General features: G+C 51.5%; 43 protein-coding genes. 16 read left to right on the top strand and 27 right to left on the bottom strand.

All coding sequences use genetic code 11. The annotated features are described in order from the left end of the window. Window positions 1-201 precede the first annotated feature (201 nt). The 6 genes from BS639_RS17755 to BS639_RS17730 all read right to left on the bottom strand — a co-directional run bounded on the left by BS639_RS17755 (window position 202) and on the right by BS639_RS17730 (window position 6,379). Entirely contained in the window at window positions 202-789 is a 588-nt protein-coding gene (locus tag BS639_RS17755; RefSeq protein ID WP_084983827.1) for a flavin reductase family protein, read from the bottom strand. 34 nt (window positions 790-823) lie between these two features. Next, window positions 824-2,089, bottom strand: coding sequence for a chloride channel protein (locus tag BS639_RS17750; protein WP_084983826.1), 1,266 nt, complete (start codon window positions 2,087-2,089; stop codon window positions 824-826). A 190-nt stretch (window positions 2,090-2,279) separates the two neighbouring features. Next, on the bottom strand, window positions 2,280-2,513 hold the full coding sequence (gene pptA, locus BS639_RS17745; RefSeq protein ID WP_055771942.1) for a tautomerase PptA: 234 nt from the start codon (window positions 2,511-2,513) through the stop codon (window positions 2,280-2,282). 143 nt (window positions 2,514-2,656) lie between these two features. Beyond that, the gene (locus tag BS639_RS17740; protein WP_407690317.1) at window positions 2,657-3,877 is read right to left on the bottom strand and encodes an aminotransferase class I/II-fold pyridoxal phosphate-dependent enzyme; all 1,221 of its coding nucleotides are present in this window, start codon (window positions 3,875-3,877) and stop codon (window positions 2,657-2,659) included. Between the two features lie 34 nt (window positions 3,878-3,911). After that, window positions 3,912-5,216 (bottom strand): LLM class flavin-dependent oxidoreductase, encoded by a 1,305-nt coding sequence (locus BS639_RS17735; protein WP_084983825.1) that lies wholly within the window; start codon window positions 5,214-5,216, stop codon window positions 3,912-3,914. 89 nt (window positions 5,217-5,305) lie between these two features. Continuing rightward, on the bottom strand, window positions 5,306-6,379 hold the full coding sequence (locus tag BS639_RS17730; RefSeq protein ID WP_084983824.1) for an iron-containing alcohol dehydrogenase family protein: 1,074 nt from the start codon (window positions 6,377-6,379) through the stop codon (window positions 5,306-5,308). 238 nt (window positions 6,380-6,617) lie between these two features. Between BS639_RS17730 and BS639_RS17725 the strand changes: the two genes are divergently transcribed. The 3 genes from BS639_RS17725 to BS639_RS17715 are packed head-to-tail and all read left to right on the top strand — an operon-like array spanning window position 6,618 to window position 9,682. Beyond that, window positions 6,618-7,148, top strand: coding sequence for a GNAT family N-acetyltransferase (locus BS639_RS17725; RefSeq protein WP_055771934.1), 531 nt, complete (start codon window positions 6,618-6,620; stop codon window positions 7,146-7,148). A gap of 36 nt (window positions 7,149-7,184) precedes the next feature. Then, entirely contained in the window at window positions 7,185-8,336 is a 1,152-nt protein-coding gene (locus BS639_RS17720; RefSeq protein ID WP_084983823.1) for an amidohydrolase, read from the top strand. Then, window positions 8,333-9,682, top strand: a complete 1,350-nt coding sequence (locus BS639_RS17715) for an MmgE/PrpD family protein (RefSeq protein ID WP_084983822.1) — start codon at window positions 8,333-8,335, stop codon at window positions 9,680-9,682. Before BS639_RS17720 ends, BS639_RS17715 begins: the two co-directional genes overlap by 4 nt. Here BS639_RS17715 and BS639_RS17710 read toward each other — a convergent pair. The 10 genes from BS639_RS17710 to BS639_RS17665 all read right to left on the bottom strand — a co-directional run bounded on the left by BS639_RS17710 (window position 9,679) and on the right by BS639_RS17665 (window position 21,294). Further along, a complete protein-coding gene (locus BS639_RS17710; protein ID WP_084983821.1) occupies window positions 9,679-11,976 on the bottom strand; it encodes a molybdopterin-dependent oxidoreductase in 2,298 nt (765 codons plus the stop codon). The two genes, BS639_RS17715 and BS639_RS17710, sit on opposite strands and share 4 nt — an antisense overlap. A 62-nt stretch (window positions 11,977-12,038) precedes the next feature. Next, a complete protein-coding gene (locus BS639_RS17705; RefSeq protein ID WP_055771920.1) occupies window positions 12,039-12,800 on the bottom strand; it encodes an amino acid ABC transporter ATP-binding protein in 762 nt (253 codons plus the stop codon). After that, a complete protein-coding gene (locus BS639_RS17700; protein ID WP_055771917.1) occupies window positions 12,793-13,719 on the bottom strand; it encodes an amino acid ABC transporter permease in 927 nt (308 codons plus the stop codon). The genes BS639_RS17705 and BS639_RS17700 overlap by 8 nt, the downstream gene beginning before the upstream one ends. Next, entirely contained in the window at window positions 13,719-14,615 is an 897-nt protein-coding gene (locus tag BS639_RS17695) for an ABC transporter substrate-binding protein (RefSeq protein WP_084983820.1), read from the bottom strand. Before BS639_RS17695 ends, BS639_RS17700 begins: the two co-directional genes overlap by 1 nt. A gap of 259 nt (window positions 14,616-14,874) precedes the next feature. After that, window positions 14,875-16,335, bottom strand: coding sequence for an AMP nucleosidase (locus tag BS639_RS17690; RefSeq protein WP_084983819.1), 1,461 nt, complete (start codon window positions 16,333-16,335; stop codon window positions 14,875-14,877). 93 nt (window positions 16,336-16,428) lie between these two features. Next, window positions 16,429-17,865: a 6-phospho-beta-glucosidase gene (locus BS639_RS17685; RefSeq protein WP_084983818.1), complete on the bottom strand. Its 1,437-nt coding sequence runs from the start codon at window positions 17,863-17,865 to the stop codon at window positions 16,429-16,431. A gap of 21 nt (window positions 17,866-17,886) precedes the next feature. After that, window positions 17,887-19,326, bottom strand: a complete 1,440-nt coding sequence (locus BS639_RS17680; RefSeq protein WP_084983817.1) for a glycoside hydrolase family 1 protein — start codon at window positions 19,324-19,326, stop codon at window positions 17,887-17,889. Between the two features lie 14 nt (window positions 19,327-19,340). Continuing rightward, on the bottom strand, window positions 19,341-19,640 hold the full coding sequence (locus BS639_RS17675) for a PTS lactose/cellobiose transporter subunit IIA (RefSeq protein WP_055772526.1): 300 nt from the start codon (window positions 19,638-19,640) through the stop codon (window positions 19,341-19,343). Window positions 19,641-19,663: 23 nt separating this feature from the next. Beyond that, the gene (locus BS639_RS17670) at window positions 19,664-20,974 is read right to left on the bottom strand and encodes a PTS sugar transporter subunit IIC (protein WP_055771904.1); all 1,311 of its coding nucleotides are present in this window, start codon (window positions 20,972-20,974) and stop codon (window positions 19,664-19,666) included. After that, complete coding sequence (locus BS639_RS17665; protein ID WP_084983816.1) at window positions 20,974-21,294, bottom strand: PTS sugar transporter subunit IIB; 321 nt, start codon at window positions 21,292-21,294, stop codon at window positions 20,974-20,976. The genes BS639_RS17670 and BS639_RS17665 overlap by 1 nt, the downstream gene beginning before the upstream one ends. Window positions 21,295-21,643: 349 nt before the next feature. On the opposite strand from BS639_RS17665, the gene BS639_RS17660 reads away from it, so the two are divergent. Next, window positions 21,644-22,657, top strand: coding sequence for a LacI family DNA-binding transcriptional regulator (locus tag BS639_RS17660; RefSeq protein ID WP_084983815.1), 1,014 nt, complete (start codon window positions 21,644-21,646; stop codon window positions 22,655-22,657). A gap of 21 nt (window positions 22,658-22,678) precedes the next feature. Here BS639_RS17660 and BS639_RS17655 read toward each other — a convergent pair whose 3' ends face one another. Beyond that, window positions 22,679-23,110, bottom strand: a complete 432-nt coding sequence (locus BS639_RS17655; RefSeq protein ID WP_084983814.1) for a hypothetical protein — start codon at window positions 23,108-23,110, stop codon at window positions 22,679-22,681. 191 nt (window positions 23,111-23,301) lie between these two features. Between BS639_RS17655 and BS639_RS17650 the strand changes: the two genes are divergently transcribed. From BS639_RS17650 to BS639_RS17640, 3 genes are read left to right on the top strand one after another with little or no spacing between them, the layout of a single operon-like run. Further along, window positions 23,302-24,300, top strand: coding sequence for an LLM class flavin-dependent oxidoreductase (locus tag BS639_RS17650; protein WP_084983813.1), 999 nt, complete (start codon window positions 23,302-23,304; stop codon window positions 24,298-24,300). A gap of 10 nt (window positions 24,301-24,310) precedes the next feature. Next, window positions 24,311-24,874 carry a GNAT family N-acetyltransferase gene (locus tag BS639_RS17645; RefSeq protein WP_055771889.1) on the top strand — a complete coding sequence of 188 codons (564 nt, stop codon included), beginning with the start codon at window positions 24,311-24,313 and terminating at the stop codon, window positions 24,872-24,874. A 54-nt stretch (window positions 24,875-24,928) separates the two neighbouring features. After that, complete coding sequence (locus BS639_RS17640; protein WP_084983812.1) at window positions 24,929-26,275, top strand: LLM class flavin-dependent oxidoreductase; 1,347 nt, start codon at window positions 24,929-24,931, stop codon at window positions 26,273-26,275. Window positions 26,276-26,415: 140 nt separating this feature from the next. Here BS639_RS17640 and BS639_RS17635 read toward each other — a convergent pair whose 3' ends face one another. Continuing rightward, on the bottom strand, window positions 26,416-27,072 hold the full coding sequence (locus tag BS639_RS17635; protein WP_084983811.1) for a GntR family transcriptional regulator: 657 nt from the start codon (window positions 27,070-27,072) through the stop codon (window positions 26,416-26,418). Window positions 27,073-27,273: 201 nt separating this feature from the next. Here BS639_RS17635 and BS639_RS17630 point away from each other — a divergent pair, with 201 nt between their 5' ends. From BS639_RS17630 to BS639_RS17600, 7 genes are read left to right on the top strand one after another with little or no spacing between them, the layout of a single operon-like run. Further along, window positions 27,274-28,767: an ABC transporter substrate-binding protein gene (locus BS639_RS17630; protein ID WP_055771880.1), complete on the top strand. Its 1,494-nt coding sequence runs from the start codon at window positions 27,274-27,276 to the stop codon at window positions 28,765-28,767. After that, entirely contained in the window at window positions 28,764-29,624 is an 861-nt protein-coding gene (locus tag BS639_RS17625) for an ABC transporter permease (RefSeq protein WP_055771877.1), read from the top strand. Before BS639_RS17630 ends, BS639_RS17625 begins: the two co-directional genes overlap by 4 nt. A 1-nt stretch (window position 29,625) precedes the next feature. Continuing rightward, window positions 29,626-30,540 carry an ABC transporter permease gene (locus BS639_RS17620; protein WP_055771874.1) on the top strand — a complete coding sequence of 305 codons (915 nt, stop codon included), beginning with the start codon at window positions 29,626-29,628 and terminating at the stop codon, window positions 30,538-30,540. Continuing rightward, window positions 30,537-31,895 carry a M20/M25/M40 family metallo-hydrolase gene (locus BS639_RS17615; RefSeq protein ID WP_084983810.1) on the top strand — a complete coding sequence of 453 codons (1,359 nt, stop codon included), beginning with the start codon at window positions 30,537-30,539 and terminating at the stop codon, window positions 31,893-31,895. Before BS639_RS17620 ends, BS639_RS17615 begins: the two co-directional genes overlap by 4 nt. 13 nt (window positions 31,896-31,908) lie before the next feature. After that, window positions 31,909-32,907, top strand: a complete 999-nt coding sequence (locus tag BS639_RS17610) for a 1-aminocyclopropane-1-carboxylate deaminase/D-cysteine desulfhydrase (RefSeq protein WP_084983809.1) — start codon at window positions 31,909-31,911, stop codon at window positions 32,905-32,907. A gap of 1 nt (window position 32,908) precedes the next feature. Next, window positions 32,909-33,904, top strand: a complete 996-nt coding sequence (locus tag BS639_RS17605; RefSeq protein WP_084983808.1) for an ornithine cyclodeaminase family protein — start codon at window positions 32,909-32,911, stop codon at window positions 33,902-33,904. Window positions 33,905-33,916: 12 nt separating this feature from the next. Further along, a complete protein-coding gene (locus BS639_RS17600; protein WP_084983807.1) occupies window positions 33,917-34,738 on the top strand; it encodes a sulfurtransferase in 822 nt (273 codons plus the stop codon). Here BS639_RS17600 and BS639_RS17595 read toward each other — a convergent pair. The 3 genes from BS639_RS17595 to BS639_RS17585 all read right to left on the bottom strand — a co-directional run bounded on the left by BS639_RS17595 (window position 34,735) and on the right by BS639_RS17585 (window position 37,993). Beyond that, a complete protein-coding gene (locus BS639_RS17595) occupies window positions 34,735-36,363 on the bottom strand; it encodes a dipeptide ABC transporter ATP-binding protein (RefSeq protein ID WP_084983806.1) in 1,629 nt (542 codons plus the stop codon). The two genes, BS639_RS17600 and BS639_RS17595, sit on opposite strands and share 4 nt — an antisense overlap. Window positions 36,364-36,476: 113 nt before the next feature. Continuing rightward, a complete protein-coding gene (locus tag BS639_RS17590; RefSeq protein ID WP_055771855.1) occupies window positions 36,477-37,232 on the bottom strand; it encodes a glycosyltransferase family 25 protein in 756 nt (251 codons plus the stop codon). A gap of 476 nt (window positions 37,233-37,708) precedes the next feature. Continuing rightward, on the bottom strand, window positions 37,709-37,993 hold the full coding sequence (locus BS639_RS17585; RefSeq protein ID WP_055771852.1) for a hypothetical protein: 285 nt from the start codon (window positions 37,991-37,993) through the stop codon (window positions 37,709-37,711). 244 nt (window positions 37,994-38,237) lie between these two features. Here BS639_RS17585 and BS639_RS17580 point away from each other — a divergent pair, with 244 nt between their 5' ends. Next, the gene (locus BS639_RS17580; RefSeq protein WP_072156382.1) at window positions 38,238-38,819 is read left to right on the top strand and encodes a 2-phosphosulfolactate phosphatase; all 582 of its coding nucleotides are present in this window, start codon (window positions 38,238-38,240) and stop codon (window positions 38,817-38,819) included. On the opposite strand, the gene BS639_RS17575 is transcribed toward BS639_RS17580, so the two are convergent. From BS639_RS17575 to BS639_RS17555, 5 genes are all read right to left on the bottom strand, one after another. Next, complete coding sequence (locus BS639_RS17575) at window positions 38,732-39,703, bottom strand: metallophosphoesterase (RefSeq protein WP_055771846.1); 972 nt, start codon at window positions 39,701-39,703, stop codon at window positions 38,732-38,734. The genes BS639_RS17580 and BS639_RS17575 overlap by 88 nt on opposite strands. 14 nt (window positions 39,704-39,717) lie before the next feature. Continuing rightward, the gene (locus BS639_RS17570; RefSeq protein ID WP_228779591.1) at window positions 39,718-40,560 is read right to left on the bottom strand and encodes a carbohydrate ABC transporter permease; all 843 of its coding nucleotides are present in this window, start codon (window positions 40,558-40,560) and stop codon (window positions 39,718-39,720) included. Next, window positions 40,557-41,468 (bottom strand): carbohydrate ABC transporter permease, encoded by a 912-nt coding sequence (locus BS639_RS17565; RefSeq protein ID WP_084983805.1) that lies wholly within the window; start codon window positions 41,466-41,468, stop codon window positions 40,557-40,559. Before BS639_RS17565 ends, BS639_RS17570 begins: the two co-directional genes overlap by 4 nt. Window positions 41,469-41,480: 12 nt before the next feature. Further along, window positions 41,481-42,761: an ABC transporter substrate-binding protein gene (locus tag BS639_RS17560; protein ID WP_084983804.1), complete on the bottom strand. Its 1,281-nt coding sequence runs from the start codon at window positions 42,759-42,761 to the stop codon at window positions 41,481-41,483. Between the two features lie 83 nt (window positions 42,762-42,844). Further along, window positions 42,845-43,966 (bottom strand): ABC transporter ATP-binding protein, encoded by a 1,122-nt coding sequence (locus BS639_RS17555; RefSeq protein ID WP_084983803.1) that lies wholly within the window; start codon window positions 43,964-43,966, stop codon window positions 42,845-42,847. A gap of 211 nt (window positions 43,967-44,177) precedes the next feature. Between BS639_RS17555 and BS639_RS17550 the strand changes: the two genes are divergently transcribed. Next, window positions 44,178-46,379: a pentapeptide repeat-containing protein gene (locus tag BS639_RS17550; protein WP_139804133.1), complete on the top strand. Its 2,202-nt coding sequence runs from the start codon at window positions 44,178-44,180 to the stop codon at window positions 46,377-46,379. Window positions 46,380-46,390: 11 nt separating this feature from the next. Here BS639_RS17550 and BS639_RS17545 read toward each other — a convergent pair whose 3' ends face one another. Then, window positions 46,391-46,963, bottom strand: a complete 573-nt coding sequence (locus BS639_RS17545) for an NADPH-dependent FMN reductase (RefSeq protein WP_084983801.1) — start codon at window positions 46,961-46,963, stop codon at window positions 46,391-46,393. Window positions 46,964-47,227: the final 264 nt, after the last annotated feature.

The following is a 47,227-nucleotide window of genomic DNA, read 5'->3' as shown; positions in this document are numbered from 1 at the left end:
GCCATAAGCTGCGCCATTTGCAAGCCAATATCAACTCAATAATTAATCGCCCCATGTATTTATAAATAAATTTACATTGAATGCGGGTAAGGTTGTTAGTTATATGCAGCGGGGGTTATAGATCTCATAATAAAACGTTTTGTTTTATATATTAGAGGAAAGTAAAATACGCCCTTCCTCTTCTATATCTACTGAAATTATTTAACTCTTTTGGCTTGCACCGACAATAATTTCTTCACCAATGGCATAAAAATGTCCACCAGCGACGTAGTGCAGGCTGCGCAGCGACGGGTCTGCTTGTTCGAACTGCCAGTGTCCGTCTTTAAACACCCGCGCATCGGCCCACGCACCGACTATTTCAGCGATGAACAGGTCATAGGTTTGTTGATTATGCGGCTCTGGAATAAGTTTGCACGCCAGCCATGCCGAACAGCCCGCCACAAAAGGCAGGTTGAAATCCTCGAGATCAAACAGCTCGACAGCGGCATTAGCCAGTTTATCGGGCTGCTGGTGCATTGTTACCGTGCCTAACTCAAGGGTCAATTTTGCCTGTGCGGCCGTCGGGATCTGGATAACAAAAATGCCACTCTTCTCTACCAGTTCACGCGTTTTGGCGATTTTATCAATTACCACCGTCAGCTTGGGCGGCGAAAAATCCAGTCCGCATGCCCAGGCTGCGGCCATGACGTTGTCAACACCGTCATGGCGGGCGGAAACCAAAATCGTAGGCCCGTGATTCACTAAACGATACGACTTATCCAATGGCACGGGTCGAATGTTATTATCCATGATGTTTCCTTTAATGAAAATTAACCCGGTCAAATCACAGTGCAAAACGTTTGTTAATCAATGCGCTAGTGGCGATGGATCCGTTTACGGCAAATAAAATGGGGATCAGAAAATCGTGATTAACGCGGGTAAACTCGACGATTAACACCACGGCGGTGATCGGCATTTTCATTGAGGTGGCAAGAAAAGCCGCGGCGCCAACAATCGCAAAAGCCCCAAGCGAAGTGCCTGGCCAGAAATGATCCCAAACTACGCCAAAGATGCAGGCCAGCAGTGCGCCATTAGAAAGTCCAGGGGTCAACAGTCCACCCTCGGCACCCGAACGCAGACTTCCCCAGATGATCAGCAGCTTGAGCAGCAGTAGCCCAGCGGCTAAGGCTAACGTTATTTCACTGTCGAAAGTGATTTGAGCCGGACCTTTACCGTTGCCCAACAGCTGCGGGAACCAAGCAGCAAGCAGCCCAATAATGGCAAAATTTAAGAGGCAAAATACCGGCATTTGCCAGTTCCTTTTGGCATTTTTACGCGCCTGAGTCATTACGCGGGTAAACAGATTTGCGGCGATGCCAAACAGCGGCCCACAAATAATTGACCAGATCACCAGCCCAGAGGTGATATTCAATACTGGAAGATGATACTGCGACTCGTTGCCCAGCCCTATCCATGCCACCAGGGCAGCAATAGACGACGTACAGATTGCCGGAATTAACAGTTCCCAACTGAATGCGCCCAGTAAAACTTCAAGCGTAAATACCGCCCCACCGAGCGGAACGTTATATACCGCAGCCAGTCCCGCTCCCGCGCCACAGGCTACCATCACCCGGGTTTCAGACGGTGTTAGGCGAAAACGCTGAGACAGCCAGCCAGCACCAATGGCTCCCACTTCACGCGGAGCAACTTCACGCCCCAGCGGCGAGCCCAGCGCGACAGTAATAATTTGCAGCAAAGCATGAATAAGCGTTGAGAAAAACGGCATCGGCTTCTGTGGGTTTTTAACCGCGTTGGCAATGCTGATCAACGGCTTACCAAAGCGGTAAAGCAGATACCAACCTATGCCCGCGATAAGCCCGCAGACCACTAGCACCAGTAATCTGCGCGAGGCGTTGGCGGCGCTGACGCCTTCAAGAAAACTTTCTTTACTGATGATAGCATCTGGGCTGTAGCCAAAGGCAAAATGCTGGATAGCGTGCAGCAGCATGGCTAAAAGCATGCCGCCAATCCCCGCCGCGATTCCGGTTAGTAGCGTTGCAAAAACCAGGCTAATTAACCCGCTTCGGGGTTCAATATGCTGTTCACTCATGCTGCATTTCCTGTTTTATATGCCCATTAGGGCTCTGATTTTAAATTAAGGAAATTATAAAGTTAAAGATTTAATAGAACTTCAATGAGCACGCGGGCAGAGGGAGAAAAGTAAACAATTAGTTAACGTGGCTTAAATAGCAGCACTTGCCGTGGAAGATAAGCGACCAGTGCTGAAATAATGACAAGACTCAGTCCAATTTATAGCCTGGTTTTTTAATCAGTACGTCGAGGTCTGGCTTGATGATGGGTTCATAAACGGCGCTTTTCCAGTCATCGGCCGGAATTTCGTTAAGTTTGATTGATACTGAGTCATCAGAACTGCCAAAATGCTTCTTCAATACCGCGATAATGTCGTCAGAAATAGCGTTTTGCTGGATTTCTGTCAGATTGCGGGTAATAAACTTCAAATCTACGTGTGGCATGGTTCTCTCCGCTAAAAAAAGGTTTCCTTGAAAAGGCTAAAACATCCTACAGGGATAACCTACAACAGATTAAGCACTGTGTGCCAGCTTAAGCAGCACACAGACTAATCGTCGACTTTTTAGCCCTTTTTGTACGCTATAAATTACTTTAGTAATGCACAGGCCGCAGCAATGCGCCGCCCCGCTTCGGCCACTGTGTCATATTCTGTGGCTATAGACAGGCGAAAGTATGGCGATAATCCAAAGGCGCTGCCCGAGACGCCAGACACGCCGCTTTCGAGCAGGAAATTCATAACGTCAGACTCCGACTCAAGTATTTTACCGTCGGTACGTCGACGCCCCAGCAGCCCTGCGCAGTGGCAGAAAACAAAGAACGCACCGTCGGGTCGCAGCAGTTTGAGCCCGTCAACGGCAGAAAGCGTATCAACCAGCACGTCACGGCGGGCCTGATAGGCTGCAACCTGAGGCTTGATGAACTCAAGTCCACCGTCGAACGCCGCCACCGCAGCCGCCTGGCTCACCGAGCTGGCTCCGGAGCTGTTTTGCGACTGCACCACCGCCATCGCCTGGGTCAACGCCTTGGGACCCGCACCATAGCCGATACGCCATCCAGTCATGGCGTAGGTTTTCGACACCCCGCCAACCAGCAGCGTGCGTTCGCGTAAATCTGCGGCCACGTTGAGCAAGCTGGCGTGCTGACGACCGTCGAAAAGTACGTGTTCATACAGTTCATCAAGCATCACCAGCACCTGTGGATGGCGACGCAAAACCTCCGCCAGCGAGGAAAGCTCAGCGGTATCGTAAACCGCCCCGCTCGGGTTGCCGGGGTTGTTAAGAATAATCCAGCGGGTACGTGAGGTGATAGCCTGCTCGAGTTGGGCAGGCGTCAGCTTGTACCCCTGGTCAATCGGACAGTTTAAGAATACCGGAGTACCGCCGTTAAAACGCACGCTGTCAGGAAACGTCGGCCAGTAAGGAACTGGCACCAGCACTTCATCACCGTCGTTTAATGTGGCGGCGAAGGCGTTAAAAATAATCTGCTTGGCCCCGTTAGCAATGACGATGTGGTCAGCGTCATAAGGCAGATTGTTCTCGCGCAGCAGCTTGCGCTGCACCGCCTGACGCAGCGTTTTGATGCCCGGCGTTGGCGTGTATTTGGTTTCACCACGCTCAATGGCGGCATAGGCCGCCTGTTTGATGTGTTCGGGCGTATCAAAGTCTGGTTCACCGGTCGTCAGGTCCGCAATATCGACACCCGCCTCTTTCAGGCTGTTGGTCAGCTGCTTGGCCGCGGCGTTTGGCGACATTGAAACGCGCTGCACGCGGTCCGACAGCACGATTTTCGATTCAACAACAGTCATCATAAACCCTTACTCTTCAACGAGAAGCAGCGCCCATTCAGGCGTTCGGCAGACCCAGATTTTCACGCAGCGTCGAGAATTCATAGCTTTCACGGAACAGGCCTCGCTTTCTCAGCACCGGGATAACCAGCTCAACGAACAGGTCTAGCTGCTCGGGAATAATAGCCGGCATGATGTTAAAACCGTCGGCGCCCTGTTGCTCAATCCACAGCTGCAGGTCGTCGGCAATATCTTCGGCTGTACCAACTATCACACGGTGCCCACGGGAACCCGCCGCTATCGCGGCCAGCTCACGCAGCGTCAGATTTTCACGCTCGGCGAGTTCGGTCAGCAGTTTGACGCGGCTTTGATTACCCTCAACGGCAGGAATTTCCGGCACCGGCCCGTCCAGTGGATACTGAGTCATGTCCAGACCAAAACGGGCAGATAGCTGCTTGATACCGTTATCGATATCAACCAGCAAGTTCAATTGGCGCCAGGTTTCTTTCGCTTCGGCCAGCGTGCGGCCAACGATCGGCATAACGCCCGGCAGAATCAGCACGTGATCCGGATTGCGGCCAGCTTCTACAACCTGCTGTTTTTGCGAACGATAAAATGCCTGACCTTCTTCCAGACTGGCAGAGGCGGTAAACACCACTTCTGCCGTAGCCGCCGCCAGCTTTTGTCCGTCGGCAGATGAACCGGCTTCAATAATGACCGGCTTGCCCTGCGGTGAACGGGTGATATTAAGCGGACCCTGTACTTGATAGTGTTCGCCGCGATGGTTTATCTCATTGATTTTATCGTCGACGAAGTACTGGCCACTCTCTTTGTTGGCGATGACAGCCCCTTCCTGCCAGCCTTCCCACAATTTATTGGCGACCTGTAAAAACTCGGTAGCCTTGGCATAACGGTCGGCGTGGCCTGGCATATCTTCTTTACTGAAATTGCGTGCGACGTCATTCGAATACGAGGTCACTACGTTCCAGGCTGCGCGGCCACCGCTAATATGGTCCAACGACGAGAAGCTTCTTGCCAGCGTGAACGGGTCACTGAAGGTGGTTGAGGCGGTAGCTGCCAGGCCGATATGTCGGGTATTAACAGCTACGGCTGAAAGCAGCGTCAGTGGCTCAAGGCGTGCCATGGTCGACGGTAAACGATGCACGTTGGTCGCCAGCGCGTCGCCGACGAAAAACATGTCAAAGGTGCCTTCTTCAGCCTTTTTAGCAATACTTATCAGCCAGTTAATGTCGGTTGGTGAACCGAGGCGCTCAGTGAGACGCCAGCCGCTAACGTGGTGGCCGAGGGGTTGTACAAACAGGCCTAAGCGCATTTGACGGGGAGATGATGAGGACCTGGTCATGGTGTTCCTTAATGTGATTCAAAATTTCAATGAGAAGAGTCGCGGCGATGTCTTTCGTACTCACCGCGTTGAATGATTAGACCTGCGGGTTAGAAATGCTCGTCTGTGGCCTTGAGGGCCTGCAATATAGTCGTTGCAGAGAGCGTGAACGGCAGCCGCGCGGCATTTTGCGCGGAAAATTTGACCTCTTGCGCCATTGTCTGCAGCGTTTCTGCACGCTCGCCCAGGGTTTGTGGTAGGCGCAACGGCGCATCAAACTGTTTCAACAATGCCAGCAGGTCGGCGTCCGGCGCACCGCCGTCATTTTCAAGTATCGACTGCAGCAGCAGTCCATAACCGACCTTTTCCCCGTGCAGCCAGTCGTGCAGCTCTGGCTGATGGGTCATGCGGTTGTGCAGTGCGTGAGCCACGCCGGGCGCAGGGAAATCATCGCGCATGCTGTTAGCCATACCGGCTACAGCAATATTGGCATCAATCACTTTCACCAATGCCGGCGTCACCTTGTGCTGTTGGTTGTCTTTAACCGCCTGCTCGCCGAATTCGATAAAGGTGTCTACCGCAAAACGTGCTGCTTGCACTTTAAGGTTCAGCGCCAGACTGTCGCGGTTTTTTTGCTGATAGGGTCGGAATTCGAACCACTTTGCCAGTGCGTCGACGATGCCGGCTTTCAGGAAGCGGACGTCGCTGTTGGCAATCACCTCGCTGTCAACCAACACCAGTACGGGCATTTTGGTCAGCGGCTGGCTGCGAACGTGGCCACCAGCTTCATTATAAACAATGGTGATTGGTGACCAGGCGGCGCAGGTAGCGGCCACGGTTGGGAAAGTGACAATCGCCACGTCCGCAAGCAAATTTCCAACGCCTTTGGCAGTGTCCAGCACTCGCCCACCACCAATGCCCAGCACTAATTCTGCACCCTGCGCTTTCACTTTGGCGGTGTGTTGGGCAATAGCATCGTCTGAACATTCACCGGCAAGGAACTCAACGCGGTACTGAAGATTGTGTGCTTGCAAACTGGCTTCAAGCTCTGGGTTAACGGCTTCCCACGCCCGCAAGGTGGTGATCACAGCAATGCGTTTCGCCAGCGGAGCAATGTATTCACCGACTTGAGCGCGAATGCCGGACTTATGGTAATAGGTCTGAGGAGATTTGATTGCAAGCACGTCGATAACCTGTTCGTTTAATTTAAATAAATGCTACGAGAAAAAAAGAAATAAGCAATCACTTACTGGTATATCGCTTTTCCATAATTCGCAATTACTTATCTTATTTTTAGATAAGGAAAGCACAAAGCTTGCTATGCATCCTTAGTTAAAGAAAAGATAATGAAAAGAATATTTCCAAGCGTCTTCTTTATTACACCTTGGACCGAAATTTCACCGTGCAGAGACGAGAATATTGATGAGCCACGTTTTCAGACAACTTAGCACTGACGATAACCAGGAATATCTCGAACTGATGCTAGCTGCTTACGCGCCGATTAAAGCACTGGGGATCCAATTCGATGCAGCCACCGCAGATTTGGCGCGCGTCACCCAACACCTGACTGAGCACGACGTTTATGCCCTGTTTGTTGATGGCATTATGGTTTCCTCGCTGACATTGCGCTACCCGTGGAGCACCTTACCCGGTCCGTTTGGTCTGCCGCATATCGGCTGGTTTGGGGCGCATCCGGACTACAACGGACAGGGATGGGGGAAAAAAATTCAGGATTGGGTTGAGCAAGAAATATTAATCAAACAGCTGAAAGCCCCCGCGGTTTCACTCGGCACGGCGGTTAACCACCCTTGGTTGAAAGCGCTGTATCAGAAGCGTGGCTTTGTGCCGATGCACGAGAAAGATTTAGGAAAGGGGCACATTACGCTGTTTATGAAAAAAGTCCTCGACCCTGTGGCGCACGATAGGTGGCTATCTCGCCAGGAAATACGTTAATCCTGCCTAGACAGGTTTGATCAAAGGAACATTATTATGAAGATACGTCCAGAACATCAGGATATCGCCCAATTTATTCAGGCTTTTCGCCTCGAGCTGCACCGATTTCCCGAGCTTTCGAACCATGAGTTTGAAACCACAGCGCGCATCAAAGCGGTGCTCGACCAATATCAAATCCGCATCGTCGACCTGCCGCTTAAAACAGGACTGGTGGCTGAACTCGGTGACGCCAACTCGCCACATTTGGTCGTGTTGCGTTCAGATATTGACGCGCTACCGATTGAAGAGCAGTCAGGTGTTGATTACGTGTCGCAAAATGCAGGCGTGATGCATGCCTGCGGTCACGATTTTCACGCCTCTGCCGCACTCGGCGCGGCTATTTTGTTGAAAAAAATCGAACATACCTTGCCGGGACGTGTGCGCGTTCTGTTTCAGGCAGCCGAAGAAATCTTTGAAGGTGCCCCCGCGCTGTTAGCGACCGGCGCACTTGACGACGCCGCCGTTATTTTCGGTATTCACAACGATCCAACCCTGCCAGTTGGCGTGCTGGGCAGCAAGGCCGGGGCGTTAACCGCTGGCGTAGACCGTTTTGACATCACCATTAGCGGCACCGGCAGCCACGCCGCCCGCCCTCACGACGGCAATGACCCAGTGATTATCCTCGGACAGGTCATCGGCGCGGTGCAAACCCTACTGAGCCGCAATGTGCCGTCAGATCACAATGCCGTGGTGTCGATTACTCAAGTTCACAGTGGCTCAACTTGGAATGTTATCCCCGATAAGGCCTGGCTTGAAGGCACGGTGCGTACCTTTAATCAGGACACGCGCGAGCTTATCGAACGCAGACTGCGGCAGATTTTGCAGGGCATCGGTGATGCTTTCGAGGCAACCATCACGCTTAACTGGCTTGCGGGTCCACCTTCGGTAGTCAATGACGCCGAGTGGGTCGAGTTTGCCCTTGAGCAAGCGCCCTCGGCGGGCTTTGAAGCACTGACTGTGCAAGCCAGCCCCATCGGAGAGGACTTTGCCTTTTATCAGCAGCAGATGCGCGGTGCCTTTATTATGATCGGCTCCGGCGGCCCTTATTCACTGCATCACCCTGCTTTTCGCGTCGACGACCGTGCCCTGTTTCCCACCGCCGACTACCTGCACCGCCTGGCCGTTAAGGCTCTGGAAAAACTGCAATGAGCGAGCTGCCTAACGCGACGTTAACCCAGCAACTGTCTCAGCTTGTTGTAAATACTGCACCCACGAGCGAAGCAAGAGCGCTGGCCCGCGCTGGGCTGCTCGATTTTGTGGCCGTCTCGCTGCCGATTGTTCAAGGCGATATCGCCGATACTCCGTTGAAAAGTCTGCAACAGGTATATTGCGCTGACGATGCACAAACTCGTGCCCTGCTGCTCGGTTATGCCGGACATGCGCTGGACTTTGACGATTTTCACCCTGATTTTCGCGGGCATCCGACGACGGTTATCCTCCCTGTGCTGTTTGCGCTGGCGCAGGGAAACGCGGAGATTGCAGGTGATGCGTTTCTCGATGCCTATATTATTGGCGTTGAAACAGCGGGACGCCTGGGTCTAGCCGCCGGTCCCCAGCATTACAAAGCCGGATATCACAGCACCGCCACCCTGGGGTCGATTGCGGCAGCGGCAGCAGCGGCCAGACTGGCAGGCGCAACCGTGGAACAAACCGCGAACATTCTGGGTATCGCGGCCACTCGCGCCAGCGGATTACGTGCGCAGTTTGGTTCGGTCGTTAAGCCGCTGCATGCGGGATTTGCCGCCGAATCGGCAGTGATAGCCTCTAGACTGGCACTTGCTGGATTCGAAGGTCAGCCCGACGGCGTATTGGAGGCATTTCTTGCCAGCGGCGGCGGCGGCCAGCAACGGCCTGAAAAACTGACCTCGGACTGGGGCGCGCCGTGGCGCATTGTTTCACCGGGACTTGAGTTTAAACCTTATCCTACCTGTGCAGGCACGCACAGTGCCGCAGACGCCGCATTTATCCTGCGGGCAGAGTGGCTCGAAAAGAGCGAGAAAACGCCTGCCGATTTGTTTGCCGATATCGAAAGCATTGAGGTTTCTTTCCCACCTGGCGGTGATATTGCGGCGTCAGTGACGCATCCTCATAGCAGAATAGAAGCGCGTTTTAGCCTCGAATACGTGATTGCCGCCACGCTGTTGCACAATCGCCTGAGTCTGAGTGATTTTGGTGAAGGACCGGTTGATGACGGAATCAATGCGCTGGCCGGCAAGGTAAGTCGCAGTCCTGACATGACTGCACCGCCGGATGAAATTGACCCTACCCAGCGCTTTCATCAGGTGACGTTGTCACGCAAAAACGGTGAACAGCTAACCTGCCGCGTCACACGCCAACAAAGTGTAGCCAAAGGGGTGGATTTACGGCGTAAATTGGAGAGCTGTTTGTCGCTGCGTTCACCGCAGGCGTGGGATGAAATAGAGGTCTTGTGCCAGTTGGGGACGCCAGGCGCCTTGTCCGAACTGGCAAAGCGGCTGACGTCATTTCAGACTTAACGGTACAGTACCACCGGCGGTTCGAAAGCACGTACCGCCGGTGCAACGTCTTCAAAACGGGCAATATTTACGGTGGTAATCTGTCCGCAGCATCCTTGTGCCAGTGAAGATGTTCCCACATCGAGCGTTAGCACATTGGGATTGCCGTGACGGCACAGCGGGTGTGCCGCACGTGCATCTTGCGGGTCATACCAGGCACCGGTCGGTAGCTGAATGACGCCCTGCATAATCTGCTTACTGATTTCCACGCTGGCCAACACTGCACCACGCGAATTACTGATAATCGCCGTATCACCGACTTTAATTCCTCGGCTTAAGGCATCCTGTGGATGCAGCCGGCATATCTCACGCCCGTCGAGCTTCTGACTCACGCTGTGTTTGCCGTAGTCGAGTTGGCTGTGTAGCTTGGTGGCCGGCTGATTGGCGATCAGATACAGCGGGTTTTGACTATCAGGCTTTTGCGTTGGCTCAAGCCAAACCGGATGCCCCGGGCAGTCAGCATCGTTAAAATCGGCGATAGTCTGCGAAAATATCTCTATTTTCCCGCTCGGCGTCGGTAAAGGATACCTATCAGGGTCGTTGCGCAGATTACGCAGCAGTCTGCCGCCGTCTTTAAGCTGCGGCAATTGCAGTTGGCCAATTTCCCAAAACTGTTCAAAGTTTGGCACGCTGATATTTTGCTGCTCACACTTCTCCTGCATCTGCTGATAAAGATGCTGCAACCACTCTCTGGCCGTGCGCCCTTCCGTGAAAGCCTCTTCACGCCCCAGCCGCTTTGCCAACTCGGCAAAAATCGAATAATCGTCCTTGGCCTCACCAAACGGTTTTGCCACCGGCTGCATGGCAAACAGGTGCCGGTCGGTCGGTGCTCCGCCCACGTCTTCACGCTCCAGCGTCATGGTGGCAGGTAGCACGATATCAGCGTGTCGCGCGGTGGCAGTCCAGGCAACTTCATGCACAATTAAGGTGTCGAGCTGATTAAAAGCACGACGCAGACGCGCTAAATCTTGATGATGATGGAACGGATTACCGCCCGCCCACCACGCCAGTTTAATGTGCGGGTAACGCAACGTCTGGCCGTTGTAGCGGAATTCTTCCCCAGGATTTAGCAACATATCAGAGAGGCGTGCCACCGGAATAAAATCCTTCACGCCGTTTTTCCCCTGAGGCAGTGCGGGGAATGAAACCTGATTATGATGTTTGCCGTAGTGCCCCAACGCGCCTAGCGCATAGCCATAACCGCCGCCCGGCAGACCTGGCTGGCCAAGTGCCGCCGACAGTACCAGACCTAACCATACCGGTTGTTCGCCGTGTTCCGCACGCTGCAAAGCATGCGCCACCGAAATCATTACCCGCTTACCATACAATTCGGCGGCCAACGACTCAATGCGCGCCGCACTGATGCCACAAATTTCAGACGCCCACTGCGCGTCACGCATCTGACCGTCTTCTGCGCCACACAGATAGGCCACCAGCTTGTCCCAGCCCACACAGTAACGGGCCAGAAAATCTTCATCAGACCACTGATTGGCATTCAATACGTGCAGCAGCGCCAAGATCAATGCGGCATCGGTTCCGGGCTTTATCGCCAGCCATTCACCGCGGGCTTCGTCCGGCAGGTCACTTTCGAGTGGACTCACAGAGATGAATGTTGTGCCGCGTTTTGCCGCTTTATCAATAAACCCGCGCTCGGTGTGCTCACTCAATCCGCCGCTGGCAACCTGAGAGTTTTTTAAAGCCAGTCCGCCAAATGACAACAGCACATCAGTGTGTTCAGAAATCTCTTCCCAACTCACGCCACGGCGGGCAATTTCATTCATGTCACCGACGATGTGCGGCAAAATCACCGACGCAGCGCCTGAACTGTAGCTGTTTACCGAACGAACGTAACCCCCAATGGTGGTATTTAAGAACCGATGTACTTGACTCTGCGCATGGTGAAAACGCCCGGCGCTCGACCAGCCGTAGGAACCGCCAAAAACCGACTCCGGTCCGTGCGTTGTAGCCACCCGAGAAAGCTCCCCCGAGACCAAGGCGTAGGCCTCTTCCCAACTGATGGCGATATACTCATCGTCACCGCGGCGGTCGTCAGGTCCTGGGCCGTTTTCGAGCCAGCCGCGGCGCACCATCGGCGTGGCGATACGTACTTTATGGTCCAGTGCGTTTTCGAAGTTTTTAAGGATTGGGCTAGGGTCAGGATCGCCAGCAAAAGGTGTTACTACCAGTTTATCATCATGCAAAACGGCGGTAAAAGCTCCCCAATGGGAGCTGTGGGTGGTTGGTTTAACGGTCATTGAGACTGTTTGTCCTGGCTGAAAGAGGGCCAACAACGGACACAGATAGCGGCGATTACCTGCTATAGCACCGTTGATAAGAAGTTGCGTACGCGAATGTTTTCCTGGTCGTCGAGCACCGACTGAGTCGGCCCAGCTGCGACGATTTTGCCCTCTTCCATAAAGACGATATTATCCGCCACTTCACGGGCAAAGCCGACCTCGTGGGTGACAATGACCATGGTAATACCTGAGTGTGCCAGTTTTTTTATTACCTGCAACACCTCTCCCACCAACTCGGGATCGAGTGCCGAGGTCGGTTCATCAAACAGCATAACTTCCGGGTCCATTGCCAGCGCACGTGCAATGGCGACGCGCTGCTGCTGACCGCCGGAAAGCTCGGCTGGCCAAGCGTTTTCACGCGTAGCCAATCCAACCTGCTGCAACAATGATCGGGCTTTTAGGGTTGCCTGCTGACGATTCTGCTTTTTGACGCGCATGGGTGCATCAATAATGTTTTGCAGCACCGTGCGGTGTGGGAACAGATTGAACTGCTGAAACACCATGCCGATCTGTGCGCGCTGGGCCGCTATCTGCTTGCTGTTCAACTCGTGCAGCGCGTGGCCTTTTTGGTGATATCCCACCAAATGCCCGCCGATGCGAATAGTTCCGCCGTCGAGCTTCTCCAAATGATTGATACAGCGCAGCAGCGTTGATTTACCCGACCCAGAAGGCCCTAAAATAACCGTGACCGAACCGGCCGCAATATCAAGATTGATACCGTCTAAAATAGTATTACCCGAAAAACGCTTGGTAATGTTGCGTAACTCAATTGCCTCAGCCATTACTGCTTGCCCTCTCTTTATTCACCGCCAGAGCGGGCGCTTTGCGTTTGATCCATGAACTTTTTTCATTGCGCACGGTGCCACGGCCAAAATAGCGCTCAACGTAGTATTGCCCTACAGACAGCACCGACGTCATCAGCAGATACCACAATGTGGCGACCAGCAGCAGCGGAATAACTTCATACGTGCGCTGATAAATAATCTGTGCCGAATAAAGCACGTCCTGCAGCGCAATCACTGAAACTACGGCAGTCGTTTTTAATTGGCCGATCACTTCATTACCGGCCGGTGGCATAATCGCGCGCATCGCCTGCGGTAACACGGTGTGGCGAAAAATTTGCGCCGGACGGTAGCCCAGCGCTCTTGCCGCTTCCAACTGGCCCTGACCGACGCTTTGTATACCGGCGCGAACAATCTCGGCCGCATAGGCTGACTGATGCATCACCAGCGCAATCACTGCCGCGCTAAACGGGCTGATCAGCGAGTTAGCATTGGCGCTCCACAGCTCGCCAACAAACGGCAGCGAAATCGCTATTTTTGGGTACAGCGCAGCAACGTTATACCAAAGAAACAGCTGCACCAGCATTGGCACACCGCGAAAGAACCAGGTATAGGCCCAGCTCACCGCAGACAGCACCGGATTGGACGACAAACGCATCAGCGCCAGTACGGTACCACCGGCAAAACCGAGAATGACGGAGATTGCCGTCAGCTGGAGCGTCATCAAGACACCCTGAAGAATGGAAGCTTCCGTGAAATTTTCGGCAATGACGTTCCATTCAAAGCGCGGGTTATTGATAACCGAATTGCCCACTGCCAGTAAAATAAGCAATACCACAAAGGCGCTGAACCAGCGCCCATAGTATTTTTTACCGATAATACGCAGTTCGTTCTGCGGTTCTGGTGTTGCCTTTTGCATTAAAAAATCTCTTCGTTACGTTTTGCTTCTTTCATCGCGCCGTAGCCAATGTTCCACTTATCAAGAATTTTCTGATAGCTACCGTCTTTAATCAACGAGTTGAGCGCAGCCTGCACGGCATCTTCCAGCGGAGACGCTTTAGGGAAAGCGATGGAAACTGGGGCATCGTTAACCGTGATTTGACCGCTCATGGCCAGAACCGGCACCTTGCTTACCTGATAAGTCAGGCCTTCATACGGGCCGAAGAACATAGCGACGCGGCCACTGACCACTGCCTGAACGCCCGCAGGACGATCTGGGAAGGTCGCGATAGTGATAGCAGGCTTGCCGTCGGCGACACATTTCTTGCTCGCCTCATCAAGACGCAGCAGCTGGGTAGTCCCCGCACCGGCCCCGACCTGCTTACCGCAGGTGTCCTGCAGCGAGGTAAATGGCGCAACGTTAGCATCTTTACGAGAAATAATGCCCAAACGCGAGGCGTCGAAATAGCCGACGAAATCGACCTGGCTCAGACGCGCCTTAGTGGCATTAATGTTGGATAATGCGACGTCATAACGACCCGATTTCAAACCCGGAATAATGTTGTCGAACCCGCCGGTATCGCGCCACTGCACCGCCACGCCCAACCTTTCGGCGACGGCAGTCATCACATCGATTTCACGGCCTGCCAGCGTTTTATTGTCGGCCATATAGAAGGTGGTCGGCGGCGTGTTCGGGTTAGTACCCGCAACAATGTAACCCCGTTTGAGAATATCCTCAGGCAGTTTCGCTTTTAATGCGTCATCCGCAGAGACGTGGAAAGAGCTAGAAAACGGGACATTCTGATCGGCTGCCCAAACGCTGTGGACACTTCCAGCAATCACGAGAGGAAGCAGTAACTTTTTTAATAACTTCATTTCTAACCCTTTTTCCCGGTGAAAATATAAAAAAATGCAGTTTTAACATTTTCAATGTACCGCCAAGACCTTACAACTGCTTAAATTAGATAAGCTAAGCTAATTTTGTGCTAAAGGCGTGTTGAGGCGGGAAGTGAGGCGAGAAATATCAAGCGGGTCAGGGAGTAAGGAGGCAGTTCAACAGGTGGCAGAGGTCATCCTCCGACACTTGTTGAACTAATTTTATCTATGCAATGCCTTTTTCATCTATAGCAGACGTTTAGCGGAACGGCGGCTCGTCGAAGGTCCGCAGTTTGCGCGAGTGGAGTTTGTCGCCTTCTGCACGCAGCAAGTCAATTGCCTGAATACCAATTTGCAAATGCTCGGAAATGGCCCCTTCATAGAAGTGGTTGGCCTGCCCCGGCAGTTTAATCTCACCGTGCAACGGTTTATCAGAAACGCACAGCAGCGTGCCGTACGGCACCCGGAAACGGTAACCCTGCGCAGCAATGGTCGCGCTTTCCATATCCACCGCGACGGCACGGCTGAGGCTAAAACGCCGCGCCGACGCTGAGAATCGCAGCTCCCAGTTGCGGTCATCGGTGGTCACCACGGTTCCGGTGCGTAAACGCTGCTTAACCTCCTCACCCGGCATATTACTCACCAGCTTGGTGGCGTCATACAGCGCGCGCTGCACTTCGGCAATGCTCGGGATGGGGATATCCGGTGGCAGTACCGCATCCAACACGTGATCATCGCGCAGATAAGCGTGGGCCAACACGTAGTCACCAATACTCTGACTTTCGCGCAGGCCACCGCAGTGGCCAATCATCAGCCAGGCGTGTGGGCGCAGTACCGCAAGGTGATCGCAGATGGTTTTAGCATTGGAAGGCCCCACGCCAATGTTTACCAGCGTAATGCCCTGCCCGTTTTCAGCAATCAGATGATAGGCCGGCATTTGGTGCTTCTTCCACGCCAGGTCAGAGGCGGTGCGCGACGGATCACTGTCTTCTTCGGTAATATAGTTGCCCCCCGCACACGACAGCGCCACGTACGGCGAATTAGGGTCAAGAATCTGTGCGCACGACCAACTAACAAACTCATCAACGTAGCGGGTGTAGTTGGTGAACAGCACGTATGACTGAAAATGCTCAACCGGCGTGCCGGTGTAGTGCTTAAGGCGGGCTAAAGAGAAATCCGTACGCAGTGCATCGAAATGCGAAAGCGGGAATTTATCGCTAGCGGCATGAATGCCATCGGTGACGTCATCGACAATTTTTGCCAGATCGGTAGTCGGAAAATGCAGTGCCAGACCGGCGGTCATCGTGCGGTCTAGCACCAAATCAGAGCCGTCAATCACAAACGGATAAGGCATTTCTTGCTGAGAAGCCCTGACCACAAAAGTCGCAGCATAGTCTTTTTCGAGAATCGACAGCTGACTGGTCAGGTATTTTCTGAACAATTCAGGCCGCGTCAGCGTAGTCACGTATTTTCCCGGATGAGCAAAACGGCCATAGGCGCGGGTGCGGAACGGCGTTTGCGAACTACCGTCCCAGGTGACTTCGAGCTGTGGATAGGCAAACAGCCCTGCCGCACGGGCATTAAGGTCTGGCACGGTGCCGTTTTCAATGTATTGACTGATTGCTTCGCGCAGTGAGGACAGTGATGCCTCATACAGCGCTTCGAGGCGGTCAATAGCCTCAGAAGCGGTTGAGAAGGCAGTAGGTTCTTGATTATCCATAATAACTCCTTAGCGCGATTGCCGTTTTTGTTATTTAACATCATAACGGCAATCATAGCCGGAGTCGGTTTAATTTCAAATTTTAGATTGGAATTACAGTGCCTCACCGTTGCTGGCAATGACCTGTTTGTACCAGTCGAAACTTTTCTTTTTTGACCGTTTCATGGTCCCGCTATTATCGTCGTGTTTATCAACATAAATAAACCCGTAACGTTTACTGTATTGACCGGTGGTGTATGACACACAGTCGATGCAGCCCCAAGGCGTATAGCCCAGTAGGTCAACGCCGTCTTCCACTACCGCGATTTTCATCTGCTCTATGTGTGCACGCAGGTAGTCTATGCGGTAGTCGTCGTTAATCGACCCATCGGACGCCGGGGTATCGACCGCGCCAAAGCCATTTTCAACAATGAACAGCGGTTTTTGATAGCGTTCATACAGACAGTTCAGCGTGTAGCGCAGTCCAACCGGGTCGATTTGCCATCCCCATTCTGAGGCGGCCACGTGCGGGTTTCGTTTGCCGCCTTCAATCGACTCAATACTGCCTTGCGCGTCTTTCGCCGCATGCTGCACGGCGTTGCTCATGTAGTAGCTAAAACCTAGGTAGTCGGTGCAGCCCTCACGCAGCGTCGCCGCATCTTCGGGCAGCATGTCAATTTTATAGCCTTTATTTTCCCACTCTTTCAAAATATAGGCCGGATAATAGCCGCGCATTTGTACGTCACCGAACAGATAACGTTGCCGCATTTGTTCTTGCGCAAACATCACATCATCGGGGTCACAGGACCACGGATAAATCGGCACCATCGCCAGCATGCAGCCAATCTGGAAGTCAGGGTTAATAGCGTGCCCGCGTTTTACCACCTTAGCGCTGGCAACAAACTGATGATGCAACACCTGGTACATCGCCTGCTCAGGATTCGGCTGGTCAAGGAAAATCACGCCGGAACAAGAGTAACCAAACAGCGGTATTTTCCAGTTGCGCTGGTTGTTAATTTCATTAAAGGTCATCCAATATTTTACTTTTCCCTTGTAGCGTTCCATTACCACATCACTGAAATGTACAAAGAAATCGACCACTTTACGATTGAGCCAACCGCCGTACTCCTTTACCAGATGGTAAGGCATTTCGAAGTGCGATAGGGTAATAACCGGTTGTATATTGTACTTAAGCAGTTCGTCGAACAGGTCATCATAAAATTTCAGGCCCGCCTCATTAGGCTGCTTTTCATCGCCGTGGGGGAAAATACGCGACCAGGCGATAGAGGTGCGAAAACACTTGAAGCCCATCTCTGCAAACAGCGCAATGTCTTCTTTATAATGTGAATAAAATTCAACTGCCTGATGATTCGGATAACGTTGACCCGGTTGCACACCATGGGTTATTTCGCGCTGCACGCCGTGTGCTCCGGCGGTTAACACGTCAACAATACTCGGCCCTTTACCGCCCTGATCCCAACCGCCTTCAACCTGATGAGCCGCAACGGCCCCGCCCCAAAGAAATTCTTTAGGCAACTTTTTGCTGAACATAATCATTCCTTAAATGAAAAATCAGTACTCAACCTGTGAGTCAAGATTAGCGCCGTTGCTACTGATAACGCGTTGATACCAGACAAAGCTTTTCTTCTTAAAGCGCGCAAGATCTTTCAGATCTTTTTCATCCCGATTGACGTAGATAAAACCATAGCGTTTACCAATCCCCTGATGGGTGCTGACCAAATCAATCGCTGACCACGGGCAGTATCCGAACATCTCAACGCCATCACTGATGGCCAACTGCAGCTGTTCAAGGTGTTTTTGCAGATACATAATGCGGTAATCATCATAAATTTTGTTACCCGCTTCCAGCTGGTCGAAGGCGCCCAGACCGTTTTCTGTCACAATCAGTGGCAGGCGATAGCGTTCATAAATTTCGCGTGCAGTAATACGAAAACCAACGGGATCAATGTACCAGTTAAACTGATTTTTCTTGAGATACGGATTGTTCATTCCGGCATACACACTGGTATCAATGCCCGCCATTTGCTGATCGACGGCTTTTGAGGGTTCACCCTGTTCACGTGCCTGGGCCGAATCGTCTGCTCCTACTGTCGCCGAGGCGTAATAGTTAAACGCAATGAAATCCGGCTTGCCGCGTCGCAGCAGCGCCATCTCTTCGTCAGTAATGCACGGCAGATAGCCTTTCTCTTTCATAAAGCTCCACGCCACGGCGTTGTAAACGCCGTGGCAGGCCAAATCGAGATACAACCAGTTGCGAATGGCGCTGAAGTTATTGGCGGCAAGCACGTCTTCAGGACGCGCACTGGCGGGATAAACGCTGGATATATTGGGGGCCGGGCCAATTTTGGCATTCGGCAGCAGCTGATGGCAGGCGATCATCGCTTTGGCCTGCGCAAGCATCATGTGGTGATTCTGCTGGTAAAGTACTTTTTGTGGATCTGCCGTGCCCGGTGGCAACGTGCCGATAACCTCACCCTTGAGGATCATCATGTTTTGTTCGTTAATCGTCAGCCAATACTTAACGCGGTCGCCGTACAGTTCAAAGGCGGTGCGCGCATAGTGCTCAAAGGCCGTCACCGTTTCAGGATTCGACCACCCGCCTTTTTCCTGCAGCGCCCACGGCAGGTCGAAATGATACAGCGTCACCAAGGGTTCAATGTTGTGCGCATACAGCAGGTCAATCAGTCGTTGGTAAAATGCTGCGCCCTTAGGGTTTATTTCGCCGCTGCCCTGTGGAAATAACCGCGCCCATGAGATAGAGAAACGATAGGTTTTCAGTCCCAGTTCGGCGAACAGTGCAACGTCTTGCTCAAGGTGATGATAGTGGTCACTGGTAACTTTAAAATCACTTAACTCTGCATCAAAAATTGCTTTATCAATCACCGAGGGGCCTTTGCCCTCTTCGTTCCACGCGCCTTCAACCTGATAAGCTGACGTTGACGCCCCCCAAAGAAAGCCGTTGGGAAAAGGTTTTACCTGTTGGTGTTGCATGACTCGCTCCTTGATTAACGGTTTTTCAAACTCGAAATTTCGCGGTGGCAATAGATAAGCTCTTCGGCTAATTCACGACAGAGCATGGCGTTCATCAGGTGATCTTGTGCATGGACCAGAATCAAGCTTACCGGGATTTTACCCATGCCTTCGTCGGCACCAATCAGCTGGGTTTGAATGAGATGCGCCTCGCGAACGGCCACCTTGGCCGCCGTGAGATGCTGTTCGGCTAACGCCCAATCGGACTGCCGCGCCGCACGCAGCGCCTCCATCGAGCAAGAACGTGACTCCCCGGCGTGAATGATCAGTTCCATAATGATATTTTCAAGTTCCACGGTCAGTTCTCCACCGGTTGGGGTTGCAGAATAGGTTCTTCCTGCTCAAGCAGCTGTTTTTCATACATTTTGAAGAAGGGGTAGTAAATTAGCGTTGAAACACACAGCAGAACGCCGACCAGAATAATGGCGCGGTAGTCCCATCCTGTTGACCACGCCGCGCCTATCGGTCCCGGTGTAGTCCAAGGGGCAAGCGAAATAACGTGATTTACCAGGCTGGTGCGCGTCGCGGTATAGGCGATAATGGCGTTAACCAGCGGTGCGGTGATAAATGGGATAAACAGCAGCGGATTCATCACCACCGGCGAGCCAAAAATCACCGGTTCGTTGATGTTAAACATGCTGGGCACTAACCCAAGTTTGCCAATCGAACGCAGATGCGCCGAGCGGCTGCGCAGATAAAGGAATACCAGTCCCATCGTCGAGCCAGAACCGCCGACCACAATAAAGAACTGCCAGAAGGGTTCGATAAAGATTTGCGTAATCGGCTGTCCGGCGTTCAGTTCCTGCTGATTTATACCTAAATTAGTTAACCAGAAGGCCTGCAATATGCCTCCAACAATTACCGCACCGTGGATACCCGCAAACCACAGTAAGTGACAGAGTAAGACCGCAATCAAAATTGCCGGTAATGAATCTGAAGCCGAGATAATAGGTGCAAAAATTGACATTATTGCCTGAGGTAATAACAGGCCGAACTGATGCTGAATATAAAGACTTAACGGGAAGAGTGTAATGAAAATGGCTAAAATAGGAATGAGCAAATCAAACGACTGCCTTATTTTAGGTGGAACTTGCTCCGGTAGTTTAAAACCAATATTATGTTTTTGTAAAAAATGCATTAACTCAGTAGAATAAAGGCTGACGAGAATTGCGGTGAATATCCCCTCCCCGCCTAAGGATCCGACCGGAAGTGCACTATTACTCTGCGGGGAGGCAACCACTAAAAAAGCCATCAGTGATAGCATCGCCGCCATAAAACCGTTCATTTTGTAACTTTGTGCCAGATTATAGGCAATAGCGGCGGCTATATAAACCGCCATAATACCCATGGTCATATTATAGGGCATCATGATTTGGTCGGTATGACGCTCGACGATGCCCAACCACCACTGCGCAAAGCCCCATTGGCTGTTGGCGCTAAACGGCGGATGGGCAAACAACAGCATAAAAGAGCCGACTATCAGAAAAGGCATTGATGAAATAAACCCGTCTTTGATAGCAACGACGTGGCGCTGACTTGAAAGTTTTGCCGCAATGGGGCTAATGGTATTTTCAATCGCGTTGAATAATGACTCACTGATTGTGCTCATTATTTTGCCTCATCAGAGGTCAGCATTTTTAATGCTTCGTTGAGGATTTTCTCGCCGTTCATCATGCCGTAATCCATCATATTGATCACCGCAATCGGCTTGTTAATCGAGTCGGCAATAACCTTGAACTCGGCCAGCTTGTACTTGATTTGTGGCCCAAGTAAGCACACATCATAGTGATGAATTTGCTCACTAAACTCGTCAAAAGCAATGGCATTGATTTTAACGTCGATATTATTTTGGGTCGCGTATTTTTCCATCCGCTGGACAAGCATACTGGTAGACATTCCGGCGGCGCAGCACAGTAAGACCTTATTCATCATTCATCCCTCGGCGTAGTGTTTAAATTAAAATATACAATGCAAGGCCGTTTCTGCAACCGGTTTCAGATTAGTTAGTATGATTTGTGATGCCGATCGCAAAGGAAATGAAAGCTCTTAATTTCGGCCTTAGCGGCTAAATTCCCCCTTCGCTGAGAATATTGTTAACGTAAACTCACGGTGACGTTAAACACTCAGTAAACATTAAGGGCGTAAATATAAGAATAAATAAACATCCGCTAAACCCAACCCATTATTTTGCAATAACAACCCTATTGAATGACTTGTTTATTTAATAAATAACGCGGTACGATAGCCACAATGAAAATGCAGCTGATGGGAATTACTGATGATAACCATGCTCGACGTAGCCAAGAAAGCGGGCGTTTCAAAAGCCACGGTTTCACGAGTTTTAGCCGGTAACAGCTATGTGAGTAAAACAACCCGCGACCGCGTTTTTAAGGCTGTTGAAGAAACCTGCTATCGCCCCAACCTGCTGGCGCGAAATTTGGCGACCAGTAAATCACAAAGCATTGGGTTGATGGTCAGTAACACTTTATATAATGGCCCCTATTTTACTGAACTGCTTTTCCAAACGGCGACCTCAACTGAAAACTATGGCCGTCAGTTGATATTGGCTGACGGCAAGCACAGTGCCGAAGAGGAGCGGCAGGCGATAGAATTCCTGCTCGATTTGCGCTGCGACGGCATCATTGTCTATCCGTGCTTTCTTAACGCCGATGAGTTAACCGAGATTATTTCTGCCTCGACCAAACCGATCATCGTGATGAATCGGCGTCTTGAGCATAGCCCTCAACACTGTGTTTATGCCGATCATCAACAGTACAGCCTTAATGCAGTCAGTCATCTGATTAAAAGCGGTCATCGTGATATTGCCTTCATTTGCGGCTCGCCGGGTTCTCCCTCGGCCAACAGTCGTCTACAGGGATACCGAAAAGCGCTGGAACTTCACGGAATTCCCTTTAGAGAACAATGGGTAGTTGAAGGCGCATGGACGCCGCGCAGTGGGCTTGCGGCCGCCGCAACGCTGTTGGAACGCGGTATTCATTTCACCGCGTTGGTTGCCAGCAATGATGATATGGCGATGGGGGCAGCAAATTCTCTGTACGCGGCGGGAAAACGCATTCCTCAGGATGTTTCACTGATAGGTTTCGATGATATTCCGATGGCCACCTATTTCATCCCTTCCGTCAGCAGCGTGAAAGTGCCGGTGGCTGAAATGATTAAAACGACCCTGAGGCAGTTGGTGGACATGATGGAAGGCAGGCCATATGAAGCGCTAAAGCCTTTTCCCGGAGAATTGATCGTCCGCGAATCGACGGGACCAGGACCTTATCAGTAATGATTAATCATTTTTGAACGTTTAAGCTCTTTCTGCCCCCATCCAGGCACCTTCACAGAACAGCTTGCTCGCCGCAAGACTGTGCTGATGGCGCGTTGCAGCGTCCCCGGCATGCTGCGCCAACTGCAACAACATGCCGGTAAAGAACTGCGCCAAAAGCGCCGCCGGAATATCTTGGCGAAACACCCCGCCTAACTGTGCCGCTAAAAAGTTCTCCTGCATGAGTTCAGCAAGCCGCGCACGAGCCAAAGGCGAAGAAGCCGAAGTCAGCAGTGCGCAGGCATTAATCTCTTGGTGCTGAGCCATAAAATTGAGCAGTTTGCGAAAACTGAGCGCCACGCGATCCAGCACCTGATTTTCAGGCACCAATGGGTCGATTTTAAGCGTTTCAACCAGCGCGAACAGCTGTTGGCAGTGGGCATTGAGCGTTTCTTCGTTTGACTGTTCGGGCATGATTACCTGTCGGACATGAGGAGTAAAAGTCAGGTCTGCCACTTTAGCCTATTTACTTTCCTGCGCAAACCGCACCTCTGCTCGCTATCTCATTTAGCGCAACTTAATAGCAACTATTGTTGTTTTACTTCGTATCTTCCTGAATTTAATAATCGCTGGTATCACTCCCTGAGCACATAAAAGGAAAAAGGATGGGATACCGTTTAAGTTTGCTAGATAAAAGTCCTCTCGATGAACACGAGGACGCCGCCGGCGCACTAAAACGCACGGTAGAATTGGCACAAAAGGCCGAGAAATGGGGATATCACCGATTTTGGCTGGCCGAGCATCATAATACCGACAAACTGGCTATCTCTTCGCCCGAAGTCGTGATTGCCTGGATACTGGCCCATACGCGTAAGCTGCGGGTGGGATCCGGCGGCGTGATGCTACAGCACTATAGTCCGTTTAAAGTCGCCGAAAACTTTAACCAATTGGCCTCGCTGGCACCTGGCCGTGTTGATCTTGGCGTAGGTAAAGCACCGGGTGGACTGCCGCTATCAACACACGCGTTGCAATACGCGGTCGATCCCAAACAAAAAGGCGATTTTGCCGCACAGCTTAAACTCCTCAACGACTGGTTGTCTGTGCCGGTTCGAGAACAAAATGGTGACACACTTTCCGCCACGCCGCAGCCACCGCAAACGGCCGCACGCTTCCTGCTGGGTGCCAGCGAAGAGAGTGCGCGATTGGCGGCAAGCCTGGGATGGAACTTTGTTTTTGCCGCACATCTGAATGCGGACGAACGCGATATTTCCCGTGCACTCTCGGCCTATAGCCACGACAGCAACGGGGGCCGCGCGCTGCTTGCCGTGCCAGTCATCGTAGCCGACACCGCCGAACAGGCGAAAAAACTGGTGGCAGAAGGGCAACTTTACCGCGTGGTGGCCAGCGATGGACAACGGGTCAACGTCGGCAGCCTAGAGCATGCCGAAGCCTACATTCGCCAGTCGAAAGCCGAATCACACAAAATTGAAGAGCGAAAATCCGCCGTGCTTGTCGGTACCGGCGAAGAAGTACATCAGCAGCTTGAGGCCCTGCAGGCTAAATATGGCGTAGAAGAGTTCGTTATTGATTCTCCGGTTGCGCAGTCACAGGCTCGCCTACGTTCGCTTGAGCTGCTAGCCAGCGCCAGCGTCGCTCTGGCCTAAGGAATTCGAGATGAGTGAAACTATCCGCCTCGCCAATGAGTCAGATGCACAGGCGCTGCACAGCATGTTGCAAAAAGCCTATGCCTCGCTGCAGGAACACAACATTCATTTCACGATAACCCGCGCCAGCGTCGAGGACGTTCGCACGGTTATTCGTAACGAAAGTACTTTTCTGCTGGAAACGGAGCTTGGCATTACTGCCACCGCCACGGTGCGATTCCCCTGGACGCCGTCGAAGTACTCTTCGCCCGCGCCTTGGCCGTTTATTCACTGGTTTGCAGTGAATGAGCAGGCTAAAGGCCAAGGCTATGGTGCGAAAATAATTAACTATGCAGAAGAAACATTTTTGCGCGACCAGGTAAAAGCCCCCGCCGTCTATCTGGCAACTGCCATTCGTCACCCTTGGTTAACGGCGCTCTATCAGCGCCGTGGCTATGAGGCGTTTCACACTGCCACCAATCCGTTAGGCGTCGAGCTGGTCTATCTGCGCAAAATTCTTCGACAAGATATTTACGAGGTGCAGGAGCAGAAAGAGTACGTCCGCACCGTCGCCGACTCGGGCAGCTTGGTTTAAAACGAATAACGCGACCTATCAAAGCGCGTTCAGCATTCTGGAAAGGAAAATAGCATGAGCAAAAAAAGACAGTTGCGTTTGGGTGCGATTATTCAAGGCCCATCGGGGAATATGTCGGCCTGGCGTCATCCAGATGCCGTATCAGATGCCAGCATTAACGTCGAATTCGTGCAGAACCTGGCAAAACAAGCCGAAAAAGCCAAGTTTGACTTCCTGTTTGTTGCTGACGGACTTTACATTACCGAGCAATCGATTCCGCATTTTCTTAATCGCTTTGAGCCCATCACCCTGCTCTCGGCACTGTCGCTGGTCACGCAAAAAATCGGCCTGGTGGCCACGCTTTCAACCTCTTACAGTGAGCCGTTTACCGTCGCACGCCAGTTTGCCAGCCTCGATCACTTGAGCGGTGGCCGTGCAGGATGGAACGTTGTCACCTCGCCACTTGAAGGCTCTGCCAAAAACTTCTCGCGCGATAAACACCCAGAACATGACGAGCGCTATCGCATCGCCAGCGAATATCTGCAGGTAGCCAAAGGCCTGTGGGATTCGTGGGAAAAGGACGCATTTGTCCGCAATAAAGAAAGCGGACAATTTTTTGACCGCGACAAGCTGCACACGCTGAATCATCAGGGTAAATATTACTCGGTACAGGGACCACTTAACGTGGGGCGCTCACCGCAGGGTCGGCCCATTGTGTTTCAGGCTGGAGCTTCCGATCAGGGCAAAGCCTTTGCCTCCGAGGCTGCCGACGCCATTTATACCCGTCAGGAAACGCCTGAACTGGCCCGCGAATTCCTGCAGGACGTTAAGCGTCAACTGGTTGAAAATGGCCGCGACGCTGAAGATATCCGCGTCTTCCAGGGCACCAGCGTGATTATTGGTGACACGGTTGAAGATGCCGAGCAAAAATATCAGCAGACCGCACAACTGGTGACCATCGATAAGGCATTGGAGTATTTGGGTCGCTATTTTGAGCATTATAACTTTAGCCAGCACGACCTGGATGCGCCGTTCCCGGACATCGGTGATTTAGGCCAAAACAGCTTCCGAAGCACCACCGACAAAATTAAAAACGATGCTAAAGCGCGCGGATTAACCCTGCGTCAGGCGGCGTTGGAAGCCGCTACACCACGACCGAGCTTCCTTGGTACAGCGAAAGACGTGGCTGATGGCTTCGAACATTGGTTCACCTTTGGCGCAACCGACGGCTTTATCGTTCGAGGTGGAACGCCCACCGCCTTTGATGATTTTGTCGAACAGGTCATTCCCATTTTGCAGCAACGCGGGCTGTATCGTACCGAGTATGAAGGCAATACTCTGCGAGAAAATCTTGGGCTGCGTGAGCCGCAAAATCAGTTTGCCGTCAAAAAGGCTTTGAAGAAAGAACAGGTTAGTGCCTAATCCTCAACACGCCACCCTAGCCCTCCTCAAAATTTGGGGAGGGGACTTACCCCTGAAACCGTGCAAAATTTTAACCATCCTTATTCTGCTTTTGGCTCACATCAAAATATGGGGAAGACCCCCGAGTCAAAAACGGTCAATCAGAAGTAGTGCTTCTCCAAAATCGCCGCCCCGTCATCAATCGATTTATGAATCAGTTTGACACAGCGCTTGCTGTCGCCCGCTGCCAACGCCACCAACAGCTGATCGTAATTATGCTGCCCCTGCGCCACATGCGCAGACTGTGGATAGAGATAGTTAAAGCACGGCCCTATCTGCACCCACAGTTGCTCAATCAGTGTGGTTAACGTCGGCATGTTGGCTAGCGCATACAGCGCAAAACGAAATTCGCGATTAGCTTGCAGCGCCTCTTCCACGTTTTCGGCAACTTTTGCCGCCATAAAACGCGCATTCAGCACAGTTAATTGTTCAATTGCCGCCGGAGTCACCCGCTGGCTCGCCTCTAACACAGCTAAACCTTCAAGATTTTTGCGGATCAGGGTAATTTCCTGATAGCGCGCCAAGGGAATTTTCGGCACTAAAAAGGCCTGTGCGGGTGTAGCATCCAACGCACCGGCAGACACCAGCCTAAGCAACGCTTCACGCACGGGTGTCACGCTGGTGCCAAGCTGTTCCGCTATCTCTTTAGTCACCAGTCTGGCCCCAGGCTTCAATACGCCAACAATCAACGCCCCTTTTAGCTTGGCTTCAACTTGGCTTGTCAGACTCACCCGGTGCGCTTTTTCCATCTCAAACATGTGACATTTTCCTTTAGCAAAATTTAGGCTTTTCTTTTGCGGTTTAATCCGTAGCTTGCCAAAAATACATTATATAGGATATATCATGCATTAGGGAATTGAACATTGAATGAACGTTTTTGTGATGCACTTTCAAACTTCACAACTTCACTTTAATTCCGTCAACCCGCTTGACGGCTTCAACCTTGGGAATGACCGTAGATGAGAATACCTGCATTCAAGCTGGCTTCGCTGGCTGTATTAATAAGTCTGCTAACGCCAGCAGCCCTAGCCTCTGAACTGTTTATTGCACAAACCACCTCGGCAACGGCAATGGATCCCGGCTTTTTGAAAGAGCCCGCGACGCTGGTTGATAACCTATTTGACACCCTGGTATTGCGTGATGCAAACATGAAGCTTGTCCCGGGTTTGGCAACTGGCTGGAAATCTTTGGATGACAGCACCTGGGAATTTACCCTTCGTCAGGGCGTCAAGTTCAGCGACGGCGAGCCGGTTAACGCGCAGGCGGTGAAATTCTCAATCGACCGTATTTTGGACCCTGCCAACCACGCACCGACCATCTCCTACATTCGCACGATTAAATCGGTCGAGGTCAGCGGGGATTATCAGGTAAAAATCCACACTAACGGTCCCGATCCGCTGCTGCCAACGCGCATGAGCCGTTATCCCACCTACATTGTTCCTCCAGCCTACGTCACTAAAGTGGGCGATGCGGAGTTTGCTCGTAAACCAATAGGTTCCGGAGCGTACACCCTTAGCGCATTCGTGCCGGACGAAAAAGTCGTCATGCAGGCGAATCCTGATTACTGGCGCGGCAAGCCCGCAATCGATACCGTCACCTGGCGGCCAATCCCCGAAGCCACTGCGCGCATTACCGCCCTGCTTACCGGTGAAGTTCAACTGGTAGACGGCGTACCGGCCGATTTAGTGCCCGCATTGAAAAATAAACCCGGCATTCATCTCGAACAGGTTAAAAACGGCGGCCTGACTATTTATCTCGGGCTAAAGAACGATCAGAAACCCTTAAATGACGTGCGCGTTCGTCAGGCACTGTCTCTGGCGTTGAATCGACAGGCATACACCCGCGATCTGTTGCACGGTTTTGGTACGCCAACCGGCACCATGGCGGGACCGAAAGATTTCGGCTACCAAGCCATTCCCGCTCCCGCGCAGGATATTGCCAAAGCTAAGTCGTTGCTGGCAGAAGCCGGTTATCCGCAAGGTTTTACTATTCGTTTTCAAGCACCTCGCCGTTATATCGCCAGTGCTGACGTCGCACAGGCCATCGTGCAGGACCTTGCAGCAGTTGGCGTAAAGGCTGAATTAGAAGTGCCAGAATGGTCGGTTTATACCCAACAGGTGGCTGCTCAAAAACAGGCACCTATCTATATGCTGGCGTGGGGTTCGACGCAAACGCTGGATGCTGACGCCGCGCTCTACCCGATTCTGCACTCGGGTGAACCTTACTCCACGGTTAATTCGCCGGAGCTGGACGCGCTGTTAAACAGCAGTCGCCTGACGGTAGACCCGGCAAAACGTGAGAAGATTTTGCAACAGGTGCAGGAAGTTGTCGCCCAACAACAGCCGCTGATCCCGCTGTACAAAGAAGACGCGCTGTATGCCAGCTCCGACGCACTGACCTTCGCTGGCCGCGCCGACTCGCGTATTCCGCTGTTTGACCTGAGGCTGAAATGATATTTATGCGCGCAGTTCTGCAAAGAAAGCCGCGACGCCGCTTTTATGGTGACGGCATTCTGGGTGGACTGTTGCTGTTACTGGTGATTATACCGGCACTGCTGTCACCTTGGCTGCCGCTGCCCAATCCGTTGACCAACGATCTTTCGGCCTCATTCTTGCCTCCTGGTAGCCACGGTACTACCGGTTTTCATTGGCTGGGCACCGATCAGTTAGGTCGTGACCTCCTGTCTCGAATGCTCTCAGGTACTCGACTTTCGCTGATGGTGGTATTGCTGGCGGCGCTGATTGCGGCGGTGATTGGCTCGGCGTTGGGCATGATTGCCGGTTACGTGGGGGGCTGGCTTGATGCGTTGATCATGCGTCTGATGGACATACAGCTCGCGGTGCCGTTTATTTTGCTGATTTTATTGGTCATGGCGCTGTTTGGCGCCACGCTCAGCAACATTATCATCATTATGGGGGTGACCAGCTGGGCTATTTATGCCCGCGTGGCGCGAGCAAAAACGCTGGAAATTCGCGAGCTTGAATATATAGAATCCGTGAAGGCGATGGGTTTTTCAACGCCGCGCATTCTGTTGCGCCACGTGTTGCCTAACGTCATGACGCCGCTAATCGTATTGCTTACGCTCGACATTCCGCGCCTCATTGTCCTTGAAGCCTCAATTGGCTTTCTCGGCATGGGTATCCAACCGCCAACGCCAACCTTAGGTAACCTGATTGGTGAAGGGCGCTCTTATATGCTGCTGGCACAGTGGCTGGTGCTTTATCCCGGGCTGGTAATTGCCGCCCTGGTGATAGGCTGTAATCTGCTTGGCGACAGCCTGCTGCGTAAGACTCACACGAGGCTCGACTAATATGCTGCGCTATATTTTGCAACGTATGGCTCAGTCGGTGCTGGTGATGCTGGGCGTTTCTTTGCTGATATTTTACAGCCTGCACCTGACAGGCGATCCGGCGGCGGTGATGATGCCGCCGGGTTCAAGCCAGCAGGAAATCGATAATTTTCGTCACAGCATGGGCTTTGATCGCTCCCTAACCTGGCAATATTGGCATTACCTGAACAACGTTTTGCACGGTAATCTTGGCGATTCGCTGCGCTACAGCCAGCCGGTTACCGAGCTTATCGCGCAGCGAGTTCCGGCCACCCTGCTGCTGGCGATAACGGCGCTTGGCTGGAGCACGTTGGTGGGCCTGCTGCTGGGCATTATTAGCGCACTTTATCAAAATAGTATTTGGGACCTGCTGTCTCGACTGCTGGCGTTTAGTGGGCAAGCAGTCCCGGTTTTTTGGCTTGGTTTATTGCTAATCATCCTATTTAGTCTCAATTTGCGTTGGCTTCCCTCAAGCGGTTACGGCACGGCGAGCCAATTGGTGATGCCCGCAGTTAGCCTCGGCGCCTATTACATGAGTGCAATTGCCAGACTGATCCGCTCAAGTCTGATTGACGTATTGCAGCAGGATTACATTCGCACCGCCCGCGCCAAAGGCCTGAGCCGCTGGCGCATCGTGGTTCGCCACGGCCTGCGCAACGCGTTGATTCCTGTTATCACCGTTCAAGGCATGTACTTCGCCTCACTGCTCGGCGGCGCGTTGGTCACAGAAATAATCTTTGCCTGGCCAGGCATTGGTCGACTGGCAGTGCAGGCGATTCAAAACCGCGATTTCCCACTGGTGCAAGCCATTGTGTTACTCGCTGCGCTGGTGTTTGTGGGGATCAACCTGGTGATTGACCTGCTCTACGTGGTACTTAATCCGAGGATACGCCTGTGACCGTTATCGTTCCCACCGCGCTCGGGCCAACGCTGGACCTGCTGAACGCCATCACCCCGTTTACCAGCGTTGCCGGTCAACTTGAGCAACAAACGGCGCTGGCGCAGTGGCTTGAAGAGTGGATAGTCAACGAGCTTGGCGCAACAATCGTTTTACCTGTCAGCCAGCAGCTTGAGCAAAATGCGCCGCCGCTGGTGCATCTGCGCATTGACAATCAGGCCAGCAAAACGCTGGTGTTGTACAACATGTACGATGTGATGCCAGCCGATGCAGAAGACTGGGAGTTTGCCCCCTTTACTGGCGGGCTGACCTCATGGCCGGAGCTTGGCGACGTGTTTGTCGCGCGAGGAGCAGAGAATAACAAAGGTCCGCTTGCGGGCATGCTTACAGCCATTAAAGCACTACAGGACGCCGACGCGCTCGACGTCAATATCGAGATTATTCTTGAGGGTGAAGAGGAAATTGGCAGCGGCTATTTACGTCGCTATCTGGCGCAGGTGCCCTGTCCCATCGCGCTGGCCGATGCCGTATTTTTTCCATCACTGTGTGAATACGGCGGAGGTCCGCCGCGCATTTATCTGGGATTCAGCGGCCTGACCACCGCGAGCCTGCGGGTGAAAGGCGGCCGTTGGGGTGGCCCCGAGGCGGCCATTCATGCCAGCAATGCCAACTGGATTGCCAATCCGGTATGGAAACTGGTCGAGGCACTGCACGCCATTGCACCGGCGCAAAACAGCGGCGTCATTGCCAGAATACCTGTTGACCTTCCCGCTAATCAGCTCCTCTCTGCACTTGCCGAAACGTTCAATATTGAAGAAGAGCTGCGCTTTCGCCGCAGCCAGCGCTTATCAGTCAGCGGCAATACGCTAGCGTGCCTGCAACAACTCATCAACGGTGCAGTGCTGACGATTGCCGAGATTCGCAGCAGTCCGCTTGATGCCCGCGGTGTTATTCCACACAGTGCCAGCGCCGAATTGGCGCTGCGCGTACCGCCAAGCATCGACGGTGCGCAAATCCTTACACAGATTCAGCAGACTCTCAGCGCACCAGCGTTTGCTGGCGTGGAGCTCACCCTTGCAGACAGCTATCCGGGGCATCGATTCTCACGCGACTGCCAAGGCGTTGACGCCCTGCTTCAGGCTTATCAACGACAGGCAACCGCGCCGCAGGTTTGGCCGTGGGCGCCCGGCTGCGCGCCAGCCTACGCCTTTGCTCAGGTTGCACCGGCATTTTTGATGGGTGGACTGGGCCACGGCGGCAACGCGCACGGCATTAACGAGTTCGTTACTCTGCGCGGTCTGGCCCGTTTTCAGCAGTCGATAATCGACTGGATCTCAAGTTTCCAAAATAATTAGCAGGGACTCAATGATGAAACAATCCAATGATTTTGAACGCGTTGAACTTGGCTTTTTCCCTACGCCGCTTGAGCGTCTCAGCAATCTCGGTGCAGCGCTGGGTATCGAACTCGATATCAAACGCGATGACTACACCGGATTCGGCGGCGGCGGCAACAAAGTGCGTAAGCTCGAATATCTAATGGCTGATGCCTGTAACAAACAGGTCAAGGTGGTAATAACCACCGGCGGCCACCAGTCCAATCATGCGCGAATGGTAGCAGCGGCGGCACGCAAGTTCGGCATGAAGCCGATACTGGTACTGCGCGGCAACCAGCCTGAGGTATATCAGGGCAATCTTCTGCTCGACAAACTTTTCGGTGCCGAACTCGAATTCCTCGATCCCGAAGGTTATTTTACCCAAATAGAAGGCGCGATGAACGCCCATGCGGCAACGGCCGAAGCGCGTGGAGAAAAGGCGCTGATTATTCCGCTTGGCGGTGCTACACCGCTGGGAGCATTAGGCTACGTTCGCGCCATTGAGGAGATGGACGCTCAATTGAAATCGCGCAACCAGCAACCGCCTCAGGTGATTGTTGCGCCAACCGGCTCGGGCGGTACGTTGGCCGGACTCTACGTTGGCGCTCGCCAATACTGGCCCGAGACACAAATTGTGGGCATTAGCGTGAGCGCCAAAGCTGCGTGGTTTCAGGATAAAATTTCAACAATGGCGCAGGACTGTGCCGACCTGTTGGAGTGGCCGCAGCAGTGGGCCGCGGAGGATATCTGGATTGAGGACGGTTTTGTTGGCACCGCCTACGGCGTGCCTTCTCCCGGTGGCATTGAGGCAATTTATCGGGTTGCGCAGGCCGAAGGCGTACTGTTGGACCCGATTTACACCGGCAAGGCAATGCACGGCTTAATCAGTCTGGTGGAACAAGGGAAAATTCAGGCCGGTGCGCGGGTAATTTTCGTGCACTGCGGCGGTTCTCCGGCGCTTTACCCGTTTGCTAAAACACTGCTGGAGCACTGATATGAACGGCGGATTTCGCTACTTGAGCCAGCAGGACGTGGCGGAGCTGGGCGGTGCAGACGCTCAACAGGCCTTTGATGATATCTGTGACGTTGTCACGTTGATGCGACGCAGTGAGACTGAAATGCCCGCTGAAACTTACGTTACGCTGCTGGGCGATCGCGGTAAAACTTACGCGCTGCCGGCCAAAGTTGGCGGACGTTTCAACGCCGTGGGGGTCAAGTGGACCGCGCATCGTCCCGACGCAGACGATGGTTTACCGCAGTCAATGCCGTTAACGTTGATCAACCGTGCGGACAACGGTCTGCCTCTGGGATTAGTTGAAAGCAGCACCTTAACCGCAAGCCGTACAGCCGCCGTGTCAGCCATTGCTCTGCGCTATGCCGCACCGCGAAAAGTACGCCGCGTGCTGCTGTTGGGTGCCGGAGTTCAGGCTATGGCTCACCTTGACATGCTCGGTCAACTGTTCCCGGATCTTGATGGCGTGAACTGGTGGCACCGACGGCCGCAGCCATCAATCAATAACACAACGGCAAATTTACCTTGGCCGGTACATGAGTATACAGATTTACAGCAGGCGCTGGCGCTTGAGAATGATGCAATCCTCACCTGCACTAGCGCGGCCCAGCCTTTAATAGATGCCGATGCCATTCGACCCGGCAGAATATTGATTCAAGTGGGTTATCACGAAGTGAGTTTTGCCGCTATTGACCGCTGTACCCGCGTGGTAGTCGACCTGTGGGGTGATTTTTGCGAAACCAGCGCCAAAAGCCTGTTTCAAATGTATCGAGCCGGACAGTTTAGCACCAATCACGTTGACGCCGATCTCGGTAACCTACTGCTTGATGGCTGGCGACCCGCCACCGATGACAGCGTTTATTTTTCTTCGTTTGGCCTTAACGTTTTTGACGTGGCTCTGGCAGCACGCATGCTGAAATGTGCGACAGAGTGCAATGCAGGCACGCCGCTGTCTCTTTTTCCAGCCTCCTACTATTGACCAGGATAAACCATGCTGATTGAAGCCGCTGACCTGCTTGCTCGAATGAAAGCCGGTGAGAAATTTATCACCGTTGACGTACGCGATAAGGCACTGTGGCAGCAGCGCACATTGCCGGGGGCTTATCACCTTAACGTTTACGACTATTTTATTCCCGACAGTACAGAGTTCGGTATTCAGCAAATGGCCAATGCCTTTCAACACGCCTGGCAGCAGCTAAAATTAAGTGACGGCGTCACGCCGGTATTTTTTGAACAACAGGTCGGAATGCGTTCTCCGCGCGGTGCTTGGTTTGCACAATTTGCCAGAATACAAGAGGTCTATATTCTTAACGGCGGGCTGGACGCCTGGCTCTCGGCGGGAGGAGAATTGCTGCCTGGCAACGGCTATAGCGCAACCGTTGATCTCGACTTCACCGACGTTGCTTGTCGCAAAAAGGGCGATGGACTGCTGGTAGCCACGCGCGATGAAGTCATCAATGCGCAGGCCAAGGGGGCGACGCTGATCGATGCACGGCGTCCGAGTGAATTTTACGGCGAATTTGCCCACGACTGCTGTCCACGGGCGGGCCGTATTCCAGGTGCTGTTTTACTTTTTTGGGAAGATGTGCTGCAAAACGGCGCGATCATCGATGCCGCCAGCTTGCGTCAGCTTGCAGGACTGGTCGGGCTTTCCCCACAAAGACGGCTGATTATTTACTGCCATCGTGGCGCGCGCGCGGCCACGGTTTATGCGGCTCTGAAGGTAGCAGGCTACGAAAATCTGGCTATTTATGTGGGTTCCTGGCACGAATGGGCCGAGCATAGTGAACTGCCAATACTCACAGGGCGTTAACTAACATTACGCAATCTCAGCGCCTCAGTGAGGCTGGGGGCGGCGGCAAGCAATTGCTGCGTGTAAGCGTGTTTCGGGGCCACCAATACCTGCTCTGTTAAGCCACTCTCGACCACTTTTCCATGATAAAGCACCACGACGCGATCACACACCTGTCTGACCGCCGCGAGGTCATGACTAATAAACAGCACGGTGAGTCCAAGCCGTTGACGCAGTTGGTCAAGCAGCGCCAAAACTTGTCCACGCACCGATAAGTCCAGTGCAGAGACAGCCTCATCGGCCACCAGCAGCTCAGGCTCAAGGGCCAACGCCCTGGCAATGGCGATTCGCTGACGCTGACCACCGGAAAATGCACGGGGTAAGCGGCTGGCGTGATGCGCCTCTAAACCTACCAGTTTCAGCAATTCTTCAACGCGATCGGCAATAAGTGTGGGTTGGCGCAGTTTATAAACGCGCAGTGGCTCCGCTAGTTGTTCACCGATGGTAATTTTTGGATTCAGGCTGGCGTAAGGGTCCTGAAAAATGATCTGTGCCCGGCTGCGCATCTTGCGTCGAGTGGAGTGATCTGCCTGCGTTAGTGAAACGCCGTCAAATTCAATATCGCCGCTGTCGGTTTCAATCAGACCGATAATGGCTCGCCCAAGCGTGGTTTTACCCGAGCCAGATTCACCGATAAGTCCCAAGATCTCCCCACGTCGAATATCCAGCGTAGTCGGATACAGCACGGTTTGGCGTTTAGCGGGAATAAACGGCAAACGCTGAGTTTGTGCGTAACTCTTACTAAGCTCACGCAGGCGCACCAGCGGCGAATCCACGCTGATAGACTGAACCACCGTTCGCGGCTCAGGCTGCGATGCGGCGATGAGCTTGCGCGTGTACAGCTCTTGGGGTGCGTTCAACAGCTGTTGAACGCCGCCCTGCTCAACAATCTTTCCCCGATGCATAACGCAGGCACGGTCGGCATAGCGCGCGACCAGACTGAGGTCATGGGTAATGAGCAGCACGCCCAATGCCATCTCTTTTTGCAACTCCCGCAGTAGCGCAAGGATCTGCGCCTGAATAGTGACATCCAGCGCGGTAGTGGGTTCATCGGCAATCAAAAGCGACGGCTTACAGCAGATGGCGCTAGCGATCATCACTCTTTGACGCATGCCGCCGGAGAGTTGGTGAATATACTGCTTGGCGCGGCGCTGCGGTTCGATAATTCCTACGCGGTCGAGCAGCTCAACGGCTTCTTTGTGCGCCTGTTTCCAGCTAATTCGGTGATGCCTCACCAACACTTCGGCAATTTGCTCACCCACTTTAAGCACCGGATTCATGCTGGTCATCGGTTCCTGAAAAATCATCGCCAGCTGCCTGCCGCGCGTAGAAGCATCAAAATCCGTTAAAGGGCTGGAAATAACCTGATTATTCAGGCTAATAATGCCGCCAGTCATGCTCACACCACTGGGCAACAACCCTATTAAAGCGAGAGAACTAAGCGTTTTGCCAGAGCCGGACTCCCCCACCAACGCCACCATTTCGCCGCGATTGACCTGAAAGGAAATATCATCAACCAACGGCTGGCCGCTGGCCGTTTGGATAGCGAGGTTTTTAACGTCGAGCAGCGCCGAATCTAGGTGCATGGATAGATGCCAGGTTAAGAAATAGCCTTAAAGAATATATCGTATATTCTACAGCCGCAACCGGCAATGAAACGCTTTCTAGCCCCTTTTCGACTAACATATTCCAATGCCGCCTAAAACGGCGAGTAGTTGGTTTTGGTATTCACTTTGTTCATTAACACCTTCTTCAACCTTTTAAATTGATAGAAGCGTATTTTTCTCTGTTCAGCATGCCGATAAGCGCCTCTTTTAGACCTATTCCCATCGCGGTCTTGCTCAATCGTAGACGTTACGGAATTTTTGTCTCCGTTGTTAACGATGTGTGGGATTTGACAGAAAAGATTGATGCCATAAATCATTTTGAAAAGTGTCCAGTGGTCCGACTCCCATCTCACCGGCGTATTGGCGCTGATTAAGGTTCTTGCGGCGCCTTGGCTGACGACATACCCCATCGCACAACTTGCTTCACTGACCTGATAAAATTCAACAGTTCCTCCCAATACCGTTTTTTTATTTTTATAATAAGATTCTGGTGGTGTTAATAAATAAATATTTTCATCAGTAGACTCAGTGTTTAATTCTATTTGATTAAGCACCTTCTCAAGTCGGCTATCAATACGCGCGTCGTCTTCCAGGATGAGGGCAAAGGGCAAGTCTTCGTCTATCATTCGCTGATAAACGGCTCTATGGCTTAGCGCGCAGCCCACCTCACCTACTGTTAACATACATTCAGGGAAATTAACTGCCTGTTGCACTAGGGAGGTTTGATGTAATGAAGCACCGTCAACAGCGTCAAATATTTCGACATCTAACTTAAGCTGATGACATTGCTCGAGTATTTGCCGTCTTCTTTCATATTGACCTAATAGGCTTATTATAAATATTTTCACTTATTACCTTTTAAATAATAAATATATACTGGGGTTTTATTTAACTAAAATTAATTAGCCTACAACCAGGTTATAAGCTTGTGATGCTTTATAAAGTCAAATAGTTAATTTTATAATTTCTTGATGCCTAATGACATTCCTACGCTCATCATTATGCACACGTCCTTGTTCAAGTGCAGAGCTTGTTCTCTTAGCATCGCCGTCAGGATTTATTCATTTAATTAATTTAACTCAACACCAAAGATTAATTAAAAAAGACCCTCGGGGTGATCATCTTTTAATTAAAATTAAGATGCAGCCAGTAGATATTTAACAAACACAGGGGAGATGGATTTTTCAATTATTACACATGCAATAAGAAAGTCGGGAGTTTAATTATAAGGATTTAGAATAAAGATCAATGCAATTACAATTAAAAGCAACAAACCCCGCAATTGCGAGGTTTGATTTAACGTATATTAAATTACATATCAACACTACATCATAGGTTTGATGTTTTTGTGAATTAACAGGTTAGTTTTCTCATCAATCGGTATCTCTGGGCAAGCGCCACAGTAACCTATCAGATACCAATTTCCATCCGAACATTTTTCCGGGCAGACTTTGTAACGCTCGTTCTGTACGCCATAAAGCTCGGCTTTGGCCTGTGCCAGGTCGCCTGAGTTGTCTCCACGAAAGAACAGTGAAAACTGGTGATTTTCATCGACATGTTTTTGTCCATGGCGGCTTCCGCCCAGAAGCAAATAATGGTATTCAGACATTATTTCTCCTCCTCCTAGCAATTGATTGAATGTCGTTACGGCCCATTTTCACCTGATGCAAAAAATCATTTTCAAACAAACAATCTGGGGCAATGAAAGCGCTTAAGCAGTCTCGTTCAGCGCCAATTGATGCCCTCATTAAAGTATAGGCTAGATCACAGTTGCTATGAGGTTACGCTTAATAAACGTGACGAACATCACGTACTAATTTTGTACTACTGAACGGCTACTGACGCAAGTCGCGTTGCGGGGTATCACCATAATATTTTTCAAAAACGTCATAAACACCCTTTCCCCGCAGTCGCTGCTGCGACTCACCGCTAAAAATCGGCTGGTGTTGCCCTCGCCCAACGGTTCGGTCATTACCTTTAAAGCCAAAGCTTTGCTCGCCAAATCTGCGTGTCGCAAAACCGCCATCTTCAGCGCCAGCCTGCGTAATTTGAAGGTCACAGCGTTGGCCTGCCAGCGGTTCTCAAATATTTTGATTGTGCCCTGTGGTGAGAAGTGGGCCGACGGCAGTTTACGTCCCTCTTTGGAGGATTTAACCGCCGCCGGTGGCGTGATAGCACAGCTGAAAAACAGAAAAGCGTCACCCGAAGCACAGGCAGCAGCAGCGATTTATCATGCGGTGACAGTAGAACAACTGCGCCAGTGTTCTTCGGCGCAGGAGCTGATTGAACGCGGGTTTGCCGACGACGTATCGCTGTGTCTCACGCCAAACGTCAGTGGCGTTGCCTGTCAGCTGGTGGACGACGCTTTTATCGCTGTACCAACGGCATTTTCACCCTGTGCAGCGGGCAGTACGCGGCTAATTTCAGGGCCATAGCCGTTGATCGTCATCTCACCGGCTTTGAGTTCAACCAGGGCAAAAGGCAGGCGGTCGGCGCCGTCCACCATGCCTTTAAGGGTGATAAAGTCTGTGCCACCGATACGCGCATATCCGCCTTCGTGGTCGTGTCCGGCAAAATAGGCACGTACGCCGTAGCGGCACAGCAGCTCAACAACCGTCTTACAGTTCCACAGGTTGTGTTTATTGTCTGGTGCCAACGGATAATGCCCAAACACCAGCACCGTTTCCTGCTGCGCCTGCGCGTGACTAAGCGTTTGCTCCAACCACTGCAGTTGCTGGCTGCCGACTCCACCGTTCCAGCTTTGCGCCTGCATAGCACCTTCGGCAATCAGACTTTCTAGCGTGGCCTGTGCCCTTTGCCGTTCGTTGCCGTTGCCTTCGTTGCAATAAAGACTGTGGTCGTTACCGTCAATCACAATAAAACGATAGCCGGGTTGGCCAAACTGGTAATAGCTTTTCGGCAAACCCTGTACCGGCGTCTGCTCGGACAAATACTCGGTAATCACCTGTGCGTCATGGTTGCCTATCACCACGGCATGGGGATGACGTAACGCCTCATAAACCGGCAGCACAGCATCAAAACTTTTCCAGTCTCGATCGATTAAATCCCCTAGCGTCACGACAAATTCCAGGCGATGGTCGTTGAGTTCAGCTATCGCTTTTGAGAGTTTACACAGACTATTGCGATAGAAACGCGGATGCGTCACACCAGGCTCGGCGTCGGCATATTGCGGGTCGGCTATCAGCCCAAAGCGCAGTGTGGTGCTTGAATGCGGCGTTTCCGGCAGCAAAGGGGCGTCATACAGCGCGCCAACCTTGCCTAAAACCTGGCGCTGCTCGGCGCTTAATGGAAGGCTCATGTTATTACTCCTGCTTAGCGAATGCCGGCGCGCATAAAGGACTGCACGAACTGTCGTTGGAACACTAAAAAAAGCACCAACAGCGGCAAGGATGTCATGATGGTTGCGGCACCAATCAGTGCCCACTGCACACCTTGTTCAGGCGCAGAAAACAGTTGCAGACCGACGGTCAGCGGGCGAACTTTTACTGAGTCGGTAATGACCAGCGGCCAAAGGAAATCGTTCCAGTGAAAGCTAATAGACACTAGCGCAAAAGCGATATAAATCGGTTTCGCTAAAGGAATATAGATACGTCGAAGGATGTAAAAGCGGCTCGCGCCTTCAACGATCGCCGCTTCCTCCAGCACTAATGGAATACTTTTAAAGGTTTGACGCAGCAGAAAAATGGCAAACGCTGAAGCAAAGTAAGGCAATGCAATACCCAGCAGGCTGTCGCGCAGACCGAGTGCGCCAATCGTTTGGTAGTTGTTAAGAATCAACACATCGGGACTGATCATCAGTTGCAATAAAATCAGCGAGAAGATAATCCCTGCGCCCTTGAGGCGAAAGCGTACCAGTGCGTAGGCCGCCATTGTGGCAAGAATAAGCTGGCAGATAACAATCATTAATACCAGCAGCGTGGTGTTGATGAAGTAGCGGCCGAACGGCGCGGCCTGCCAGGCGTGAACAAAATTTTGCAGGGTCAGCGGGGCAAACAGTGTAAAACTGCCCTGTTCGGAGGCGGGATGAATGGCCACCCAGAAAGAGACCAGAATGGGCAAAAACCACAGCAGCGCGGCCAGCCAGATACTCAGATTAAGGCACAGGCGACCCAGTGAAAAAGTGCGGTGAGGCGCAACCGTCATCGTCAGGCTCATTGATAGTGTGCTCGCTTGTCCAACAGGTTAAATTTGATAAGCGCAATGGTGGCCAAAATCACCAACAACACCACGGTCATTGCCGAGGCGTAAGGCAGATTCCAATAACTGAACGCCGTGCGGTAGATATAAAACAGTAGCAGACTGGTACTGTTGTCCGGCCCCCCGTTGGTCATGGCAATCACTTGATCAACAATGCGAAAAGCATTCATCGACGCATTGATCAAAATAAACAGCGTGGTAGGCATTAGCAGTGGCCACTGAATTTTACGGAAAAAATAACGGCGTGAGGCCCCTTCTATTTCCGCCGCTTCGGCGAGTCTGGGGTCAATCTGCTGTAGCGCTGCAAGATAGAAAATCATAAAAAACCCGGCCTCGCGCCAAACTGAAACTACCATCAAACTGTAGAGCGCAGTGCCCGGCTCGCCGAGCCAGTTAACGGCAGGGAGAGAGAAAAATGAAAGCAGTTGGTTGAGTAGCCCCAACTGCGGGGTATAAAAAAATAGCCAAAGATTGGCAATCGCTACCATGGGCAGCAACGAGGGAATGAAAAAGGCTGCGCGGGTCAAGGCATTACCTCGCAGACGGCGGTTCACCGCCAACGCCATCATCATCGCCAGCCCGACGGCCAGCGGAATAGTGACCACCGCGTAAAGTAAATTATTGCGTAATGACAGCATAAAGGTGTCGTCATCGAGAAGCTCACGGTAGTTTTCCAGCCCGACAAACTGGGCTGGATGTCCGCTTCTCGCCGCGCTGAACACGCTTTCCCACACCGTAGCCAACGCCGGATAATGCGTAAACATGATAAGAAAAACCAGCGCCGGTAATACCAGCAGATAACCATAGAGCTGCAAAGACAACCCTTTGTTACGCGTTACGGGTGCCACGGTGTGAAGCATGCTCATATCAACATTCCATTATTGGTAAGGTTTCAGCAGGCGATCGGCCTGCTTCTGCGCCGACTCCAGCGCCTGCTCTGGCGTTTTGGTTTGCGTCACGGCGGCTTCAATGGCGTGATTCATCAACTCTTGTATCTGAACACTGTTGTAAGTTGACAGCTCGGGTTGCGAAAATTTCAGCTGCTCGCGTGCTACCAGCGCCTGAGGCACTTTCTGCACGTAACGTTTCATGGCGTCAGTTTCCCACGCGGCCGGAGAGGTTGCGACATATCCGGTGGCGATACTCCAGCGGGCGGCCTGCTCAGGCGCAGACACCCAGCGAATAAACTCAAGCGCGGCTTTCTGCTGCTCTGGGGTGCCATTTTTGAATACGTAAAGGTTGCCCCCGCCCGTTGGGCTACCGCGCTGGGTTTTTTCTGGCAGCATCGCCACGCCAAACGGGAACTTGGCATTGTCATTCACCGTAGTAAGGTTGCCGGTGGTGGTGACCATCATTGCCGTTTTTCCGTCGATAAAGTCTTGCGGGGTGGTGCCCCAGGCAATGGCGCCCTTAGGAGATACGCCGTCTTTCTGCGCCAAATTGGTTAGCCAGTGCAGCGCCTCAACCGTGGCCGGTGTGTTAAAGGTCACCGCGGTGCCTTTTCCGTTATCCAGATGTGCGCCGTTGGTAGCGGCAATGCCTTGGAAGTTCCAGTAACCATTGGGTGTGGAAGGAATTTCAATACCCCATTGCTTAACGTCGCTGCCGTCGCGAATCACCAATTTCTTCCCGAAGTCGACCACTTCCTGCCAGTTTTTAGGCGCTTCATCGGCTTTCAGGCCTGCTTTCTCAAACGCCTGTTTGTTCCAGTAAAGCACCACCGTTGAGCGTTGGAAGGGAATACTCCATACTTTGCCCTGAATGTGGCGAATAAAAGCCGGATAAAAGCCGTTAATCCAGTCCTTACCGGCCTGGTCATTGGCCAAATCACTTACCGGAACAATCGCGCCGGCGTCAATCAGTGAATAGGCTTCAATATCGCCAATCACTGCCATCTGCGGTGCATTGCCCCCACGAAATGCCGTCAACGCCTTGGTCACCGTGGTGGCATAGTCACCGGTATAAACCGGTTGAATACTGATTTCAGGATGAATTTTCTCAAAGTCTGCCACCAGGCCGTCAACGGTATGGGTAATTTTCCCCCCTACCGCAATCGGGTAATACATTTGCAGTTTTATCGGGTCAGCAGCAAAAACCGAGGTTGTTGATACCAATAGAAGCGCGGTGGCCACACGTGTTAAACGCATTGCAATAGACATAGTTTTCCCTTGAGATATTGATATTGTTGTGTGATAAATTTAATAAAAAGTTAGAAAAAAAATAAAAAACAAGTCATTACCGATCACACGGCCACTCTTTCGTCGATTGCCAGCACATTTTCTCCGACGTGATGACAGCGTTTACCGTTAGCCGTTGAAAAGAAATATTGCGCAGCCTGCGTCCACTCCAATCCGACGGGGCTGCCTTCACCTAAATGGCGCATGCCGGGAATTTTTACCGTCAATGTTGCCGACGTTTGTGCCAATCGGCACACTACCAGCGTGTCGGAGCCCATATATTCATAGCTCAGTACTTCACCGGTCAGCTTGGCGCTCTCCGGCGAACAAAGTTGAATATCCTCCGCTCGCAGCCCAAGGCTCAGGGTCGATGCCCGATAGTTTTGCACTATCGGCGTGCGCATATCGCCAAGGTAGTGGTGCGAGTCTTGACGAGTCAGCGGCAGAATATTCATTGGCGGTGCGCCAATAAACTGAGCGGTAAAAATACTGGCGGGATTGTTATAGAGGTTGTCCGGCGTGTCCTGCTGCTCAATGCAGCCATCATTAAGCAAGATAATCCTGTCGGCCATGCTCATGGCTTCTGTTTGATCGTGGGTCACATAGATCATGGTCAGACCGAGCTTTTTTTGCAGCGCGCGAATTTCACGGCGCATGCTTTGGCGCAGCTTGGCGTCAAGGTTTGATAAGGGTTCATCCATCAGGCACAGCTTGTTATTAGCGATAACCGCACGGCCCAGCGCCACGCGCTGCTGCTGACCGCCAGAAAGCTGCGAAGGCAAACGGTCTAGCAATGTCTCAAGCTCCATCAGTTTTGCAACCTCAGCGAGGCGCGCAGCAAACTGGCTTTTATCTTCTCCCCGCGCCTTCAGCCCAAACAGCAAATTTTCACGCACATTGAGGTGAGGAAACAGCGCATAGGACTGGAAAACCATCGACAGCCTGCGCTGCGAGGGCGAGAGTCGAGTCACATCTTTTTGCTGCAATTGAATTGTCCCTTTGTCGGCAAACTCCAGTCCGGCAAGGGTTCTAAGCATGGTTGATTTCCCGCAGCCTGAGGGGCCGAGCAAGGCAACAAAATCCCCTTCCTGTACGTCAAAACTAATCTCGTTGAGAGCAATTTTGCTGCCCCAACTTTTGCTAATGTTTTTAAGTGATAAATAACGTTGAGATGAATAATTGCTCATAACGTCTGCGCATCTCGGCAATGAGTGATTTGCATAAGCTAGCGAGCATAGATGTATTTTTTATGACTGGACTGTGACGGTTAAGTATGTGAATAGACTGATTTCTCATAAAACGCTGATTCTTACTTCATCACTGTCTAATCATTAACGGCCTAATGGCTTGATCAAGCATCATACAGGGATAAAAATTTTCACAGGGAATGAACACATTATGGATCTTTTGCCTACTTCGTCGCAGAGCTGCTTGTCAAAGCCCCCAACGCCTCCGCCGCCTGCCAGACCTCAACGTGGTAACTTCGTCACTGTTAAAACAGGTATAAGGAACATCTTCAAATGCCCCTCTAGCCTGAAGCAAAAAATGGATACCGGGCCCACATATATCAACAATCGTGATTTTCTCAGTTTTTTGCGTGATGAAAAAAATCTCGCTAAATGTCCAAGAACGTTTGACGGGGTTATATTTGATGATTCAATTAACGAGAGTAGAGACATTACCCGACCGTTTAAATTTAAGGATGATACTTTCATTAACCCCATTTTCAATATGTGGGATCCGCCGCACGGGAGCGAGATGAAAAATTGCACTTTTAGTGCCACCCATCAATCTCTTGATTGGTTTGGCTTAGCGATGGCGAAAATATGTTGGAAGGGAAGCACGTTTGATGGCCTATACACCCTCGCAGGGCCGGTAACTGCCCCATCTACAATTTTGTCTGAACTTTCGTCCAGCAAGATGAAAAATTGTATCTTTAAAAACCTTATTTTTACGCCAGGATGGACAACGGAAGTTAAAAATGCGGACTTTAGCGGGTCAACTTTTAAAAATGTTATATTTGTTGCACAACCTGACTCCAATCGGAATTTATATTTATTTAATAGGGTCAATTTCAGCAATATAAATGCCGAAGAACTGCTGTTTGAACAAGTTTCGTTCACGAAAAACGTGAGTTTCCGCAATGCTAAAATTAATAACCTGACACTGATGAAGGCGGTAGATTTCAGCGGTGCAGATTTTAGCGGCTATAAAAAGGGAAATATAACACTCAGTGATGACATGTTTTCTTCAGACGTGCTGATTGATTTCAACCTCAACAGCATCAACAACGCTGAAACGGGGGCAAATTTCTTCAACACGCTCGCCTCCTTGAATAACCTCGATGTCAGAATTGATTGGATAGAACAACTGATTGAAAAATTTAGCACCCTCCTCCCGCTCAATGACAGTATGCGACATCCATCACTCATGCTTTCAGTACTAAAAGAACTCCGTCACGGCTGTTACTCAAAATCGCAAGTCATAAAAGACTTCCTTCCCACAGCAATATTAAGCGTCTATAAAAATGAAATACTCCCTGCGGTTATACTTTACAATCGGAGTCGTAGTCAGGATATAGTCAATATGTTGATAGATATACTGACCCGATCTACTAATTTGGCTACTGCCGAGATAATGGGGTTTCAATTTATTGTGCACCAGCTTATGACTGTTTATCCCGGCATGGCCGGGTTTTGGTATCAGCTTTCGCCGCTTGATAAGCTAATGAAGCACCTCTGTGATAATATTTTAATGTCTTCGGCCGACGAACCTTCTCGACATCATCTGTTTTATCATCCCGTTACGGGCAGAGCACTCTATCTGACAAGACGCAGTTTTGAAGGGCTCATCCGCTCACGCCAGCCCCCTACTGAGTACTCAATTTTTACCTGTGATGAAAGGGGTGAAATAACAGACCGGCCGGTCAATCAGCAAGAGACAGCCAAAACATTACAGAGTTTCCCCGCACTTTTGCATGCCTGGTCAGCGGGAGGCGATCATCTGGTGGTTGCAGTGAAGCGTTTACTGTCAACTCATGACGTTCATCAGCCTGATGATGTGATAAGAGTCGAACAGATAGCAACGCACTGGATTAACCTGCTTGGCCGCAAGGCATCAAATAAATTAAATTTAACTTCCACCAAGGATGTAGACCTGTTACAGGCTGCTCTTGCCCCTTTTTATGAGCATAAAGATGCAAAACTTGCACGTAGAGAGACCGTTGAAGAAATTCGATCATATCCTACTTTATGCCATAATTTCGAAGGATTATCGGAAGCTCAGATCAACGCAGTAATGTCATTTACGCTGGCAAAAGTGCTAACTGCGCTATCGTCTTCGGCCTACTGCGGAATGGAAATGGACTCACCTCGGCCGCTGAGGCTGTTGGCCGCCTTTTTTATTATCGACTGTCACGACTACTGGCCTGGTTTGGTGAGAGACACAGATATTATGAAATGGTTAGAAATATTGGATGCGAAAGACCCAGAAACCTTTACCTGTTCGGCTTACCTGGCCGCGCTGATGGTCGGCTATCGCCTGCAAATACCTGAAGCGGAGAGAATATCTCGTCTGCTCAAGTCACTTTATCCATTTTAAGGAAGGTAAAATCAGAGTGGGTTGTCCTGCGGCTGGGGAGTAAGTAATGAATAAAGGTTATCAATACCCCGCTGCATCGACGGTTGAAATACATTAAGCGAATTGGTTGGGTCTACCAGACGTCGCGTCTCATCCAACGTCAGTTCAGACAAAGCGATTTCAACGTTGTGGTTGCAGTTTTGCATGTGTAACCCTTGCAACACCTGCATAAGTTGCGATGCGGCCTTGCCACCACCGCGGTTGGCATAACTGACTATCAGCGCAGGCTTGTTGTCCCATTCTGTATAAAGATGATCGAGCGCATTTTTTAAAGAGGCTGGATAACCCCAATTGTATTGCGGAACGATAAATACGAAGGCATCACCGCTGGCAATTTTTTCACTCCATGCCAGGGTGTGAGGCTGTAGATATTCACCGTAAGCCGGAATGCCGGGCTCATCGTCCAGCGGCAACGACCACTCAGTGAGATCGACGATTTCAAACTGATGCTCTCCGCGTGACCGAAGTTGCTGCTCAACCCAGTTGGCAATCTGATCGCCAATGCGACCAGAGCGAACGCTGCCTATAATAATTTGAATCTTCATAGTGCTCCAAATGATAAGATATGTGTGCATAATACACAGATATAAGATGACACACCCCTAAAGTAAGTGCAATATGCACATAAAATAAATTCATCTTCCTTTGCACTGCTCACGAGTGACAGGAACCGCAACAGCCAAGCGGAAGAAGAGTAAAAGATTGACCATGTCTGCTGTCGGGGGGAGGGTTTAATAAAAACGCACCAAAGTGCAGTATTAAGATGAGTTATTGTCTATTAATGTACTGCCTTGTTATTATTTTATTAG

Origin of the sequence: Rouxiella silvae (assembly GCF_002093625.1) — a bacterium.
Classification (GTDB): domain Bacteria; phylum Pseudomonadota; class Gammaproteobacteria; order Enterobacterales; family Enterobacteriaceae; genus Rouxiella; species Rouxiella silvae.
The sequence above is the reverse complement of the archived record's forward strand: the minus strand, read 5'-3'. Positions and strand labels throughout refer to the sequence as shown.

Excerpts from the sequence above, each read along its gene's own strand:
- BS639_RS17695 (WP_084983820.1), bottom strand. The coding sequence starts at position 14,615 with ATGAAGTTATTAAAAAAGTTACTGCTTCCTCTCGTGATTGCTGGAAGT.
- BS639_RS17640 (WP_084983812.1), top strand. The coding sequence starts at position 24,929 with ATGAGCAAAAAAAGACAGTTGCGTTTGGGTGCGATTATTCAAGGCCCA.
- BS639_RS17625 (WP_055771877.1), top strand. The coding sequence starts at position 28,764 with ATGATATTTATGCGCGCAGTTCTGCAAAGAAAGCCGCGACGCCGCTTT.
- BS639_RS17620 (WP_055771874.1), top strand. The coding sequence starts at position 29,626 with ATGCTGCGCTATATTTTGCAACGTATGGCTCAGTCGGTGCTGGTGATG.
- BS639_RS17750 (WP_084983826.1), bottom strand. The coding sequence starts at position 2,089 with ATGAGTGAACAGCATATTGAACCCCGAAGCGGGTTAATTAGCCTGGTT.
- BS639_RS17610 (WP_084983809.1), top strand. The coding sequence starts at position 31,909 with ATGAAACAATCCAATGATTTTGAACGCGTTGAACTTGGCTTTTTCCCT.
- BS639_RS17570 (WP_228779591.1), bottom strand. The coding sequence starts at position 40,560 with ATGAGCCTGACGATGACGGTTGCGCCTCACCGCACTTTTTCACTGGGT.
- BS639_RS17560 (WP_084983804.1), bottom strand. The coding sequence starts at position 42,761 with ATGTCTATTGCAATGCGTTTAACACGTGTGGCCACCGCGCTTCTATTG.
- BS639_RS17645 (WP_055771889.1), top strand. The coding sequence starts at position 24,311 with ATGAGTGAAACTATCCGCCTCGCCAATGAGTCAGATGCACAGGCGCTG.
- BS639_RS17685 (WP_084983818.1), bottom strand. The coding sequence starts at position 17,865 with ATGTTCAGCAAAAAGTTGCCTAAAGAATTTCTTTGGGGCGGGGCCGTT.
- BS639_RS17585 (WP_055771852.1), bottom strand. The coding sequence starts at position 37,993 with ATGTCTGAATACCATTATTTGCTTCTGGGCGGAAGCCGCCATGGACAA.
- BS639_RS17710 (WP_084983821.1), bottom strand. The coding sequence starts at position 11,976 with ATGACCGTTAAACCAACCACCCACAGCTCCCATTGGGGAGCTTTTACC.
- BS639_RS17725 (WP_055771934.1), top strand. The coding sequence starts at position 6,618 with ATGAGCCACGTTTTCAGACAACTTAGCACTGACGATAACCAGGAATAT.
- BS639_RS17705 (WP_055771920.1), bottom strand. The coding sequence starts at position 12,800 with ATGGCTGAGGCAATTGAGTTACGCAACATTACCAAGCGTTTTTCGGGT.
- BS639_RS17680 (WP_084983817.1), bottom strand. The coding sequence starts at position 19,326 with ATGCAACACCAACAGGTAAAACCTTTTCCCAACGGCTTTCTTTGGGGG.
- BS639_RS17655 (WP_084983814.1), bottom strand. The coding sequence starts at position 23,110 with ATGCCCGAACAGTCAAACGAAGAAACGCTCAATGCCCACTGCCAACAG.
- BS639_RS17700 (WP_055771917.1), bottom strand. The coding sequence starts at position 13,719 with ATGCAAAAGGCAACACCAGAACCGCAGAACGAACTGCGTATTATCGGT.
- BS639_RS17605 (WP_084983808.1), top strand. The coding sequence starts at position 32,909 with ATGAACGGCGGATTTCGCTACTTGAGCCAGCAGGACGTGGCGGAGCTG.
- BS639_RS17665 (WP_084983816.1), bottom strand. The coding sequence starts at position 21,294 with ATGAATAAGGTCTTACTGTGCTGCGCCGCCGGAATGTCTACCAGTATG.
- BS639_RS17600 (WP_084983807.1), top strand. The coding sequence starts at position 33,917 with ATGCTGATTGAAGCCGCTGACCTGCTTGCTCGAATGAAAGCCGGTGAG.
- BS639_RS17550 (WP_139804133.1), top strand. The coding sequence starts at position 44,178 with ATGGATCTTTTGCCTACTTCGTCGCAGAGCTGCTTGTCAAAGCCCCCA.
- BS639_RS17720 (WP_084983823.1), top strand. The coding sequence starts at position 7,185 with ATGAAGATACGTCCAGAACATCAGGATATCGCCCAATTTATTCAGGCT.
- BS639_RS17715 (WP_084983822.1), top strand. The coding sequence starts at position 8,333 with ATGAGCGAGCTGCCTAACGCGACGTTAACCCAGCAACTGTCTCAGCTT.
- BS639_RS17735 (WP_084983825.1), bottom strand. The coding sequence starts at position 5,216 with ATGACCAGGTCCTCATCATCTCCCCGTCAAATGCGCTTAGGCCTGTTT.
- BS639_RS17555 (WP_084983803.1), bottom strand. The coding sequence starts at position 43,966 with ATGAGCAATTATTCATCTCAACGTTATTTATCACTTAAAAACATTAGC.
- BS639_RS17740 (WP_407690317.1), bottom strand. The coding sequence starts at position 3,877 with ATGATGACTGTTGTTGAATCGAAAATCGTGCTGTCGGACCGCGTGCAG.
- BS639_RS17545 (WP_084983801.1), bottom strand. The coding sequence starts at position 46,963 with ATGAAGATTCAAATTATTATAGGCAGCGTTCGCTCTGGTCGCATTGGC.
- BS639_RS17565 (WP_084983805.1), bottom strand. The coding sequence starts at position 41,468 with ATGAGCATGCTTCACACCGTGGCACCCGTAACGCGTAACAAAGGGTTG.
- BS639_RS17690 (WP_084983819.1), bottom strand. The coding sequence starts at position 16,335 with ATGGATAATCAAGAACCTACTGCCTTCTCAACCGCTTCTGAGGCTATT.
- BS639_RS17630 (WP_055771880.1), top strand. The coding sequence starts at position 27,274 with ATGAGAATACCTGCATTCAAGCTGGCTTCGCTGGCTGTATTAATAAGT.
- pptA (WP_055771942.1), bottom strand. The coding sequence starts at position 2,513 with ATGCCACACGTAGATTTGAAGTTTATTACCCGCAATCTGACAGAAATC.
- BS639_RS17650 (WP_084983813.1), top strand. The coding sequence starts at position 23,302 with ATGGGATACCGTTTAAGTTTGCTAGATAAAAGTCCTCTCGATGAACAC.
- BS639_RS17595 (WP_084983806.1), bottom strand. The coding sequence starts at position 36,363 with ATGCACCTAGATTCGGCGCTGCTCGACGTTAAAAACCTCGCTATCCAA.
- BS639_RS17575 (WP_055771846.1), bottom strand. The coding sequence starts at position 39,703 with ATGAGCCTTCCATTAAGCGCCGAGCAGCGCCAGGTTTTAGGCAAGGTT.
- BS639_RS17670 (WP_055771904.1), bottom strand. The coding sequence starts at position 20,974 with ATGAGCACAATCAGTGAGTCATTATTCAACGCGATTGAAAATACCATT.
- BS639_RS17660 (WP_084983815.1), top strand. The coding sequence starts at position 21,644 with ATGATAACCATGCTCGACGTAGCCAAGAAAGCGGGCGTTTCAAAAGCC.
- BS639_RS17755 (WP_084983827.1), bottom strand. The coding sequence starts at position 789 with ATGGATAATAACATTCGACCCGTGCCATTGGATAAGTCGTATCGTTTA.
- BS639_RS17635 (WP_084983811.1), bottom strand. The coding sequence starts at position 27,072 with ATGTTTGAGATGGAAAAAGCGCACCGGGTGAGTCTGACAAGCCAAGTT.
- BS639_RS17675 (WP_055772526.1), bottom strand. The coding sequence starts at position 19,640 with ATGGAACTGATCATTCACGCCGGGGAGTCACGTTCTTGCTCGATGGAG.